This is a genomic window from Methylomusa anaerophila, assembly GCF_003966895.1.
Lineage (GTDB): Bacteria > Bacillota > Negativicutes > Sporomusales > Sporomusaceae > Methylomusa > Methylomusa anaerophila.
Window position 1 is genome coordinate 1590685 of the sequence record NZ_AP018449.1, and the last position, 57671, is coordinate 1648355.

The following is a 57671-nucleotide window of genomic DNA, read 5'->3' on the forward strand; positions in this document are numbered from 1 at the left end:
ATAACTGCCGGTATCAAATAGACAAAGGTCGGCATTGTTTGCATGGCATCAAGTACAGGCTGTACCGCTTCGTTGGCTTTTTCACTGCTGGACAAAAATATACCTGCCGGAAAGCCGAGTAATAAGGATATAATGACCGAAGCAAAGACAAGGGCCACTGTTTCCAGCATAGGCTGCCAAAGCCCGACAGCACCAATTAACAACATCATCAGGCCGAATAATATTCCCCTGGCCGGCCGGCCGCTTGCCTTCCAGCCCCAGATTCCCATGGCGGCAATGATGAGCCACCACGGAATCGAGGCAACTCCGTGATAGATGAACTGGGTAAATCCCAGCAGCATTTCTTTTATAAGACTAAAGACATTGCTGAAATTATGGCTTAAATACAAAACCATTTTATCAACAGGCGTTCCAATATCTAAGTGTAAGCTTTCGGGAAACCTCCACAACCAGTTAGTCATGTAACCATCACCCATCTGTTCATTTCAGCGCCGCTTTTACTTTCTCCAACTGTTGCGAAGTCACCCAGTTGCTCCATAGGTTTTCGTTGTTTTTTAGGAACCACTTGGCGGTATTTTCATAGCTTGCTTTGTTATCAGCCATATACGCCAGGGCTTGCGCGGTTATTGCGCTTGACGTTTGGTATTTTTTGAGGAACTCCGCTACCTCAGGAGCTTTTTCGGCAATGTTTTTGGCTGCGGCTATAGTAACCGGCACCGCAGGAAAATCGCCTTTTCCCTCCTTGAAAGTATTTGGATCATAGGGAGTATCCTGCAGTTTTACCAAGTCGTATTTTCCTGTCAGCCAGGTTGGTTCCCAATAGTAGCTGACAACCGGCTGACCCTGTTCATAAGCTGTACTGATTGCAGCGGCAAGGGCGGCATCTGACCCGGGACGAAAGTATGTATAGTATTTATCCAGGCCATAGCTCATATATTTGTTATAAAGTATTTTGTCGACCTCCCAGCCGGGGATAGCACCGTAGATTCTTCCCTTTCCCGGGGACTCCGGGTCGGCAAATATGTCTTTATATTTTTTTAGATCCTCCACAGTTTTCAGGTCAGGCGCCACAGCTTTTATATTACGTTTGCCGTCTCCTTCGATAACATACCTTGGGACATACAGGCCTTGGGCATTATCACCGTAGTTTAAAGCCAGTTCCAGGATATTCCCCTTGGCTACATCGTCTTTATACGTGGCGAGATTATCTGACCAAACCTCCATATAAGCATCAATATCATTATTTTTTAGCGCTTGATAGGTTAGGGTTGTAGTTCCGCTGACTTCCTCTGTTTTATAGCCCATGCCATGCTGTATGATAAACATGGCAACGGCATTATGAAATTTGATACTGTCCCAGCCGGCATCAGCAAATTTAATAGTAGTATCTGATTTGGACTGATTACTGCCGGAGCAACCGGGAAGAAGAATTGTTGCCAAACAAACCCCAAGCAATACCCCAATGATCTTTTTCTTAAACACAATAGCCACCCCCCTCTTTTTAAACAACCCACAACTTTATTATAGGTTGTGAGTTGTTAGAATGTCAATTCTGATTTTTATTTTTGGCAAATTTGTGCAAAAAATAAAAACCTTACAACAGTAGTATCTGTTGTAAGGTTTTGGTATGCATGTCAACCCTCGTTCATTACTTGTTCAATACGTTTAAGAACACCCGGGTCACCAATTACCAGAAAAATATCCATCGGCATGAAACAGGCATAAGGGCCAGGCGAAACAATAAGCTTACCTTCCCGTTTTATCCCGACAATGGTCGCACCGGTCCTTTGCCAGAAACGTACATCGGCGATCATCTTGCCAACGAGAGGTGAGTTAATGGGAACTTCTACCTCGATGATATGGATGGGGTTTATATTTCTCAAGCGTTCGCTAAGATCGAACATTTGATCAATTATTTCCGAGATTTCCTGATTTATGCCCTCCCGCTGGCGGATCTTTTCATAAATTTCTCCTTTTAGGGCCCGTAAGTCCTTGCCTGTATTATATTTCTCAATATATTGCATAGCACCGGTACGGGATTTTATCGTTACGCCGCTGCCGGTAAGGACTTCAATGATTTCCATATCTTCCAGCAACCGCAGAGACCTCCGGATAGTCTCCGGGGAAACATTGTATTCACTTGCCAGTAATGAGCGCCCGGCTATTTTTGTTCCCTCTTTAAGCTCACCTTTGGCAATTCGCGAAGCAATATCCATGGCAATCTGGGAGTAAACCGGCTGTTCGATATGGTTTCTCATAATGTCAGCACCTCATACAAAATATGGATTATAGTTTCTAAGTCAATAAAGCCCTTCATTATTATACTTATTTCATTTGTCACTGTCCATGACTTTGCTGTGCAAGGGGCGCTTTGTCTAGCAATATGACGTAAATGATGAACAACGATTGACAAAGTAATAAAACTATACTACAATCTAATCAATTCATGAGACTGACTAGGAAACCTAGAGGCCGTATTCCAGTAGGAATGCGGCCTCTTACTGTTATTATGGAAACGGCTTGACGTTAAATAGCCGGTGGTTGGTTTACGGGCATTATCCACGAGACGAGACAAAGAGGGGTGTCATGAAAAATTTATGATGAGATTCAAGCACGGGCAGGCGTCTCACCAGACGGAATATTATAGTTTTTTGTTCCAGACGTTAATCTATGGGACCGCGGTGGGCTTAAATTCAATTTTGATCCCGGCGTATGCCCTGGAACTTGGTGCCTCGGCATTAGAGATGGGCTTAATTGTCGGCAGCCGGGGAATCGGGCATTTTGCCTTAGTGGTGCCGGTCAGTTTTTTGCTGGAACGGTTCGGGGCCAGACCCCTGTTTCTTGTCAGCAGTTTCCTGGAAGCTATTTTTATCCTGGCCGTTTTTTTTGTCGGCAGCCCGCTGCCGCTGTTGTTGCTGGCTACACTGGACGGCTTTATGTGCTCTACGCGGTTAACGGTGCTGAATACCGCTTTTCTGCAATTGCTGCCCCGGATTAATCCGGCCCAGAACGGCTGGTTTAAAGCTTGCATGACTTCCGGGCTAATGTTAGCGGGACCGGCTGCCGGCGGGATCCTGGCAGCTAAAATCGGCTTGGCGGCGGCTTTTGTGATAAATGCGGCAGTAATTTTTGCCACCATTGTATTGGTGATTTTGCTGCCGGCGGATTTTCTGTCTTACCGAAAAAGATCGGACAACGTTAATAACGTTAATTTACTAAGCAAATTTTTAAAGTTGCTCCGGGACCGGAAAATTTTGTTTATCGCGGCAGGGGAAACGTTAAACACCGGCTATATGTCCAGCTTCAGGACGCTGATTATTCTTGTGGTCGTGGGACTGTTAAAGCTGCCGGTGGATATTGTCGCCCAAATCGTGCTGGTAGGAGGCGGCGCTAATATCCTTACAACCTTTGCGGGACCCGTGTTGTTGAAAAACTGCCAAACGAAAACTTATTATCACATCACTGTTCTCGGCATCGTTCCAGCCTTAGTTTTACTGGGGGCCGGCGGCCAAAGCTGGATGCTGTATCTGGGATCTTTGCTGTCAGGGGTGAGTATCGGGGTCATGAGTCTTGCCAATTACAAGATGATGAGCACCGTACAAGGTGACAGAGGGCTGATTGCCGGGGTGTTCACTTTTAGCGCCGGCTTTAGCCTGGCGGTGGCGCCGATGGTGAGCAGTATACTGGCAGATTACTTTAATGTTCGGACAGCGTTTTTAGCCTACATTATTCCCTTTGGCGTACTGGAAGGAGTGCTCTGGCTTTACCGCTCCCGGGCTGCCGCCGGGGAACCGGATAATTCCGCTCCTTGCCGCTTTGGCCGTTAATGGCATCGCCAATAGGACTGCATAAGAAGATTTTGACTGGTGGAAATGGTGCCTGGGAAATAGGCAGTGGACAGCTGCGTATGGTAATAAAGAATCCCGGCCGAAACTATCATGAGAAAAATTGCAAAAACAAGGCAGATAACGGTATTTTTGCTCCGCATGTACTCACCTAACCTTCTAAGAACAGCCTGCAGGCGGCACTGTCTTAATATTATTTTCTACTATTCATAGTGTAACATATGGCTTCCGGCAAGCTATCCGCCGTAATTCCGCTGTGAAGCCCGTGGCAAGGCAAAACTCTGAGGAGTGATCATCTTGTTCAAACTATTTCAAACAATACCTTTTCCCATTTGGGTGTTGGCGTTGGCACATGGCAGTGTCGACATGGCCGGTGGTGCTTTTTATGTAGCCTTGCCCTTCATTAAAGCGAAATTTGGCCTGGCATATGCAGAAGTAACGGCCATTGTACTGGTGCAGAACCTGACATCGTCCATCGTTCAGCCTTTATTCGGATATCTGAGTGATCGAAAACCGCGTCCCTGGCTGATGCCGGTGGGCTGCCTGGTTCTGGGCCTCACGCTGCCGACAATTTTTTTCGCTCCTAATTATTATTTTTTGTTTCTGCTTACGGCGATTAACGGCCTGGGTTCCGCCGCATTTCATCCGCAAGCGGCTAAAACCGTTAGTCTATTAAGCGGAGCGGCCAAAGGAAAGGCTCTCAGCATATTTTCTGTCGGCGGCAGCGTTGGTATTGCTGTTGGTTCCATATTTCTGGCATCCCTGTTGCTGGGCGGACCGGGAAGCAGATTATTGTTGTACTCGTTGCCCTACATCCTGGTCAGCCTGGCGTTGTTCCGTTTGGTCGCCCGGCTGCCCCGCCTCGAACCTCAGCACCGCCGGCAGGGTTCAGCCAGGCTGAAATCCTATGTCAATTGGCCGCTGCTGGCTTTTATGGGCATGGTCTTGACGCGAGCCACCATAGCTTCCGGCATCAGTACGTTTGTACCATTATACTATATCTCCTATCTGAACGGCAGTCCGTTGTACGCCAGTTTTCTGCTGAGCGTGTTTCAGAGCGCCGGCGTAATCGGCACCTTGCTGGGCGGTATCATGAGTGATCGTTATGGCAGTAGGCAGGTGATGATTTTCTCCATCCTGCCCATTGCGCCGTTGTTGTATTTTTTCCGGATAGTCAGTGATATTTGGGTATTTGCCGTCCTGGCGGCAAGCAGTATTTTGCTGGCCGCTACCGCGACCAGCGGCTTGGTGTTAATCCAAAAAATGATGCCCCATAATTTAGGCATGGCATCGGGGCTAAATTTAGGCTTGGGTTCGGGGCTCGGAGCCGTCGGCGTTTTATCCATGGGCTGGATTGCCGACACCTGGGGAGTTCCCCGGGTATTTGACCTCTTGTCATGGCTGCCCGTGCTGGGGTTTGTTCTCACCCTGTTCATTCGGGAACCTGCCGATAAAACAAGCAAGCAAGCCGGTTTAAGACATAATTGTTCTTGCCTCAAGGAATCCTAAAAGGTTTATATCCCCAATTGCGCTTTATTGACACTACCAAACAGGAGAATTTTCACCAGGAAAATTTTCTTGACAGCGCAAAGGATAGAGTTTATAATAGCGTTAACATGAAAAAATCGATAGAGAATACAAGTGATTGGGAATATATATAAGCGCTTGTTCCGACTAGTTAGACAGCTAGAGGCCATGTGATTGCACATGGCCTCTTTTTGTAGAATATAAACGCGACAATAAGACAATAAATTGACAAAAGAAAACAAAAACCTATTGACACCCAAAAAGGGATATGATATATATGATATAAATAATAGGAAATAATAACATATATGGGAATAATAGGTTTGCTGGCAATAATATAATGCATTAAAAGAATAGTTTTTTGAATTAGTTGACTAGGCGCACACCTAGAGGCTGAATAATTTTTATTCGGCCTCTTTTTTTTCAATCGAAGATGTATTTGGCTGAATGATCAAGGTATATCCCAGATTACTGAGGGGAGGTAGGAAATGGTGTTGACGGGAAAAAGAAATTTATAACAAATAGGATTATCACACAAGAATGAGGATTATCACAGCAAGGAAATCAAGTAAATAAAGTGCAGGAGCGTCAGGCTTCAACACTTTAAGGGCCAAAGGGAGGAACTCATGAAAGAGAATATAACAGCGGTTCATAACAAGCTCTTAGGGTTTTATTTATATTTTTTGGTGCTGATTTTATGGGAAATAGCGCCGCGGGTAGGCTGGGCCAGCAATGTATTTCTCCCCCCGCTGTCCCGGGTTATCCAGACAGCAATCGATTTAGGATTAGCCAATATCCTGATTTACGTTTCGATCAGCCTCAAGCGGGTTTTTGCAGGTTTTCTCTTCGCTACCCTGCTGGCACTGCCGGTGGGATTCGTTTTGGCCGGGGCATTGCCGTGGCTGGCCAGATTTCTCAGGCCATTGACGGTTTTTCTCTCCAGTATCCCGCCGTTTATCTTGTTCCCGATTTTTGTCATCATTGCGGGGGTTGGCGAGGGTGGTATTTATACCGTTATCTTCTGGTCTTCTTTTTGGCCGATCCTTTTTACGACAATAGTAGGTATCCAAAATGTGGATACCCTGCTTATCCGGGCTGGTAAAGCGATGAATGCCAATAAACTGGAATTGTTTTTCAAAGTCGTGCTGCCCGGCGCACTGCCGACCATTATTTCAGGCGTTCGGACGGGCTTGACGATGAGTTTCTTTATGCTGATCGGCGCTGAGAGCATGGGGGCGGATTCCGGGATGGGCTGGATGATTCACAATGCGCAAAGCATGGGTTTTGTGGAGCGGATCTATCTGGGCGCTATCCTGGTCGCAGGTGTAGGTTTTGTTTTGAATTATGCCCTTGAAATTTTGGAGAGCACCGTGCTGTATTGGCGGGAGGAGGAGCTTCCGGAAGAGAGGGAAAGCGTTGCCGCCTGAAAAGCGGAACGACAGCGAGTATAAAATCATAGAAAGGAGTTATCCGCTAAATGAATTTTTTGCTGCCTAACCTGAAAAAGCTTGCCTTTGGCAGTAGTTCGATTATTTTGTTTTTTATTTTTTGGGAGTTCGGAGCCCACCTAATCCCCGAGGGGGTTATTTCCCCAGCCACCGACGCCATAGTGGCCCTCTTCAAATCGGCGGCTTCCGGCATGTTGTGGGACCAGACATTGATCAGTTTGGAACGGGTCGTCATCGGGTTTGCTCTTTCTTTGCTGGTAGGCGTGCCCCTCGGTTTTTTGCTGGGAACTTTTTTCGAATCGGCGGAGAAGGCCCTGCTGCCTTTTCTGCGCACATGTGAAAAATTGAATCCTTTTGCGATTATTCCCATCTTTATGATCTTTTTCGGCATCGGCACCACCGAGAAAGTAGTGGTCATATTTTGGTCCACCTTGTGGCCGGTTCTTTTCAATACAATGACCGGGGCGCGCAATATGGACCGCAATCTGCTGAAGGCGGCCCACTCCATGGGGGCAAGCCGCTGGGAATTGTTGTCCAAAGTAATCTTTCCCCACGCCTTGCCCAATGTTTTTATCGGGATTGAGATCGCGGCGCAAATTGCTTTCTTTATGATCATCGCTTCGGAGGTTATTGGCGCCAGCACAGGTCTTGGCTGGTACTATATCAGCGCCACGACCAAGTATGAGCTTGCCTTAATGTACGGCATCGTTCTCTATATTACCATACTGGCAATTGGGGTTAACGTTTTTTTTGCCCGGCTGAAAAAACACTTCCTGGTCTGGAAAGAGGCTTCGCAACTGAGCTAAGCCTCCTGAAAACAAGCCCGGAGTTGCCGGATTAAATGAGAGCATTAAAAAGTAAAGAAAATTGAGGTAAAAAAATGACTGACAAAGCTCGAAAAAAGAAATTTTTAATTATTGGAATACTTGCGGCATTTATTTTTGTCGGGGTTGGCGTCGGAAGCTATTTAGGGCAAACGAAGAAGGGGATTTCCACAGGAACTGCAATCCAGGGAGCAGTTGGCTTCCGAGACTTAAAGAGCGGCGGCTATGACCCGGCCGCTTCCGGGAAACAGGTCCTGACCATTAAGACGGACACCAAGAAAAACTGCGGTTCCACGCCCTGGGTCATTGCCGAGAAAAAAGGCTTTTTCGCTGCGGAAGGGTTGAATGTTGTATACACGGGCGAATTGACCAATGCCCAGATTTTGCCCTCAGTGTTAAACGGAACAAATAACGTTGCAACGGCCAACTTCAACGCGCTGGCTACCTATATCGCCGCTGGCGCCAAAATTAAAGCAGTCACTTTAAACGGCGTTGACCCCACCCCGGACGTGGACCCGAAATACCGGCATATGCGCTATTACCTGAGTCCGAAACTGGGAGTCAACACCCTGGCGGAATTGGTTGCCCTGAGACAAAGCCAAAACAAGAAGGTTACAATTAACGGCACCAAGCCGGTTTGCACGACCTTTATCGCCGACAACGCCTTTGATCGTTTAGGCCACGGCCGGGAGAATATCCAATTCGTATCTTTCGACAGCGATACGGCGGCGCTGCAGGCTGCCCAACAGGGCAATCTGGATATTGTCGGGGTTCACCCCCCCTTCTACAAGCTGGCGGCGGATTCCAAGCTGACCATGGTATTTGACACGGTGGACACCGGCCTGGGAGAAGCAGCAGGCGTCAGCGCTTATTACTTTACGGAAAAATTCATTGAGGAAAACCCGGAGGCCGTAGCGCGCTTCGTCCGCGCCATCAGAAAGGCCAATGCCTGGAGCATCAATCCGGCGAATGAAGAAGAGGCCATTCGACTGACCGGGGAATATATCGGGCAGCCAGTCAACGCGGTTCACTATTACTATACCGGCAAAGAATTGCCGGACAAACTGATTCAACCCTGGATTGACGATCTTGTCCAAGACGGTTTTCTGAAAAAAGGGCAGCTAAGTGTAGACGATCTGGCTACCAGGCAGTTTTTCGTCAATTGAATGTCAATTGAAAAGGAAATAAGAAATAAATGAGAGGAAAAGTAAGGAGGTAAAAAAATGGCTGACAAAGCTCGAAAGAAGAAATTTTTAATTATTGGAATAGTTGCGGCACTTATTTTTATCGGCGTTGGCGTCGGAAGCCATTTAGGGCAAACGAAGAAGGGGATTTCCACGGGAACTGCAATAGAGGGAGCACTTGGCTTCAAGGACTTAAAAAGCGAAGGCTATAACCCAGCCGCTTCCGGGAAACAGGTCCTGACGATTAAGTCCGACACCAAGAAAAACTGCAGCTCCACGCCCTGGGTCATTGCCGAGAAAAAAGGCTTTTTTGCCGCGGAAGGCCTGAACATGGAGTATACCGGCGAACTGACCACCCCCCAGATCTTGCCCTCGGTGTTAAACGGAACAAATAACGTTGCAACGGCCCATATCAACGTGCTGGCTACTTATATAGCCGGCGGCGCCAAGATCAAAGGGGTCGCTATCGGCGGCGTTGATCCCACGCCGAATGTGGATCCGAAATACCGGCATATGCGCTTTTATCTGAATCCGAACCTGGGTATCACCACCCTGGCGGAATTGGTGGCCCTGCGAAAGGGTCAGCCGATTACAATTAACGGTACGAAGCCCAGTTGCACGACCTTTATCGCCGACAACGCTTTGGATCATTCCGGCTTTGACCGGAAGCAACTCCAATATGTGACCTTCGAAAGTGACACGGCGGCGCTGCAGGCTGCCCAACAGGGCAATCTGGATATTGTCGGAGTTCACCCTCCCTTCTACAAGCTGGCGGCGGATTCCAAGCTGCCGCAAATCTTTGACACAGCGGACACCGGCCTTGGAGAAGCGGCGGGCACTACAGTTTATTACTTTACGGAAAAATTCATTGCGGAAAACCCGGAGGCTGTAGCGCGCTTCGTCCGGGCGATCAAAAAGGCCCACGTCTGGAGTGTCGATCCGGCAAATGAAGCGGAAGCCATTAAATTGACCGGGGATTATATCGGGCAGCCGGTCAACGCGGTTCACTATTATTATTCCGGCAACGGCCTCCCGGATAAATTGCTTAAACCCTGGGTTGACGATCTTGTCAAAGACGGTTTTCTGAAAGAAGGACAGATAACCTTAAATGATCTGGTTGTCAAGCAGTTTGACAATTAGTAACTAGTACCGAAAACAGATAGACCGGATAGTCCGGGGGACGCCACAGTCCCCGGACTATCGGCTGATAACATTTCCCGGTTTGGCAGGTGCCTGCGCAGCCCGGCCTGGTTTCCTGGAAAACAAGCCCGGCTTAACCGGCTTGAAATAGATGAGAGGAAAATTAGGGAGGTAAAAAATATGGCTGACAGAGGCCAAAAGAAGAAATTTATCATACTCGGGGCTGTGGTAGCAGTTCTGGCAGTGGGGATCGGGGTTGGCAGCTTTCACGGACAAACAAAGAAGGGAATTGGCGATGGCACTGTGATCGCGGGAGCAGTTGGCTTAAAGGACTTAAAGAGCGGCGGCTATGACCCGGCCGCTTCCGGGAAAAACGTCATTACCCTGAAGACGAATACCAAGAAAAACTGCGGCTCCACGCCCTGGGTCATTGCCGAGAAAAAAGGCTTTTTTGCCGCGGAAGGCCTGAACATTGAGTATACTGGCGAACTGACCAACCCCCAGATCCTGCCTTCCGTACTGAACGGAACCAATGACATTGGCGGCGCCCATATCAACGCACTGGCTACTTATATAGCCGGCGGGGCCAAGATCAAAGGGGTCACTTTAGCGGACGTTGATCCCACGCCTGGCTCAGGGGTGGATCCGAAATACCGGCATATGCGCTTTTATCTGAATCCAAACCTGGGTATCACCACCCTGGCGGAATTGGTGGCCTTGCGAAAGGGCCAGCCAATTACGGTTAGCGGTACGAAGCCTAATTGCACGACCTTTATCGCCGACAACGCCTTTGATCATTTAGGTTTTGACCGGAAGCAAATTCAATATGTGACCTTCGACAGCGATACGGCGGCGCTGCAGGCTGCCCAGCAGGGTAATCTGGATATTGTCGGGGTTCACCCTCCCTTCTACAAGCTGGCGGCGGATTCCAAGCTGCCGCAAGTATTTGACACGGCGGACACCGGCCTTGGGGAAGCGGCAGGCTCCTTAGCTTATTACTTTACCGACAAAGTCATTGCGGAAAACCCGGAAGGCGTGGCGCGCTTCGTCCGCGCCATCAAGAAGGCGCAGGCCTGGAGCGTAAAGCCGGAAAACGCGGAGGAAGCCATTCAATTGACTGCGGCTTATATCGGGCAGCCGGTCAACGCAGTTCACTATTATTATTCCGGCACAGGCTTCCCGGACAGGTTGATTCAACCCTGGCTTGACGATCTTGTTAAAGACGGTTTTCTGAAAGACGGGCAGCTGACTGTAAACGATTTGATTACCAAGAAGTTTGACAATTAAATAACCGGGTCGAAAACAGATAGACCGGATAGTCCGGGGGACGCCACAGTCCTCCGGGACTATCGGGATAATAAACATTTACCGGTTTGACAGGCGCGCAGCCCAGTCCGGTTTCCCGGAAAACAAGCCCGGATTAACCGGCTTGAGATAGATGAGGGGAAGAATTAGGGAGGTGAAAAAATGGCTGACAGAGGTCGAAAGAAGAAATTTATCATTATGGGGGTCGTGGCAGCAGTTCTGGCAGTAGCGATCGGGGTTGGCAGCTTTCATGGACAAACGAGGAAGGGGATTTCAACCGGAAATGAAATCCAGGGAGCACTTGGCTTCAAGGACTTAAAAAGCGAAGGTCATGATCCGACCGCTTCCGGGAAACAGGTACTGACGCTTAAGACGGACACCAAGAAAAATTGCGGCTCCACGCCCTGGGTCATTGCCGAGAAAAAAGGCTTTTTCGCCGCGGAAGGTCTGAACATTGAGTATACCGGCGAACTGACCACCCCCCAGATTTTGCCTTCCGTGCTGAACGGAACCAATAACATTGGCGGCGCCCACATCAACGCGCTGGCTACTTATATAGCCGGCGGGGCCAAGATCAAAGGGGTCGCTATATCCGGCGTTGACCCCACGCCGGATGTGGATCCGAAATACCGGCATATGCGCTATTACCTGAGTCCGAAATTGGGGGTCAACACCCTGGCGGAATTGGTGGCCCTGAGACAAAGCCAAAACAAAAAGGTTACGATTAACGGCACCAAGCCGGTCTGCACGACCTTTATCGCCGACAACGCCTTTGATTATTTAGGCTACGGCCGGGAGAATATCCAATTCGTATCTTTCGACAGCGATACGGCGGCGCTGCAGGCTGCCCAGCAGGGCAACCTGGATATTGTCGGGGTTCACCCTCCCTTCTATAAGCTGGCGGCGGATTCCAAGCTGAACATGGTATTTGACACGTCGGACACCGGCCTGGGGGAAGCGGCAGGTACGGGAGTTTATTACTTTACGGAAAAATTCATTGCGGAAAACCCGGAGGCCATAGCGCGCTTCGTCCGGGCGATGAAAAAGGCCCACGCCTGGAGTGTCGATCCGGCAAACGAAGCGGAAGCCATTAAATTGACCGGGGATTATATCGGGCAGCCGGTCAACGCGGTTCACTATTATTATACCCGCAGAGACTTCCCTGACAGGCTGATTCAACCCTGGATTGACGATCTTGTCAAAGACGGTTATCTGAAACAAGGACAGCTAAGCGTAAACGATCTGGTTACCAAACAGTTTGCCAACAACTAGATCGGAAATAGACCGGAGTAAGCCGATAGTCCGGGGAACGCCGCAATCCCCGGACTATCAGCTGTTTGCGCTCGCTGCGCCTGGGCGCGGGAGGAGAGGAGGCGGGATGAATTCGTGAGGTTGGAGGCAGATTCGCTCATTTACCGTATTATGCTGCGCTTGTCCGGTATTTTTCTGGTGGCTGTACTCTGGGAAGTGCTTCCCCGCCTGGGGATTGTCAGCCAGACCTTTTTGCCGCCTTTGTCTGTGGTCTTGCGCGAGGTGGTGCATCTGGCGCTGACTCAGCATTTGTTGGGGCATGCTCTGGCTACCTTGTGGCGGGTGATGGTGGGGATTGTTTTAGCTGCTTTGCTGGCAGTTCCGCTGGGGGCGCTGCTTGGTTATTGGCTGCCCGGCGCAGCGGCTGCGCTGAATCCTTTATTCCGGATTTTGGGGCAAATCAATCCGTTTTCCCTGATGACCGTGTTTTTGTTGTTTTTTGGGGTAGGAGAGAAAGCCAAATTGGTTGTCGTTACCTGGGTTGCCGTTTGGCCTTTAATTCATCATACGATTACGGGCATCCAGGCGGTTGAGCCTGATTTGCTTAAAGCCGCCAGAAGCATGGGGATATCCAAAAGTCAGTTGTTTTGGCGCGTGCTGTTCCCGGGAGCCGCCCCGGCGGTCCTGCTTGGCATACGCTCTGCCGCTGTCTTGCTGCTGGCTATTCTGGTGGCGGGGGAAATGCTGGGAGGATTGGCCGGGCTGGGCTGGCTTCTCCATTGGGCGAGCAATTACTATGTCTATCCTTATGCAACCGCCCCGGTGTTCGCTGTGGGTCTGTGCATCTCCCTTGTCGGCGTGGGCCTGAGCGTCGCTCTCCGCCAAATAGAGAAGGGACTGTTCTTCTGGAAACCTTCTGACTCCATCTGGGATGGCAAAGCGCAGGATCAGGGGAAAGTACGCGTACCGGGCCGCAGCTTCCCTGTGGTCGCGGCAGCGGTAATGCTCGGGATTTTGCTGCTGGGAGGCGTGGAGATCAACCGGCTGAACCACTTGAATAACAGTTTTCCCGGGGAAAACGATATTCCGGCCCTAACCGATCACAGCCAGCATAGGCCGCAGGAAAACGGGGAAAGCACGCCGGGAAAGGATTCCGGCAATAACCAGGAGGAGCACTCCGGTCATAAAAACCACTCCGGTCACTCCCCTAAAACAAATTGATCTGCCGGGAAGGCAAGGAGGGGAATCAATGAGTATAGGCGTATCTTTGGCAAAACGTTATGGTTCCGTATTGGCCTTTCTGGCTCTTTGGGAGATCAGTTGCCGGCTGGGCTGGGTTGATTCGCAGTTTATCCCTGCTTTCTCCCGGGTAGTGACCTTCATTGCGGGCCAGATTGCGGGAGGGCAGTTATTTACTCATTTGGAAATCAGCCTGGGGCGCGCCGGCGCCGGGTTCCTGATTGCTTCCCTTGTCGCCGTCCCCCTGGGCGTGCTGCTGGCAGGCTGGTCGGAGCGGGTACGCCTGGCCCTTGAGCCTTTAACGGAATGGCTGTCTTATATTAATCCGTTTGTGGTCTTCCATATTATTATTGTGTTCATGGGGGCAGGGGAAGCGACCAAGGTGACCATAATCGCCTGGGCATGTATCTGGCCGATTGTTTTCAGCACCTTATCCGGCATTCTTCATGCTGACCCGGATATTGTCAAGGCTGCACGTTCCCTGGGCTTAAGCCGTTTCCAACTAACTGTAAAGGTCCTGTTTCCCTGCGCCTTTCCTGCCATCCTGACAGGGATGCGCCTTGCGGCAGGCTACGCCCTCTTGTTCCTGATTGCCGCAGAAATGATGGGGGCCAGTTCCGGCCTTGGCTGGATGATCTACCGGGCCCAGAACACTTATCAGCTGGTGGAAATGTTTGCGGCTGTTACCGTTATTGCTGCGCTGGCTGTAGGCATAGACGCGATCATGTCCACTATCGGCAAGCGTCTATCCTATCGGTTGTAGCCGGCGACTTATATTTTTTTGCTACCGGCAGTAACTCAAAAGAAACAGTAACTCAAAGAAAATAGAGATAGAAAGGGTAGATAGTTATGGGAAAATGTGTTGAACAGTTAAGGCACGTCTGCGCTCTTGGCGCCTACCAATCGGTATTGGCCATTGAGAAAGCGGTGCCGGTGCTGCACGCCGGCCCGGGCTGCGGGGCCAAGCTTTGGGTTACGCTGGGACTGCAAAACGGCTGTCAGGGATCCGGGCAAACAGGGGGGCACGCCATACCCTGCACCAATGTTACGGAAAAGGAAGTTATTTTCGGGGGTGCGGAAAAACTGCGGGAGGTCCTGGGCAATTCCCTGAAAATTATGAATGCCGGGCTCTATGCCGTTCTCACGGGCTGCACTTCGGATATTGTGGGCGATGATGTGGGGGAAGTAGTCGGGGATTTTCAAGAGCAGGGCTTTCCGGTCATCTATGCGGAAACCGGGGGCTTCAAAGGCAGCAACTACTTTGGTCATGAATTGGTGCTGGAGGCGATTATTAACCAGTATCTCAAGCCTTCGGCTGCCGCTACGGAAAAAGGGCTGATCAATATCTGGTCGGTTGTACCCCTGCAGGACACCTTCTGGACGGGTAATCTGGAAGAATTAAACCGATTGATCGGCTTGCTGGGACTGAAGCCCAATGTGATCTTTGGGCCGGGGAACGGCTTAGAGGCCCTCAACAAGGTGCCTAAGGCCCAATACAACCTGTTGATATCCCCTTGGGTCGGGCTGAAAAATGTCAAGCAGCTGGAGGAAAAATTCGGAACTCCGTACATTCACTATCCCGTCTTGCCGATCGGGCCTACCGAAACCGGGAAATTTCTGAGGACGGTGGCTGAAGCGACGGGGATTCCGGCGGCGAAAGCGGAAGCGGTTATTCGCGGCCAGGAAAGCAAGTATTATTACTATATTGAGCGCGCGGCCGACATCCTGTTGGAAAGAAATCTGATGCCCAAACATTTTGTCACCATCGCGGACAGTTTTTATGCCCTGGGAATTTCCCGGTTCTTAGTTAACGATATGGGGTTATTGCCCAATAAACAATTTATTACCGATAACGCGCCGGAAGAAGCGAGGCCGGGTATCGCCGCCGAGTTCCAAAATTTTGTGGACGGCATCACCGCCGAAGTCACTTTTACCCATGATGGCGGTGAAGTCGCCGAATCCCTGCGCCAGATCAAGTTCAGGGGAAGACCGCTGATTCTGGGCAGCGCCTGGGACCGGGTGGTGGCCAGGGAAGTCAACGGTTACGAGCTGTCCGTTGCCACTCCCGTCAGCGACCGGATGGTGCTGAGCCGCGGTTATGTGGGATACGAGGGCGCGTTGCGGCTCACGGAGGATATCTACACCGTGATCCTCAACAACTTCCAGTAATATCAGAAAAAAGGAATGGGGGGTATAGTCCGATGACAATCAATATTCAAAGCGAAGAGGCCCAAACCCGTGAAAACAGGCTGGGCGCCATCACGGGGTATAAAGGCACAATCAAAAGCCTGGTGGAACAGGTCGGCTGCGGCAGCCTGAAAAACAAGGAGAGATGCTTCAGCCAGACCAGCAATTGCAGTTCGGGCTGCGCCCAGGGTCAGCTGGCCTCAATTAAAGACGCGGCCGTCGTGAATCACGGCCCTTTGGGCTGCTCGGCGGAGATTATCGGCACCAATGTCCAAACCCAGATGTTCCACACGGTTAATAATATAAAGCTAACGACGGTCAGAGTTTTGAGTACCAATATGGGCGAAAACACGACCGTTTTCGGCGGGGCTGAAGATCTGAAGGAGGGGGTGCGGGAAGCCTTCCGGCGATTCAGCCCGAAAGCCATCTTTGTGACCAGCTCCTGTGCCTCCGGGATTATCGGCGACGACCTCAAAAGCATCCTGGCCGAGGTGGAAAAAGAACTGGAAATTCCCGTCGTGCCGGTTTTTTGCGAAGGTTTTCGTTCCAAAGTCTGGGCTTCGGGATTTGACGCCGCCTACCATGCCGTTCTCACCCGGATTGTGAAGCCGCCGGTCCAGAAACGTCCCGAACTCATTAATGTCATCACCTTCAGAAGCAATCTGGGCCGCTTTGCGGAAATTGAGAAGATTCTCGCCCGTTTTGGACTTGTACCCCAGTTCGTGCTGCCGGACAGAACGATTGAAGAATTATCAAGAATATCCGAGGCGGCGGCGACTCTCAGTGTGTGCGGAACCTTGGGGGGATATTTGGGCAACGGTCTGGAACAGCATTACGGCGTGCCTTTTGTCAAGGCTTTGCAGCCCCACGGCATAGCCGGCATCGAAAACTGGCTGCGGGAGCTGGGGAAGGTTGTCGGGAAGGAAAAAGAAGTGGCAGCTTATCTCGCCGAGGAAAAGGAGCGCACCCGGCCGGAGCTGGAAGAAATCAGAAAAAAACTCCGCGGGAAAAAAGCCGTGATCGGCATGGGACCCAGTTTCTCCCACAGCTACGCCCGAGTGCTGCAAGAGCTGGGGGTAGAAGTGATTTGGGCGGCGGCCTGGCATTTTGACCAGTGCTACGATCATGGAACCATACCTGAGGCTGCGCTGGAACTGGCTTCCCGGGAAAACGACGTGCCGGTCAGCGTTGCCGACCAGCAGAACTTTGAAATGTTGAATCTTTTGACCAAGCTGAAACCGGACTTTTATCTTTCCCGGCATCCCGGGCTTTGCGTCTGGTCAATGAAATTAGGAATTCCTTCCCTGATGATTGCGGACGTCTTCACCGCCCTGGGGTATGAAGGGACGGTGGAATTCGGCTACCGGATCCTGGATACCCTGGCCAACAACAGCTTAGCGCGCAACCTTTCCCAAAGAATCGACTTGCCCTACAGTGACTGGTGGTTCAGCCAGGACTCCTTCAAATTCCTGGAAGACGTTGTCTAGGGAGCATGAGGCGGCGGGTTAAATAACCATAAGCGTCCCGGTGGGATGATTGCACCGGAGCAGCGCAGGCAAATTACGGCAGTCTCCGGCTGCGTCCGGGAAAAATGGCAGGAAGCCTGTGATTTTCAAAGGCTTTCCTGCCATTTTTAAATTTATCCAATTTCGAAGACGCCCACTTCTATAAGTGGGTGTTACCACTTCCAAACTTCGGTGGGGGTAGAGTCCCCCACCGAAGCCCCGAAGTTTAGCAGAAGCTAAACGAGTTCACTTATTCTGGTATTTGGCGAAAGGCTGCCGTTCGACTATTATATGCCCAATTCTTTCTCCGATGTTTGCGCCAGCCGCTTGTAGCCGGCCAATCTTTCCGCCGCGTCCTTAGCCGTTTTGGCAAACAACTCCTCCGCTTGCTCCGGGAACAGTTTTTGCAGCGAGGAATAACGCACTTCCCCCAGCAGGAACTCCTTGAAATCAGCGGTAGGCTCCTTGGAATCCAGCGTAAACGGATTTTTGCCCAGCTCTTTCAGCGCCGGATTGTAGCGGTACATGGCCCAGTAGCCGGCTTCCACGGCCCGCTTGCCCTCCAGCTGGCTGTTGCCCATGCCCAGTTTCAGGCCATGGTTGATGCACGGCGAGTAAGCGATGATCAGGGACGGTCCGGGATAAGCCTCGGCTTCGGCGATCGCCTTCAACGTCTGGTTTTTGTCGGCTCCCATGCAAATTTGCGCCACATAGACATAGCCGTAGCTCATCGCCATCATGCCCAGGTCTTTTTTCTTCGTCCGCTTGCCGCTGGCCGCGAACTGGGCAATGGCCGCCGCCGGCGTGGCTTTCGAGGACTGACCGCCGGTGTTGGAATATACTTCGGTGTCAAAGACCAGCACATTCACATCCTCGCCGGTGGCCAAAACATGATCGAGACCCCCGTAGCCGATATCATAGGCCCAGCCGTCGCCGCCGAAGATCCACTGGGAACGTTTGACAAAGAAATCCTGATAGCCAGAAATTTCATCCAGCAGGGCATTCGTGCCCCGGACCGCCGTGAGGGCGGTGCTCAGCTTATCCGCCCGCTCCCGGGAACCGGCGCCCCTATCCTTTTTGTCCAGCCACTCGGCTAAAGCCGTTTTCACTTCCCCGTCAGCCAGAGGCAGCGCCGCGGCAACCCTGGCTGCCAGCCGCTCCCGCACCTGCTGCACGCCCAGGTGCATGCCCAGGCCGAATTCGGCGTTATCTTCAAACAGGGAATTGGCCCAGGCCGGACCGTAACCGCGCTTGTCGGTGCAGTACGGCATGGCCGGCGCGGAAGCGCCCCAGATGGACGAACAGCCGGTGGCATTGGCAATCATCATCCGGTCGCCGAACAGCTGGGTCACCAGTTTGGCGTAAGCGGTCTCCAGACAGCCGGCGCAGGCCCCGGAGAACTCCAGGTACGGCGTTTCGAACTGGCTGCCCCGGACCGTTTCCTTTTTCACCGGATTCGCCTTGGGCGCAAGGTTCATGGCATAATCCCACAGCTGCGCCTGGGCCAGCTGGCTGCCCATGGGCTGCATGACAATCGCCTTTTCCTTGGCCGGGCATACCTGGACGCAATTGCCGCAGCCGGTGCAGTCATAAGGCGATACCGCCAGCCGGTAGTGCAGGCCGTCAGCACCGGCAACCGGCTTGGTTACGAACCCGGCGGGGGCGTTCTTTACCTCGGCTTCGCTCACCAGCACCGGCCGGATGCAGGCGTGGGGACAAACGAAGGCGCATTGGTTGCACTGGATGCAATTGTCCACCTGCCATTCCGGCACCTCAACGGCGATGCCGCGTTTCTCATAAGCGGCCGTCCCCGGCGGGAAGGTGCCGTCAGTCAGGCCCATATCCTTGAGCACGCTCAGGGGCAGCTGATCCCCTTCGGTGCGGTTCATGGGAATAACTACCTTCCGGATGAATTCAGGCACCTCTTTCCCGGCAACTGCCGAATCGCGGGCCTCCTTCCAGGCGGCGGGAACGGCAATCTTAACCAGGGCGTCAACCCCCTGATCAATGGCGGCGTAATTCATATGGACCACCTTTTCCCCTTTGTTGCCGTATTCGTCCACAACCGAAGCCTTCAAGTACTTTACCGCCTCGGCAACCGGGATGATGTCGGCCAGTTTAAAAAATGCCGCCTGCATGATCATGTTAATGCGGCCGCCCAGACCAATTTCTCTCGCTATTTTTACCGCGTTGATGGTATAGAAATTCACCTCGTTGGCGGCGATAAACCGCTTCATAGCCGCCGGCAGGTTTGCCGCCAGCTCCGCCTCCTCCCAGATACAGTTGAGCAGGAAGGTTCCCCCCGGCTTCAAACCGGCCAGCACGTCGTATTTCGTCACATAGGACTGGTTATGGCAGGCAATAAAGTCTGCCTGGTGGATCAGGTACGGGGACTTGATCGGCCGGGTGCCGAAACGCAGGTGGGAAACGGTTATGCCGCCTGATTTCTTGGAATCATAGGCAAAATAGCCCTGGGCAAACAAATCGGTTTTGTCGCCGATAATCTTAATGGCCATCTTGTTGGCGCCCACAGTGCCGTCCGAACCCAGTCCCCAGAACTTGCAGGCCCGGGTGCCGGCCGGCGTGGTATCGATAGCGGCCCCCAGAGGCAGGGAAGTATGGGTGATATCGTCCACAATCCCCACCGTAAAGCCGTCTTTGGGCGCCTCGCTCCTGAGATTTTCGTAAACAGCCACGATTTGCGCCGGCACCACGTCTTTGGAACCCAGGCCGTAGCGGCCGCCGACAATGACCGGCTGCCACTGCTGGCGGTAAAAAGCGTTCTTAACATCCAGGTACAAAGGTTCGCCGGCGCAGCCGGGTTCCTTGGTGCGGTCCAGCACGGCGATTTTGGCCACGGTGCGGGGAATGTATTTTAGGAAGTGCTCAATGGAGAAAGGGCGATACAGGTGAACGGTCAGGAGGCCGACCTTTTCTCCCCGGGCATTTAAATAATCAATGGTTTCCTCAATCGTTTCGCAGACCGAGCCCATGGCGACAATCAGCCGGTCGGCGTCCGGCGCGCCGTAGTAGTTGAACAGATGGTACTCCCGGCCGGTAAGTTCTTTCACTTTCGCCATATATTTTTCCACGATTGCCGGCAGGGCCAGGTAATACTCATTGCTGACCTCCCGGCCCTGGAAGTAAATATCCGGGTTCTGGGCCGTGCCCCGGGTTACCGGATGATCCGGATTGAGGGCGCGTTGGCGGAAGGCGGCCAGCGCGTCCTGATTCACCATTTGCGCTAAATCGTCATAATCCCAGGTTTCAATCTTTTGAATCTCATGGGAAGTCCGGAAGCCGTCAAAATAGCTCACAAACGGCACCCGGCCCTCGATGGCCGCCAGATGGGCCACTGCTGCCAAATCCATGACCTGCTGCACACTGCTTTCGGCCAGCAGGGCGAAACCGGTCTGGCGGGTGGCCATTACATCCTGGTGGTCGCCGAAGATATTGAGGGCGGCGGCAGCCACGGCCCGGGCGCTTACGTGCAGCACCCCCGGCAGCAGCTCGCCGGCGATCTTATACATATTAGGAATCATTAACAGCAAGCCCTGGGACGCGGTAAAGGTGGTGGTCAGGGCGCCGGCCTGCAGAGAGCCATGCACGGCGCCGGCCGCGCCGGCTTCCGATTGCATTTCCACAACCCGGACCGGTTGGCCGAAGATGTTTTGCCGGCCGGCCGCCGCCCAGCTGTCCACGTATTCCGCCATGGTGGACGACGGCGTAATGGGATAGATGGCCGCCACTTCCGTGAATGCGTAGGCTACGTGGGCGGCGGCGCAGTTGCCGTCCATGGTTTTCATTTTCATTTTTTTGGTCATACAGGATTCCCTCTTTCGTTGTTTATCTTTCCCGCTTATTTTTACTCAATTTAATCCGGGTGGCTGTATTTGCCCGTATTTCTTCGGGATCAACCTGAATTCTCGCCACTCCCGTTTCCATTGCCGTTCGGGCTACTGCGGCGGCAACCGCCGGAGCTACTCTTGGATCGAAGGCGTTGGGAACAATAAAGTCTTCTTTAAGCTCGCTTGCCGGAATCAAATCGGCAATAGCGTATGCGGCGGCAATTTTCATGGTTTCATTAATTTGCCGGGCGCGAACGTCGATTGCGCCGCGGAAAACTCCGGGAAAAACGGTAACATTATTAACTTGATTGGGAGCGTCAGACCGGCCGGTACCTGCGACTTTAGCCCCGGCGGCCTTAGCTTCAGCGTAGCTGATTTCCGGTACTGGATTGGCCATGGCCAGCACAATGGCATCAGTATTCATGGAACTAATAATTTCTTTAGTGAATGCGCCGGGAACCGAGACGCCCAGGAGGGCGTCGGCTCCCCGCGCCATAGCGGTTAAATCGCCTTGCCGTTTTTCTTTATTGGTAACTTTGGCAAGCTGCTCCTGCACCCGGTTTAGTCCAGGCATTCCGTCATATAATGCTCCGTGGATATCTACAATAATAACATTCTGCGCTCCGGCATTGACCAGCAACCGGCCGATGGCAGTGCCGGCAGCACCGGCACCGTTTACAACAATCGCCGCAGTCGCCAGATTTTTTTTGACCAACCGCAGTGCGCCGATAAGCGCCGATAAGGCAGCAATCGCTGTGCCGTGCTGATCATCATGAAATACCGGGATATCCATCTCGGCTTTCAGTCGGTCTTCGATATCATAACATTTGGGTGAAGAAATATCCTCCAGGTTGATTCCGGCAAAAGTTGGTTGCAGGAGCTTTACCGTTTCAATAAATTTGTCAGGGTCTTTGGTATCCAGGCAAATGGGAACGGCGTCAACATCACCAAAGGCTTTAAATAAAACAGCTTTGCCTTCCATTACCGGAATAGCGGCCTCCGGCCCGATATCACCTAACCCCAGCACCCGGGTCCCGTCACTCACAACCGCGATCATGTTGCCCCGGCAAGTATATTCAAAGGACAAATCTTTATTGGTTTTTATGTCCTTACATGGTTCGGCTACACCGGGTGTATAGGCCAAACTAAGATCGTGCCCGTTGGCCAGCGGCACTTTGCTGACGACAGCCAATTTCCCCTGATAATCTTTGTGCATTTTCAAAGCTTGTTCTCTAATATCCATATTAACAACTCCTTCACAGTCAATTCTTTGAACCGCAGAGACGCCTACACTATTTCCCTCCATGTCCCGACGTCTCTGCGGTTAGAATGGTTTAATAAGGGCGCAAGCACTTTTATTCCGTTTAGTGCCACAACTTCATCAACAAAGTGGCCGTGACTATCATACAGGCACCGCCGATCCTTGTGGATACCTGGGCAAAAGGCATCAACTCCATGCGGTTGGAAGCTGACAGGATGGCAACATCGCCTGTGCCGCCCAAGCCGCTGTGGCAGCCGGTTACAATTGCCGATTCGATGGGATACATATTCAGGTATTTGCCGATAAAGAACCCTGATGTTATCATTGCCAGCACAGTGGAAGCGCAGATGGCGATATAGGCCGGCGTTATCGCTGCGATAACATCTTTCCACGGGGTGTACAATACGCCCAAACCTACCAATAAGGGCCAGGTAAGAGTGGAGGAGATGAACCGGTACATGTGGTAAGCGCCTTGCTCCATTCTTGCCGGCATTATTTTGCTGTATTTGACAATGGCCGCAGTGAAAATCATAATAATGGCTCCGGGAATGGCGATAAATTGGTTAGCTAAATTGCCGAAGATGAAAAAGCTGCAAGCTATAAGCAACCCAGCTCCCATCAACGGGAACTCAATAGGCTTGTCGCCAGACTGGGTTGCCAGGAATTCTTGGTCGTCGCCGGTTTTAATTAACATGCCGTTGCCAGTCAGTTCAGAGCGCTTTTCTCCCAGACGTTTAAGAAACCCGGCACTTATGATGGCTACGATGTTACCCAGCATTGCCGCCGGAATGAGCTGGGGGATGAAATTTTCCTGCGGCTGCTGCAAGATTTCCGCATAAGCCAGCGACAGCGGCAGGATGCCTTCGCCGATACCGCCACCGACAATGGGGATAACGATATAAAAGAAAGTGCGGTGAATGCTGTAACCAAACAGCAATCCTGCCAACAGCCCGGCGGTTATAGCTGCAATCGTGCCCACAACCAACGGAATAAACATCCGGACAAACCCTTGGATTAATACTTTTCTGTTCATGCCCAGGATGCTGCCTGCTACCAGACAGGAGATATACAGGTAAAGGAAATTGGACCCTTTCATTAACGCGGTGATGGATTTCATGGCAGCAGGATTAATCAATTCGTAAAAGACCATAATAGAAGGGACAAGTATCGATAGAATAGCCGGACCGCCGATATCTTTTAAAACCGGAATCTTTTGCCCGATATCACCCAGAAGTACCCCCATAATCATAATGATGGCAAAGCCGCCGATCATATCTGCGGGAAGCCTGTTATAAACCGATGCGGCGAAAATGACAGTCGCCAAGACCAGATACAGGGGTAAAGGAACAACCCCTACTTTGAGACTGATGATCTGGGAAAACATATCGGTCGAAGCTGGGATCTCCTGATGCAAGTTTTTCACTTTTAAAGTGCTCATAAAACATACCTCCTTTTTGGCTTTCATGTTACAGCGATTTCTACAGCATGCATAGCTTATTGAATTTTTTAAAAAGTTTAGTAATTAAAGTAAGTAATAAATGAGTGGTCTGTAAACAGACCACTCAGAGATATGCTAACCTGGAGGCACAGGGAACGAAGAGGACGGTATATTAAAAAAACCGGCCTGACGGCCGGCTTATAAATAACGTTTAATGAAATCACTATCCAGGCTAACACACCGGTATTTATAGACCGGTCTGCCCACAGCACCATAGGTAACGTCCAGACTTACCACACCGATCTGTTTGAGAAAACCAAGATATTTTCGCATAGACACCCGGGAAATGCCGACAAAATTGGCCAGTTCTTCGGTGGTAAAGGAGTTGTTCCCTATTTGCCGTATATTTTCCCATACTTTATTTAGTGTGTTACGATCGAGGCCTTTGGGCAAATTTTCTTCCGCTGACCGGGTTTTGCACAAGATGCACTGGTCCAATTCTGACTGGGTTAGGACTGGCTGTTCTTTGATCAATACCGCCCGTTCCCGGTATCTTGACAACGCGGCATGCAGCCGTTCAAATTCAAAGGGTTTGATTAAATAATCCACAGCGCCGCTCCGCAACGCTTCATTGATGCTATGACTGTCACAGGCGGCTGTTACCAGGATAACATCCACAGCACGACCTGTTTCCCTTATTCGTGCTAATAATTCCAGACCGTTCATACCAGGCATGAAAATATCCAGCAAAATCAGATCAATATGGTGTTGTCCCAACTGCGAGAGTGCTTCGTCAACAGACCGGGCTGAAGCGACCAGAGTAAACCCTTCAACTTGTTCGAGATAACGCCGGTTTAGTTCAGCTACCATCGGATCATCTTCCACAATCATTACTTTAATCATTGGCTTCACCTTTCCTTTGGTAAGGTATAGTCACGATGAACCGGGTTCTCTTTTTGCCGGGCTCGGAAACTACTGTAATTTGTCCCTTCAATTTCTCCAGGGTACGCTGCACCAGAAATAGGCCCAATCCCCAGTTATCCGGTTTGGTGGAATACCCTTTGGCAAATATTCGTTCCTTGTCATCTGCCGCAATACCGGGTCCTGTATCGTTAACTTCAATGGTCAAAAAGCCGCTGCTGTAATCAAATTGGATGCCAATTCGCTTACAGTCGGCGCTCGCCACTGCCTCAAAGGCATTTTTTACTAGATTTCCCACTATTGTGACCAGATGGTGAACTGTTTCGGAATCAGCAGGTTCCGGTAAAAAGCTGCTTTCGGACAAGACTAAGTCTACTCCGGCTTCTCTGGCCCGGCTAAGCTTTCCTAATAAGAAGCCGGCTAATACCGGATTTTTTATACGTTCCACTACATAACCGACATCGGCCTGGTATTGCTGAGCAGTCTGAGTAATATAAGCGGCAAGTTGATCATAATATTCCAAGCGGACCATGCCCAGAATGACATGCAGTTTATTCATGAATTCATGGGTCTGGGCCCGCAGCGCCTCGGCATAATTCCGGACACCGGTCAGTTGTTCAGCCAACTGCCTGATCTCAGTCTCATCCCGAAAAGTAGCGATTGCTCCGACAATTTCGCCATCCACGCATACCGGAACCCGGTTAGTCAGCAGGGTTATCCCGTTCATATCCTGTTCCTGGTCCAGCTCGGCTGTTCCTGCTGTCAGCACATCTCTTAGCCGTGTATTGGGGACAAACGCCTCAACATCTTTGCCGATGGGGTTTAAAGTAATGCCGGCCTGCTGTAACAGTCTCAGGGCTTCGGCATTAACCAGGGTAATTCTGGAGTCTTTGTCTACCGCGATGATTCCCTCGCGCACCGATTGCAGCATGGCGCTGCGTTCCTCCAGCAAACTGGCAATGGCAATGGGTTCTAAGCCAAATAAAGTCTTCTTGATATTGCCGGCCAGAAGTATTGCTCCGGCAACTCCTACTGCCAGTCCGAAACAGACAGCCAGATATATGATTAACCGGCTTTGCGCCACTGCTTGCTGGATACTGTTGAGTAAAATCCCGACAACTACCGCTCCGACCTGCTTTCCTTCCGGTGTATAAACGGGAGTAAAAGCCCGTAACGACTTGCCTAACGTACCTTCGGCAGTTGAGATATATTCCCGCCCCTCAAGCACGGCGGCTTCATCACCGCCGACAAAAGATTGTCCAATTTTAGTAACGTCCGGGTGGGATTTCCGAATGCGGTTCATGTCGATTACGACGATAAATTCCACGTTGGTTAATCGCTGTAATTCAATAGCAAGGGCCTGAATTTCCCCTTGATCGCGCTGACCGTTCAAAGCTTCGACCACTATGGCGGAATGGGCAACCATGCGGGCGATGTCTGTTGCTTTTTCGGTCAGGCTTTGTTGTGTGGCAGTGGCGATTTGGCTGCTTATCAGCAAATTGGTTACCAGTAAAGACAAGGCAACAACGCCACAAACCAGTATTGTGATTTTTGTACGTAGCTTAAAACGCGGTTTATTAAGTCTCATGGCAGATTTAGATTTATTCCAATTGGAAGAAAAAGAATTTTTATATCTGTTTTTCCTATTCCCATATTTTTGATTCTCTCCTAGTAAAATTAATAATTTCAGGCGTTGCTTTATTTTATAATCATACCATATTTGTGATCCTAAAGCACAACCTTACCGGTTTTGAGCGACGCCGACGTCAATAAGCCGTTGGAAAGCGGGATCATATACCTCCCGGTTTTCCACCTGCCATAGATAACGGAGCACAGATATAGTTTTGCACACTTGACCTATTTTGTATCGCAAAGAGGTACACTGTCTTGGAAGGTAATTGTCTGATGTTTATGTTACCAGGATAAAAAGGTTGGAATACATATTGCATGCTTATATTATCAATAATAGTTTTGGTAAATTTAAAACTGAGATGGAGGGAATTGACAATGGCAATGTTGGAAAATTGTTCTACTATTATGGCTATTTTGCAGGAGCAGAGAATGGAAACGGCAGCTAAGGTTCAGGACGTGTTAACTAAATACGGTTGTCATATCAGATGCAGACTGGGTTTACATGATGCGCATATCGAAACCTGTTCTAACAGCGGCCTCATTTTGCTCCAGCTGTGTGCTGGCAGTTCAGTCGTTTCTGAGCTTGAGGAGGAACTTAAAGTCATTCCGAATGTTAAAGTAAAATACATGACATTAGATTTCTAAGTTTACTGGAACTACTTTTAGTAGCTATGGCTACCGATTTATTGGGGTGATTATATTACAATTAACTTTGGAGGGAGGGGATCATAATGCTGAGAAAAATCGTTAAGATTGACGAAGGAAAATGCAATGGCTGCGGGCTTTGCGTCAGTGCGTGTCACGAAGGCGCCCTGCAGCTGGTTGACGGAAAAGTAAAACTAATATCGGATTCCTACTGCGACGGGTTGGGGGCATGCCTGCCCGAATGTCCGGCTGGGGCTATTACCATAGAAGAACGGGATACAGACGCTTTCGATGAAGCGGCGGTAAACAGCCGTCTTGCCGCCAACGCTACGGCGACTAAGGTTCCTAACCTGGCCTGCGGCTGTCCGGGAACCCATGCCAAATTAATTCAACAGGAAAGCGCAGACTGTCCCGCTCCCGCCAAAACAGGATCCGCCCAATCCCAGTTGCGCCAATGGCCATGCCAGATAAAGCTTGTGCCCGTAAACGCTCCCTATCTTGACAATGCCCACCTATTGATAGCGGCGGATTGCACGGCTTATGCCTACGCCGGCATCCACAGCGAGTTTATGCGTAATAAAATTACTCTTATCGGTTGTCCCAAACTGGATGATGTAAATTATGCCGAAAAGTTGACGGCGATACTGCAGGCGCATGAAATCAAGAGTATTACCGTATTGCGCATGGAAGTGCCTTGTTGCGGCGGCCTCGTCAATGCCGTTAAACAGGCTTTGGCGGATTCCGGCAAAATCATTCCCTGGCGCGTTGTTATCATCAGTACCAACGGAAATATAGTGGAAGATTGATGAGTAAGCAGAACAATTTCGTTATTTAAAGAATTTGAGTGGCAGTTTGTTTTTAATTGAAGAATTGAGGAAAGCCGTGAGCGGGTCACATCCCGCTTGCGGCTTTCCTCTATATTTGACCTTGCATCATAGACGGCGCCATGACATAAGTGCAACCCACGGCTATCGCTTCGGCCCGGCGTTAGCCGGGTTTTCCAATAAAGGCGCCCTGCCCCGGGCGGTGTCTTTTCATGGGCAGGGAATCACCTGTGGACGGCGAATATTACACAGGTAAGTGAATAAATCAGACTACCGCTGTACAGGAAGGATTGAGAGCCGTTATGCCGGGAATGTCGCTGACAGTTCGCAGACGGACAGCGCTATTTTTGACTTTGCTTATGGGCATGCTGGGACTCTTGGCCGGCCGGATTGCCTGGATTCAGTTTGCCCAAGGGGAAAAACTAAGTGCCAAAGTGCGGGGGCAATTACAGGAAAGCCGGCTGTTGCTTTCTCCCCGGGGCGCCATTTATGACCGCAGCGGACGGGAATTGGCGGTTAGCAATTTATCCCAGTCTTTGTACGCCAGCCCGAAGGATATAAAGGACCCCGCCACAATGGCCAATATGCTTGCGCCGATATTGGAAATGAAACCGGAAGAGCTTCGCCAGCGTCTTACCGGGGGCGGCAGCTTTGTTTGGGTAAAGCGGACATTGGACCACGAGCAGGCTGAACAAGTCACTGCTCTGATCAAAGACGCCAGCCTCAGCGGGCTCGGCTTTATTGAAGAAAGCAAACGCTATTACCCCAATAACACCCTGGCAGCCCAAATTCTGGGCTTTGTCGGTACCGACGATATCGGACTGGAGGGCATGGAGGCCGCCCTTGACAAAACCATCAAGGGAAAGCAGCAGGAACAGGTTATTGATACAGACAACCGAGGCATCCCTATTTTTAAGTCGATCTTTGCCTTTACGCCCCGGAAACAGGTACAATCAGTATATTTGACAATCGACAGCGGAATTCAGTATATTGTGGAAAAAGCCCTGGATAACGCCATGGCGAATACCAAAGCCCGCGCCGCTACCGCCATCGTTATGAATCCTAAAACGGGAGAAGTGCTGGCGATGGCTAACCGCCCCACCTACAACCCGAACCAGTTTTACCGCTATGATCAGGACAGTTGGAAAAATAGGGCGGTTTCTTTTGTGTATGAGCCTGGATCCACGTTTAAGGCGGTAGTGGCCGCCGCGGCTTTAGAGGAGGGGCTGGTCCAGCCGGAAGAACGGTTTATCGACAATGGGGATATCGAAGTTTCCGGCCGGCACATACAAAACTGGAGCGGTGACAGCTACGGCAACGTATCTTTTTTAGATATCATCAAAAATTCTATTAATACCGGATTTGTCCAGATTGGGATGCGGGTGGGCGCCGGCCGGCTTACCAATTATGTGCGGACATTTGGTTTTGGCACTCCTACCGGTATTGAGCTGCCGGGAGAAGAAGCCGGTCTGTTATTTGACCCGCGGGAAATGCGGGACAGTGATTTAGCAACCATGTCGATAGGACAAAGTATTGCCGTGACTCCCCTCCAACTGCTCACGGCTATGTCGGCTATAGCTAACGATGGAGTGCTTTTGAAACCTCATATTATTAAAGAAATCCGAAATGCGGACGGCACGCTGGCGGAGATAACCGGCCCGCAATCGGTGCGCCAGGTTATCAGGTCGGAAACGGCCCGTATTCTCACTGCCTTGCTGGAAAAGGTGGTAAGCGAGGGCGGTGGGGATAAAGCGGCGGTTAAAGGCTACCATTTTGCCGGCAAGACAGGTACGGCGGAAAAACTTAACCCTGACGGCCGCGGCTATATGTCAGGGCACTACATCGCCTCCTTCGCCGGCTTCGGTCCGGTTGAGGACCCGCAACTGGCCGCCATAATTGTTCTTGACGACCCCTCGGGCATCTATTACGGCGGCACCATTGCCGCGCCGGTATTTAGTGAAATCATGTCGCAACTGTTGCGGTATTTAAACATCCGTCCCCTTGACGGTAAAGATCTGTTGCCGTTACCCAAGCAGAATAAATCACAGCCGGCAGTTGCTTTGACCCCGCCTGTAACGCGGGAAGTGCCGCCGGGAAAAGTATTGGTGCCTGACCTAACGGGTAAACCTATACGGGAAGTGGGCGAAACGCTGAATAAATTGGGACTTACTTTTACTCCTGCCGGCTCGGGGATAGCGGTACGGCAAAACATAAGCGCCAATACGGCGGTGGATCCTGGTACGGAGGTTGTGGTCTATTTTGAGCAAAGGTAGGGTGGGCTTAAATGACTGATAAATACGAATTGGCCCAAATATTTAAAAATATAGCCGTATTGCTTGAGTTAAAAGGGGAAAACGTATTTAAAGCCCGTGCTTATGATACCGCCGCCAGGATTGTGGAACAAATGGAGACAGAGTTAACCGCGGCGACAGTCGACAAGGCACTTAAAGGCGTTAAGGGAATTGGTCCGGCAATCAGCCAAAAAATTCATGAATATATTGATACCGGGCGGATAAGATATTATGAGGAAATCAAGGCCGCAGTGCCGCCGGCTCTGTTTGAACTGGTGCGAATTCCCGGGCTGGGACCCAAAAAGGCAGTGATTCTTTATGACAAGTTAGGCATAAACTCAATCGGCGAATTGGAATATGCCTGCCGGGAAAACCGGCTAGTTGCTTTGTCCGGATTCGGCTTGAAGACCCAAGCGAAAATACTGCAGGGAATCAAATATATGAAAAAATATCAGGGAAAATATATTTTAAGCGATGCCTGGCCGGTCGCCGAACTGATAGCGGCGTATATAAGACTCCAGCCGGGAGTGGAGGAGGCGGCAATCGCCGGTGCGGTCAGGCGCCGTGTGGAAATCGTTGACGGTATTGATATTGTTGTTGCCGTTTCAGCGTCCGCGAGCCTAATAACCGCGCTTCAGGAGATGCCGGGCGTAGAGAAGATGGAAACAGGAGAAACCTTGGATTTAACTATGGCCAGCGGCATTCACTGCCGCATTTTCCCGGTTCCTCCCGAAAAATACGGCTATACGTTATTTTACCGTACCGGCAGCCCGGAATACCTGGCTAAGCTCCCGCAGGCAGCCAGGCCGGCCGGGATCGGTCTTACCGCCGCCGGGCTGGTGAGAGACAATAAGGTTCTTGAAACTCCCGACGAAAAGTCCGTTTATACTCAAATGAATATCCGTTACGTGGAACCTGAGCTGCGGGAAAAAGAATACGATATGGAAGCGGATAACGGCAGTCTCCGCCCGCTGCTGATAGATGAGCAGGATATCCGCGGTATTTTTCATGTTCATACGACCTATTCCGACGGCAGCCACAGTCTGGCTGACATGGCGGCGGCTGCCAGAAAAAGAGGCTTAAGCTACCTGGGCGTGGCTGATCATAGCCAGACGGCGGTCTACGCTCATGGCCTTAAAATCGATAAGGTTTATGAACAACGGCAAGAAATTGACGCATTAAACTCAGTCCAGCCTGATTTTTTAATTTTAGCCGGTATGGAAAGCGACATCTTACCGGACGGATCGCTGGATTATCCTGATGACATATTGGCTCAATTTGATTTTGTCATTGCTTCGGTTCACTCAGCTTTCCGGCAAAGCGAAAGCGTTATGACCCGCCGTATCATACGGGCTATGGAAAACCCGTTCGTTACCATGCTGGGTCATGCTACCGGGAGAATTCTGCTGGCCCGTCCGGGTTATGAGGTCAATATGAAAGAAATTCTTGCCGCTGCCAAAGATACGGGTACCCTTATGGAAATTAACGCCAGTCCCTATCGCCTGGACCTGGATTGGCGCTGGCATCAAATCGCGAAAGAAAATGGAATCCGGTTTGCGATCAATCCGGATGCTCACGCAATCGATGAATTGGAGCACATGCGATATGGTATCGCCGCCGCTCGCAAAGGCGGCCTGACGGCGGCGGACGTAATTAACACCAGACCCATATCCCGGATACTACATATTTTACAGCAAAAACGCAAAAAATAACGGAGCGGCTTGTTGCCGCCCCGTTATTTTGCTAATCGACAAGTTATAACTTTTTTTTCAACAAAATTTACCGTAACCCAAGCCGTTATTGGCCGATGTTAAATTGAGAAGTTGCGGTGCCTGCAGTACCGGCAGCCGGGGCAGTGCCCGCAGCCGGGGCAGTTCCAGCGGTGCTGTTCAGAGTTGATTCATACTGCTCAATCATCTTGCGGACCATATGGCCGCCAACCCGACCGCAGTCGGCGGAAGTCATAGTAGCCCAGCCGGTGGAGCGGACGCGTTCACTGATACCCAATTCATTGGCAATTTCCAGTTTCATACGGTCCAATGCATTTGCAGCAGCGGGATTGACAGGTTTGTTGCTTCTAGACATTTTATATATACACCTCCTGAAATTTTTCTAATACTAGTATTCACGCGGTAATCAATCCTTATCCATAAATATTATGTTAATTATATGAATTTGTGGAAAGACATAGAAAGATATAATTTACTGACGCAAAATGGTGTAAGCAATTGACAATTTCTTGGAAGGATATTATTAGGCGGTGAAGAATACATATATTCGCAAACATGAAACCGCAATAGAAAATAGTTAAATGGTTAAATGGCCAAAGTGGAAACTCCCGGTGACTATGATAGTCGAGATATAAATAGCAAGCTTTTATGGTAATGAATTATATAAATTGTTATATAACTTCTGAAATAACGCCGGAGGATAATTGATAATTATGCACGAGATGGGTATTGCCCAAAGCATATTGGATATTGCCGTAGAAGCAGCTCGCAGTCATCAGGCGGCTAGAGTTACCGGCGTTAAGGTGCGAATCGGGCAAATAACCGGAGTGGATCCCGAAGCGCTGGCGTTTGGTTTTACCGCATTGTCGGCGGGAACTATTGCCCAGGGGGCCTCATTAACTATTGAGACTGTACCGGCTTCCGGCTGCTGCCGGGAATGCCGGCATGAGTTTTCGTTCACCGTTCAACGGTTTTTTTGTCCGGAATGCGGGTCGGCCGGCATAGAAATATTGTCAGGGCGGGAACTTCAGGTCGAACACGTGGAGGTGGATTAGACTTTGAAAAAACAAATCACCGTTAAGGCGAATATCCTGGATAAAAATGACACCATCGCCGAAGCGCTAAATACCTCACTGACCAATCAGGGGGTTTTTGCCTTGAATCTGATGGGTTCGCCCGGATCCGGCAAAACCTCGCTCTTAGAGCTGACAATAGAAAAATTGCAGGATGAGCTTCGGCTGGCAGTGATTGAAGGTGATTTATACACTGCCAAAGATGCCGACCGCATTGCTAAATATGGTATACCGGTAATTCAGATCAATACAGCAGGCGGCTGTCATTTGGATGCCAATATGGTAAACCGGGCTATCGCCGATTTGGAGTTGCCCAACTTAGACATTATTATCGTGGAAAACGTAGGAAACCTGGTTTGTCCGGCGGAGTTTAAGGTGGGCGAGCATGTGAAAGCCGTTGTCCTTAGCGTTACCGAAGGGGACGACAAGCCGCAGAAATATCCTTTGGTGTTTCAGAATTCTCAGGTTGCCATCCTCAACAAAGTTGACTTATTGCCCTATACTTCCTTTAACATGTCGGCGGCAGTTGACGACATTGCCAATATCAATCCGGAGCTGAGGCTAATAACGGCTTCCTGCCGTACCGGCGAAGGAATTGACGACTGGTGCGACTGGCTGAAAGAGCGGCTGAAGGTACTTAGAGACCGGAGAAAGCAGGAACTTGGAGGCCAAAATGTTTACTCTGACTGAACAGGAAAAGGAAATAGAGTCGGTGCGCCATCGCCTTCATGAATTGGTAAAATCAAAGAACGGCAACTTCACGGACAAGGACGTGGCGGAACTTAGCATGGTCTTAGATAAATTAATTGTGGCTTATGAACGAAGCAGGCAGCGCCGTCACGATAAAATAGAGGTTGGGCCATTGAATTATTGAATTAATGAATTAATGAATTAATATACTAATATATTGAACTAACATAGTATCGTTTCATTCTCTACAGACAGATGATTGGTTCGTCTGTTTTCTTTTTCTTCCGAGTCTATATCTCTCTCCCCGGCTATACATTTAACTAGTGGTCTGTAAACCCTAATCCTATAGTGTTCTTGCGAGAGGTTTTCCGTCCTGCTTTGTTGTCGTCGGCTTACATATTCCCGATATGCGCGCCTCCTCCGCCTCGCAGGCCGAAAAACCTCGCAATTCATCCTATAGTTTTAGAGTTTACAGACCACTAGAGACAGCAACAAGTCGGATTGGGGGAATGAGGGTGAAGACCAGCGGAACAGACAATGGCCTTAGGCGCGGTCTGAAAGAGCGGCACATACAGCTTATCGCGCTGGGAGGCTCGATCGGAGTAGGCCTTTTCCTGGGATCGGCTACTGCTATTAAACTCGCGGGGCCGGCGTTAATGATATCGTATATGGTTGGCGGTATAGTTGTCTTCTGTCTGCTCCGGGCTTTGGGGGAAGTGGCTGTGCAATATCCGCTGCCTGGATCATTCAGTGCCTATGCTAATTTGCTTTTCGGGCCTTTGGCTGGGTATATCACCGGCTGGACTTACTGGTTTATGTGGGTGGTTACCGGCATGGCCGAAATCACCGCCGTGGGCATTTATATTAACTTTTGGCTGCCGGAATTGCCCCAGTGGATTCCGGCACTGGCGGCGGTAATCCTGATAACTCTTATCAATCTTATTGCTGTGGAAGCTTACGGCGAATTTGAATTCTGGTTTGCCCTCATTAAAATCGTTACCATTGTTATCATGCTCTTTACCGGACTGGGCGTCATCTTATTCGGTGTTGGCAACGGCGGTATTGCCGTCGGCATCAGCAACCTATGGGTCCACGGGGGATTTTTCCCCCATGGTGCGGCGGGAATGCTGCTTGCTTTAACCATGGTTCTTTTTTCCTATGTGGGAATTGAGGTTATCGGTGTTACCGCCGGTGAAGCAAAAGATCCGGGCAAGACGCTGCCGGCAGCTATTGATAAGGTGTTTTGGCGGATAATCCTGTTTTATATAGGGTCCCTGTACGTTATTCTGTGTCTTTATCCCTGGGATGAAATCGGTACCGTCGGCAGTCCCTTTGTATCAACATTGGAACGAATAGGTATCGCTAAAGCGGCAGGCATTATGAATTTTGTCGTTCTCACGGCGGCTCTATCTTCCTGCAACAGCGGTATTTTCAGCACTGGGCGGATGCTCTACAGTTTGGCGCTGGCAAAAAATGCGCCGGCGTTTTTAATCAGACTCAACCGGTTTCACGTACCGGTCAATGGTGTGCTGGTTTCGTCCTTTTGCCTGGTAGTAGGAGTGATACTCAATTATTTAGCGCCGGCCAAGGTATTTACTTATGTGACCAGTATCGGCGCCTTTGCCGGTTTGTGGGTGTGGGCCACCATTTTTATGGTTCAGTTAAAGTTTCGCCGCTCTCTAACGGATGGGCAGGCGGCTAAACTGGCCTATCCAATGCCCGGATATCCTTTGTCCGGCTGGCTGTGTCTCATTTTCCTGGTTTTGGTCGCATTTTTGATGAGTTTTGATCCCGATACCGCCTTGGCTCTGGTAGTAGGACCAATGTGGCTGGCGGGGCTGGTGGCATCATATTACTTGTTTATTCGTCCTAATAGCCGGATATCAATTCTTTAGCTTATCCTAATACCCGGATGTCAATTTTTAATGCGGCCTATATAGATTCAGCCGGCAAAGGCTGCCTTGATTCTTTTAAATTATAGCTATAGAATAGGAAGTATATTTAGACGAATACCTTCATGGCAGTTTGGGAGGACACATTAATGGACGGAATAGACATGTTTGAACGCCCGGTATGGGCGGAAGTGGATTTGGCGGCAATTGCCAACAATGTGCGGGAAATTAAGAAGTTAGTTAAACCAACTGTTAAGTTTTGCGCGGTTGTAAAAGGAGACGGCTATGGACACGGAGCGGTCGCCGTGGCCAGAACCGTATTAGCCGCCGGGGCCGACTGTCTGGCGGTGGCCATAGTGAGTGAGGCGGTGGAACTGAGAAGAGCCGGTTTTACCGTTCCCATAATGGTGTTGGGATTTACGCCGGCGCAGCAGGCAAAACTGGTGGCGGTCAATAATATTACGCAGACAGTATACTCGCTGGAGGCGGCGCAGGCATTGGCGGCAGCAGCGGCGGCGACAGGCAAACCGGTTAAGGTACATATCAAGATTGATACCGGTATGGGCCGTATCGGCGTAATGCCGGCTGAAGCCGGCAGTTTCGCCTTAGCTGTCGCTAGATTGCCGGGAATTGAAATTGAAGGGGTCTTTTCACATTTTGCTACGGCCGACAGTCGGGATAAATCCTATGCCTACGAACAGATGGACAAATTTAAGGCCGCCCTGGCCGCCATTGAGCAATGCGGCATTAAAATTCCGGTCCGGCATATAGCCAATAGCGCCGCGACCCTGGAACTGCCGTCGGCCCACTTTGACATGGTGCGTGCCGGGATTATTCTCTACGGTCTGTGGCCGTCTGCTGAAGTGGCCAGAATGATTAACCTGAAACCGGCCATGTGTCTTAAAGCTCAACTGGTACAGGTGAAATCTGTGCCTGCCGGGACAAGTATCAGTTATGGCCGAACCTATTCAACCCCTGATAACCGCCGGATCGCAACCCTGCCTATCGGTTATGCCGACGGCTGGACCCGGCTTCTCTCAGGCAAGACAAGTGTTCTGGTTCGCGGACGGCGAGCGCCCCTTGTGGGCACAATCTGCATGGATCAGTGTATGGTTGACGTCTCGGAAATTCCGGCGGCCTTGCCGGGGGATACGGCTATTTTGTTTGGCAGTCCGCAATTAACCGCCGCCGAGGTGGCCGCCAAAATAGGCACGATTAGCTATGAGCTTGTTTGTATGGTTGGTAAAAGAGTGCCCCGGCTTTATATACAGCGGTAATGGCAGGCGCCAAAGGGAAACATAAGTTTCCCTTTGGTGCCCTCTTCATTCCGGGATTGGAAAGTTTAGTTTCCGTTTATAATACCTGAAATTGTAACTCGCGGTACTAGCAGACTGCCAAGTCTAAAACGGAACCGGGAATATAAGCTTTTACGACTTGGCATGATAATTGCAAATAATATAAAATTAAAATAAAATTAAAATCGGAAATTAACATTTAGCATTGCTGCGATACAAAAATTAGGAGGTATTAGATAATGATTATTGGTGTGGCAAAAGAGATCAAAAATAATGAAAACCGGGTGGCTTTAACCCCGGCCGGTACCGCAACCCTGGTTAAAGCCGGGCAGCGGGTGCTGTTTGAGCACAGCGCGGGTATTGGCAGCGGTTTCTCTGATGAAAGTTATATAAAGGCCGGCGCTGAAATCGTCACTGATAAAAAAGAGCTCTTTGACAAAGCCGAAATGATCATGAAGGTAAAAGAGCCTCTTGCTCCCGAATATGATCTTTTTCATGGGGGCCAAATTCTATTCACCTATCTCCACTTGGCACCCGAGCCTGCTCTTACCAAAGCCCTGCTAGCCAAAAAAGTAATCGGTATTGCTTATGAAACCATTGAGCGTAACCATAGCCTGCCGCTGCTAATTCCCATGAGCGAAGTTGCCGGCCGCATGGCGGTACAAGTAGGTGCTCACTGGCTGGAAAAAACCTTCAGTGGCAAAGGCATACTGCTGGGCGGCGTTCCCGGCGTTGAATCGGCTCAGGTTGTCATCATCGGCGGCGGCGTGGTAGGCACCCACGCGGCTAAAATGGCGATAGGCATGGGGGCCCGGGTAGCTATTATCGACAAGTCCAGCGAACGGCTGGCATATCTCGACGACATCTTTGGCGGGCGCGTCACCACTATTATGTCCAACAGCTACAATATTGCCGATTGGGTTAAACAGGCCGACCTGCTTATCGGCGCTGTTCTGCTGCCAGGCGCCAAAGCTCCCAAACTGGTTAGCGAAGAAATGGTTAAAACCATGGAACCCGGCTCGGTTATCGTCGACGTAGCCATTGACCAGGGCGGCTCGATTGAAACCATCGACCGGGCTACCACTCACAGTGATCCCACCTATGTCAAATACGGTGTTGTACACTACTCTGTCGCCAATATGCCTGGCGCAGTTGCCCGAACTTCCACCCTGGCTCTTACCAACGCAACCATCGAATACGCTCTCCAAATCGCCAGCAAAGGCTGGAAAGAAGCTCTCAGGGCCGATTCCGGTCTGGCGAAAGGTCTCAATGTTTTTGAAGGCAAAGTTACTTTCCCCGGGGTTGCTGAAGCCCACAACCTGCCTTATACCCCGGTTGCTGAGATTTTGGGATAAGGATTCAACAAATAAATTATCTGGATCAATACCGCGAGAAGTAAATTCTGATATTGAGAAAAAAACAAAACATCCAACCCATATATGGGTTGGATGTTTTGTTTTTTTAAGGATATTTAATATAACGCAATTCTCAACAAAATATATCTAATGTACTATGCTTGACAATTTCCTTACAGTTAAAAATTCTATTGTTAGCAGGATAAGCCATACAAAAATTATACTGATTAAGCAATTTTAGACAAATTCAAACAAATTTCAAATAAAAATAACATCAAGTATACATAACAATATGGACAAAAGGATTATAACTTTAGTAATATGAGACAATAGTAATAATTGGAAAAATAGCCATATACATCAATAAAATTACATATTACGCTAAAATTAGACATAAATTTCCGGGGGAGGCGAGTATAACACAAACTGTGAGACCCTTCGTTTCAGCGACTGGCAATAAGGTTCCGAAGAATCTGGCTCGAAGGTAAAACAATTCAATGATTACCAATAACGGAAGCGATGAACGTCAGCCTGTATATGGACACTTGGGCTGCCGGGAGCTGGCAGTGTAACCGGCCGATATTGTATGTATGGCCGTTTGCTAACGGCCATTTTTTGTTATATAAGAAATGGCTAGGACGGCGCAGAACAGCCTTATTTAACGCTTCGACGCTTTGTTAAGAAAGGTACTTTTAACCAAATTAAGTGGAGGGATGAACAATGAGTGACAATACCTTGAATGGCGGAACTGGTAATGATACGCTGAACGGCAGCGGGAGTTCTTACACCATGGCCGGGAGCATGGGCGACGATACCTACATAGTAGACGATGCCGGGGATGTGGTGGTGGAAAATCCTGACGAAGGCAACGACACCGTTGAAGCGAGCATTACCTATGCCCTGGACGCAAATGTTGAGGACTTGACGCTTACCGGCACGGGCAACATTGACGGTACAGGCAACGAACTGGATAATGTCTTAACAGGCAACAGCGGCGATAATACTCTTGACGGCAGGGACGGCGCTGATACCATGTCCGGCGGCCAGGGCAATGATACGTACATAGTTGACAACGTGGGTGATGTAGTCAGCGAGAGCATCGCCGAAGGTATTGACACTGTTCAATCAAACATCAGCTATAGCTTGGGAACAAATGTGGAAAATCTGGTCTTAACCGGTGCCGGCGCAATCAATGGTACAGGCAACGAACTGGATAATTTCATTGCAGGCAATAGTGACGACAATATGCTTGACGGCGGTCTGGGCGCTGATACCATGGCGGGCAGCTTGGGTAATGACACCTACGTCATAGATGATGCCGGAGATGTGGTAACGGAAAATGTCGGCGAAGGAATTGACACAGTGCAATCATCCCTTACCTATAACCTGGGAGCCAACTTAGAGAACCTGCTGCTAACAGGCACAGCTAATATCAATGGCACTGGAAACTCATTGAACAATATTATTATTGGGAACAGCGGCAGTAACATCCTGGACGGTGATGCCGGTGCAGATATGATGGCTGGGGGCTTAGGCGATGATACCTATATTGTAAACAGTGTTGGGGATGTTGTGGCAGAAAACATCAACGAAGGGACCGACACGGCACAGTCGTCCGTTACTTATACCTTGGGAGCCAATGTAGAAAACCTGACATTGACCGGCACAGGAGCAATCAATGGCGGCGGCAACACACTGGACAACGTTCTAACCGGCAACAGCGGCAGCAATATCCTGGACGGCAGGGCCGGTGCGGATACCATGGCCGGCGGTTTAGGCAACGACATCTACATGGTGGATAACATTGGTGACATTGTTAGCGAGAATGACAACGAAGGAACTGATATGGTACAGTCATCCATTACCTATGGTTTAGGAGCCAGCGTAGAAAATCTGGCCCTGACTGGCACAGAGGCGATTAATGGCACAGGTAACGCTCTGAACAACGTCCTTACCGGTAACAGTGGCAGCAACATTCTGGACGGCGGGAGCGGCGCGGACACCATGACCGGCGGCTTAGGCGATGACACCTACATAGTGGATAATGTGGGGGATATTGTTAACGAAACCTTCAATGAAGGAACGGACACGGTGCAGTCATCGGTCTCCTATACTCTGAACGGCAACATTGAAAACCTGACGCTTACCGGCACGGAGGCGATTAATGGCGGCGGCAACGAACTGGATAACGTTCTTATTGGCAACAGCGGCAGCAACGTCCTGGATGGCGGGGCCGGCGCGGACACCATGACGGGCGGCTTGGGCGATGATACCTATACCGTGGATGACGCAGGTGATATCGTCAGTGAAAATGCCAACGAAGGAACCGATATGGTGCAGTCGTCTATCACCTATACCCTGGGAGCTAATGTAGAGAACTTGACATTGACCGGCACGGGGACGATTAATGGCGATGGCAATGCATTGGATAACGTTCTTATTGGCAACAGCGGCAGCAACGCCCTGGATGGCGGGGCCGGAACGGATATTATGGCGGGCGGTCTTGGCAATGACACTTATGTGGTGGATAACACCGGCGACATTGTCAACGAGAATGCTTACGAAGGAATTGATACGGTACAGTCATCCATTACCTATACTTTAGGAGCCAACGTAGAAAATCTGGCACTGACCGGCATAGAGGCGATTAATGGAACGGGTAACGCTCTGAACAATGTCCTTACCGGTAACAGCGGCAGCAATATTCTGGACGGCGGGATCGGCGCAGATACTATGACCGGCGGTTTGGGCGATGATACCTATGTAGTGGATAACGCCGGTGACATTACCTGCGAAAGTGCCGGTGAAGGAACCGACATAGTGCTGTCGTCTGTCTCCTACACGTTAAACGCTGACATAGAAAATCTGATCCTGACAGGCACAGGGGCGATCAATGGTGCTGGCAACGCATTGGACAACAAGATTACCGGTAACGATGGCAGCAATATTCTGGACGGCGGGGCCGGCGCGGACACCATGGCCGGCGGCTTAGGCAATGACACTTATGTAGTGGATAATGTAAGTGATATTGTCAGTGAAAATGTCAGTGAAGGAACAGACACGGTACAAACGTCCATCACCTATACCTTGGGAGCCAATGCAGAAAACCTGACCTTGACCGGCACAGAAGCGATCAATGGCGTTGGTAACGCTTTAGACAACATAATAACCGGTAACAGCGGCAGCAACATTCTCGATGGTGGAGCCGGGGCAGACATAATGAGCGGCGGCTTGGGCAGCGACACCTATGTTATAGATAATATAGGTGACATCGTCGCCGAAAATGTCAATGAAGGAACGGACACGGTGCGGTCGTTCATCACCTATACTTTGGGAGCCAACCTGGAAAACCTGACCTTGACTGGTGTCGGCGCCAGCAATGGCACAGGGAATCAACTGAACAATATCATTAGCGGCAACAGCGGCAGCAACATTCTGGACGGCGGGGCCGGCGCGGACACGCTGGCCGGCGGCTTAGGCGATGATATCTATGCTGTAGATAATGTAGGTGATATTGTCAGTGAAAATGTCAATGAAGGAACAGATACGGTGCAGTCGTCCATCACTTATACTTTGGGAGCCAATGTAGAAAACCTGACATTAACCGGCACCGGCACAATCAATGGTGCTGGCAACGAACTGGATAACATAATTACCGGTAACAGCGGCAATAACAGCCTGGACGGCGGGGCCGGCGCGGACATCATGGCCGGTGGTTTGGGCGATGATACCTACATTGTGGACAGTGCTGAAGATGTCGTGGCGGAAAACACCGGCGAAGGAACGGACATGGTGCAGTCGTCCATCACTTATACTTTGGGAGCCAATGTAGAAAATCTGGCATTGACCGGCACCGGCGCAATCAATGGCAACGGCAACGCACTGGGTAACGTAATAACCGGTAACAGCGGCAACAACATTCTAAATGGCGGGGCCGGCAACGACACTTTAAAGGGCGGACTGGGAGACGATATCTATATATATGGCTTAGGATCCGGTAACGACACTATTGATAACTATTCAGGGACCAGTGGTCATGGCGTGGATACCATCCAATTCGGACAAGAGATCACCAGCGATTCTATCGACTATCTGCAAAGCGGGCAGGACATAATTCTACGGATCAAAGACAGCGGTGAAACGCTGACCATAAACAAATGGTTTGATGGTAGTTTATACCAGGTGGAGAGTCTGCGATTTTTTGATAACAGCGAATTGACTGCCGCAGAAGTTACAAGCAAAGCAGGCATGGCCGCGGCCTTAATGGGTACTGTCAGTGACGACAATTTGACCGGCAAAATACGATACGGCATTGGTGGCAACGATGTTTTGAACGGTACAAGCGGCAACGACCAGCTTTTCGGGGGTACAGGAAACGATACCTATATAGTCAATAACGTCGACGATGTTGTCATTGAGTATGATAACGAAGGCGTCGATGCCGTACAGTCCAGCGTTTCCTTTACGCTGGGAGCCAATGTGGAAAACCTGACCTTGACCGGCAGCGACAACATTAATAGTACTGGCAATGAACTGGATAACGTGATCTTGGGCAATAGCGGCGACAATGTTATTGACGGTGGCCTGGGCGCTGACGCCATGGCCGGTGGCAGCGGCAATGATACCTATATCGTTGAAAATACGGGTGACATGGTATCGGAAAACGCCGCCGCAGGCAACGATAGCGTTCAATCGTCGATTACCTATGCCCTGGGAGCCAATGTGGAAAACTTGACCTTAACCGGCAGCGACAACATCAATGGCACCGGTAACGAACTGGACAACGTGATCATTGGCAACAGCGGCAACAACATTCTGGATGGCGGCAGTGGTAATGATTATCTCGTTGGCGGCCTGGGCGCTGACAGCATGGCCGGCGGCAGCGGCAATGATAGTTACATAGTTGACGATATAGGTGATATAGTAACGGAAAACGCCGGCGAGGGTAACGACACCGTCCAATCGTCGATTGCCTATGCCTTAACCGCTAACGTAGAAAATCTGACCTTGACCGGCAGCGACAACATCAATGGCACCGGCAATGAATTAGATAATGGGATCCTTGGCAACAGTGGCGACAATGTTGTTGATGGCGGCCTGGGCGCTGATACCATGGCCGGCGGCAGCGGCAATGATACCTATATCGTTGAAAATACGGGTGATATGGTAACGGAAAACGCCGCCGCAGGCGTAGATAGCGTTCAATCGTCGATTAGCTATGATCTAACCGCCAATGTGGAGAATCTGACCTTGACTGGCAGCGACAACATCAATGGCACCGGCAATGAATTAGATAATGGGATCCTTGGCAACAGTGGCGACAATGTTATTGATGGCGGCCTGGGTGCCGATATCATGGCCGGCGGCAGCGGCAATGATACCTATATCGTAGACAATACGGGTGACACGGTATTGGAAAACGCCGCCGCAGGCATAGATAGCGTTCAGTCGTCGATTACCTATACCTTAACCGCGAATGTGGAAAACCTGACCCTGACCGGCAGTGATAACATCAATGGCGCCGGCAATGAATTGGATAATGGGATTCTCGGCAACAGCGGCAGCAACGTTCTGGATGGCGGAGCGGGAGACGACACACTGTCCGGCGGCATTGGCAATGATACACTGTCCGGCGGCAGTGGAAACGACTTATTAGATGGTGGCCTGGGGGCTGATATTATGGCCGGTGGCAGCGGCAATGATATCTATATCATAGACAATATGGGTGACATGGTGTTGGAAAACGCCGCCGCAGGCATAGATAGCGTTCAGTCGTCGATTAGTTATGCTCTAACCGCCAATGTGGAGAATCTGACCTTGACCGGCAGCAACAACATCAATGGCACCGGCAATGAATTAGATAATGGGATCCTTGGCAACAGTGGCGACAATGTTATTGATGGCGGCCTGGGCGCCGATACCATGGCCGGCGGCAGCGGCAATGATACTTACCTAGTTGACGACATGGGTGATATAGTAACGGAAAACGACGGCGAGGGCGTAGATAGCGTTCAATCATCGATTACCTATACCCTAACTGCCAACGTGGAAAATCTGACCTTGACCGGCAGCGGCAACATCAATGGTGCCGGCAATGAACTGGATAACGTTATTCGCGGTAATAGCGGCAACAACGTTCTGGACGGTCAGGCAGGAGATGACACCTTGTCCGGTGGCGTTGGCAATGATAAATTGCTCGGCGGCAGTGGAAATGACTTATTAGATGGCGGCCTGGGTGCTGATATTATAGTCGGCGGCACCGGCAATGATACCTACATTGTAGACAATATGGGTGATATTGTATTGGAAAACGCCGCCGCAGGCATAGATAGCGTTCGGTCATCGATTAGCTATGCTCTGACCGCGAATGTGGAAAACCTGACCCTGACCGGCAGCGGCAACATCAATGGCGCCGGCAATGAACTGGATAATGTGATTCTCGGTAGTAGCGGCGACAATCTTGTAAACGGCGGCCTGGGCGCTGATACCATGGCCGGCGGCAGCGGCAATGATACCTATATCGTCGAAAATACAGGTGATACGGTCTTGGAAAACGTCGACCAAGGCAAGGACACCGTTCAGTCGTCAATTACCTATACCTTAACCGACAATGTGGAGGACCTTATCCTGACCGGCAGCGGCCACATCAACGGTACCGGTAATGAACTGGATAATGTGATCAGCGGCAATAGCGGCAGCAACATCCTGGATGGCGGCGCCGGCAACGATACCTTATATGGCGGCTGTAAGAGCGACACATTATACGGCGGCAGCGGCAATGACTATCTGAACGGCGGTCAGTGTGCCGATACTATGGCTGGCGGCAGCGGCGCCGATACCTATGTCGTGGACAATGTTTTTGATATTGTGGTGGAAAACAACAATGAAGGTATTGATACCATACAGTCAAGTGTTACCTACACTTTGAGTGCAAATGTGGAGAATTTGACCTTAACCGGGAACTGCAATATTAACGGCGGCGGCAATGAACTGGACAATATCGTCGTCGGCAATAACGGCAACAACGTTTTGGCTGGCGAAAAAGGCAACGACTCTTTATATGGCGGCAGCGATGAAGACCTTTTGTACGGTGGCGAAGGCAACGACCTTCTTGACGGCGGCGCCGATGCCGACATCATGCTCGGCGGTACCGGCAACGACACTTATATAGTTGATAATTTCCGCGACAGAGTGATGGAAAACCGGAATGAAGGCATCGACACCGTACAGGCAAGCATCACCTACACCCTGACAGACAATGTGGAAAACCTGACCTTAACCGGCGATGCCGATCTCAACGGTACGGGAAACATGCTAAATAACAGCCTTATCGGCAACAACGGCGATAACATTCTTGACGGCGGTCTTGGGGCTGATGCCATGAGCGGCGGCAGCGGCAACGACACCTACATTGTGGATAACAGCGGTGATGTGGTTGTCGAGAATGCCGGTGAAGGCCTTGATACGGCACAGGCAAGCATCAACTATACCCTGGGAGCGAATGTGGAAAACCTGGTCTTGACCGGCAATGGCAATATCCGCGGTACCGGCAATGAACTGAATAATGTGATCAGCGGCAACAACGGCAGTAACGTGCTTGACGGCGGCGCCGGCGACGATATCTTATACGGCGGCGTTAAAAGCGATAAATTGTACGGTGGCTGCGGTCGTGACTATGGTAATGGCAGTCAAGGCACCGACACCATGACCGGCGGTACCGGCGACGATACCTACATCATAGATGATAACGGTAACGTTATTATTGAGAAAGCCGGGGAAGGTATCGACACCGTGAAGTCAAGTGTGACGTACACCTTGGGAGCGAATGTGGAAAACCTGATTTTGACCGGTCCGGGCAATATTCGCGGCACCGGCAATGAACTGAATAATGTAATCATCAGCCTGAGCACCAGCGGCAACAACATCTTGGATGGCGGTGCCGGCGACGACAGTTTATACGGCGGCATTAAAAAGGACCAATTATACGGTGGCGGCGGCAATGACTATCTGGACGGCGGTGAATGCACCGACACCATGGCTGGTGGTATTGGCGACGATACCTACATCGTAGATAACAGCGGTGATGTGGTTATCGAAGGTGCCGGAGAAGGGATTGACACGGTGCAGGCCAGCGCCACTTATACTTTAAGTGCCAATGTGGAAAATCTGACCTTGACCGGGAATGAAAACCTTAATGGCACCGGCAATACCCTAAATAACAGCCTTATCGGCAACAGCGGCGATAACATTCTTAATGGCGGTCTTGGGGCTGATACCATGAACGGCGGCAGCGGCAACGACACCTACATTGTGGATAACAGCGGTGATGTGGTTGTCGAGAATGCCGGTGAAGGCCTTGATACGGCACAGGCAAGCATCAATTATACCCTAGGAGCGAATGTGGAAAACCTGGTCTTGACCGGCAATGGCAATATCAACGGTACCGGTAATGAACTGAATAACGTGATCAGCGGCAACAACGGCAGTAACGTGCTTGACGGCGGCGCCGGCGACGATATCTTATACGGCGGCGTTAAAAGCGATAAATTGTACGGTGGCTGCGGTCGTGACTATGGTAATGGCAGTCAAGGCACCGACACCATGACCGGCGGTACCGGCGACGATACCTACATCATAGATGATAACGGTAACGTTATTATTGAGAAAGCCGGGGAAGGTATCGACACCGTGAAGTCAAGTGTGACGTACACCTTGGGAGCGAATGTGGAAAACCTGATTTTGACCGGTCCGGGCAATATTCGCGGCACCGGCAATGAACTGAATAATGTAATCATCAGCCTGAGCACCAGCGGCAACAACATCTTGGATGGCGGTGCCGGCGACGACAGTTTATACGGCGGCATTAAAAAGGACCAATTATACGGTGGCGGCGGCAATGACTATCTGGACGGCGGTGAATGCACCGACACCATGGCTGGTGGTATTGGCGACGATACCTACATCGTAGATAACAGCGGTGATGTGGTTATCGAAGGTGCCGGAGAAGGGATTGACACGGTGCAGGCCAGCGCCACTTATACTTTAAGTGCCAATGTGGAAAATCTGACCTTGACCGGGAATGAAAACCTTAATGGCACCGGCAATACCCTAAATAACAGCCTTATCGGCAACAGCGGCGATAACATTCTTAATGGCGGTCTTGGGGCTGATACCATGAACGGCGGCAGCGGCAACGACACCTACATTGTGGATAACAGCGGTGATGTGGTTGTCGAGAATGCCGGTGAAGGCCTTGATACGGCACGGGCAAGCATCAATTATACCCTAGGAGCGAATGTGGAAAACCTGGTCTTGACCGGCAATGGCAATATCAACGGTACCGGTAATGAACTGAATAATGTGATCAGCGGTAACAGCGGCAATAACATTCTGGCCGGCGGCGCCGGCGACGATACCTACATTATAGGCAACAGCGGCGATGTTGTCATCGAGAATGCCGGTGAAGGTGTTGACACAGTGAAGTCCAGCGTGACTTACACGCTGGGAGCGAATGTGGAAAACCTGACCTTGACAGGCAACGGCAATATTAGCGGTACTGGTAATGAGTTGGATAATGTGATCACCGGTAACAGTGGATACAATAGTTTGGATGGCGGCGCTGGAGCTGACAGCTTATATGGCGGCGTTAAGAAGGACCAATTATACGGTGGCAGCGGCAATGACTACCTGGACGGCGGTGAAGGCACCGATACCATGGCCGGCGGCAGCGGCGACGATACCTACATTGTGGACAATACCGACGATGTTGTTCTTGAAGGGGTTGGCGAAGGAATCGACATAGTTCAGTCCAGCGCTACTTACATCCTAAGAGCGAATGTGGAAAATCTGACCCTGACCGGAACCCGTAATATAAATGGCGGTGGCAATGAACTGGACAATATCATTATCGGCAACGCCGGCAACAACGCTCTGGATGGCGAAGCCGGCAACGACTCCTTATATGGCGGCAGCGACGAAGACCTTTTGTATGGTGACAAAGGCAATGATCTTCTTGACGGCGGCGTCGATGCCGACATCATGCTCGGCGGCAGCGGCAACGACACTTATATTGTCGACAATGCTTGCGACAAAGTGATAGAAAGCTGCAACGAAGGCATGGACTCCGTTGAGGCAAGCATTACCTACACTTTGGTAAACAATGTGGAAAACCTGACGTTAACCGGCGACGCTAATCTTAACGGCACAGGAAATGCTTTAAATAACATCCTTATCGGTAACGATGGCAACAATGTCCTGAATGGCAAAGCCGGTGACGATACTCTGTACGGTGAAGGCGGCAGCGACAGCTTATATGGGGGAACCGGCAACGACTATCTGGACGGCGGCTTCGGTACGGATGCCATGTACGGCGGTACCGGCGACGACACTTATATTGTTGACAACAATGTGGATTTGGTAGTGGAAAAAACCAATGAAGGCATCGACACAGTTCAAGCATCCATTACGTATACGCTAACCGCCAATGTTGACAATCTTACTTTGACAGGCACAGCCGGCATCGACGGCGCCGGCAATGGGTTGAATAACGTTATGTTGGGCAACAGCGGCGATAATGTGCTTGACGGCGGCGCGGGCGCGGACACTATGGCCGGCGGCTTGGGCAACGATACCTATATTGTTGACAACAATGGCGATATTGTGGTGGAGAAAGCCAATGAAGGCGCCGACACGGTCCAGTCGACGATTAGCTATGCATTGACGGCCAATGTGGAGAACCTCAGCCTAACCGGCAATGCCGATATTGACGGCGCCGGCAACGAACTGGATAACGTGCTTCGCGGCAACAGCGGCAACAATGTCCTGGATGGTAAAGCCGGCAACGACTATATTGATGGCGGCCTGGGGGCCGACAGCATGGCCGGCGGCTTGGACGGCGATACCTACATCGTTGACAACAACGGCGACCTAGTCAGTGAAAGCGCCGGCGAAGGAATTGACAGCGTTCAGTCCTCCATAACCTATGGGTTGACCGCCAATGTTGAAAACCTCGCCTTGACAGGTATAGCCGACATCAACGGCGCCGGCAATGAACTGGACAATGCAATCCTCGGCAACAGCGGCAGTAACGTGATTGACGGCGGTCTGGGAGCTGACAGCATGGCCGGCGGCTTGGGCGGCGATACCTACATTGTTGACAACAGCGGCGACCTAGTCAGTGAAAACGCCAGTGGAGGAGTTGACAGCGTTCAGTCCTCCATAACCTATGGATTGACCGCCAATGTTGAGAACCTTACTTTGACCGGTACAACCGACATCGACGGCACGGGCAATGAGCTTGATAATACAATCCTCGGCAACAGCGGCGACAACGGAATTGACGGCGGCCTGGGGGCCGACACAATGGCCGGCGGCTTAGGCGACGATACTTATATTGTCGACAACAACGGCGACCTAGTCAGTGAAAACGCCGGCGAAGGAGTTGACAGCGTTCAGTCCTCCATAACCTATGGATTGACCGCCAATGTTGAGAACCTTACTTTGACCGGTACAACCGACATCGACGGCGCGGGCAATGAGCTTGATAATACAATCCTCGGCAACAGCGGCAATAACGTGATTGACGGCGGCCTGGGGGCCGACAGCATGGCCGGCGGCTTGGGCGACGATACCTACATTGTCGACAACAACGGCGACCTAGTCAGTGAAAACGCCGGCGAAGGAGTTGACAGCGTTCAGTCCTCCATAACCTATGGATTGACCGCCAATGTCGAGAACCTCACTTTGACCGGTACAACCGACATCGACGGCACGGGCAATGAGCTTGATAATACAATCCTCGGCAACAGCGGCGACAACGGAATTGACGGCGGCCTGGGGGCCGACACAATGGCCGGCGGCTTAGGCGACGATACTTATATTGTCGATAACAACGGCGATCTTGTCAGCGAAAACGCAGACCAAGGCATTGACGAAGTGCAATCATCCATTACTTATACGCTAACCGCCAATGCCGAAAACCTCATTCTGACCGGTAGCACTAATATCAACGGCGCCGGCAATGCGTTGGATAACGTTATCACCGGCAACAGCGGCAACAATATTCTTGACGGCGGCCTGGATGCGGACACCATGATGGGAGGCTTAGGCAGCGACACCTATATTGTCGACAACGCCGGCGATATTATTATTGAAAACTCCGGCCAAGGCACCGATAATGTACAATCCAGTATCAGTTACGTTTTGGCAGCCAACGTCGAAAATCTAATGCTAACCGGCACCGCCAACATTAATGGCACTGGTAATGCTCTGAACAATACCCTTGCCGGCAACAGCGGCGATAACATTCTCGATGGCGGTCGCGGCGCCGATAACATGATGGGTAACGCCGGTAACGATATCTACGTTGTGGATAACGCCGGTGACAGTATTATCGAACGTGCCGACGAAGGAATCGACACCGTACAGTCCCGGGTTAGCTATACATTAGGCGCCAATATTGAAAACATGATTTTGACCGGTACGGGCAATATCAACAGCATCGGTAATGAACTGGATAATATCCTTATTGGCAATAGGGGCAACAACCTCCTCAACGGTGGCCTTGGCGCGGATGCCATGGCCGGCGGTGCCGGCAATGATATCTACATCGTCGACAACAATGGCGACATTGTTAAGGAAGCTGCTGGTGAAGGGACCGACGTCGTACAGTCGTCAATTACATACACGCTAACCGCCAATGTGGAGAACCTAACCCTGACCGGTACGGCCAACATCAACGGCACTGGTAATGAGCTAAATAATACCATCATTGGCAACAGCGGCAACAACATTCTTGACGGCGATCTGGGCGCTGATAATATGGCCGGTGGCGCCGGCAACGATATTTACATGGTAGACAACAGCGGTGATGTTGTTACCGAAATTCCCGGCGGGGGCAGCGATACCGTCCAGTCCAGCATCAGCTATACCCTCACTGCCAATGTCGAGAACCTGATTTTGACCGGTACAGCCAATATCAATGGCACCGGTAATACACTGAATAACAGCCTTACCGGCAATAGCGGCAACAACACCTTAAACGCCGGTCTTGGCGCCGACACCATGGCCGGCGGCGCCGGCAACGATACTTACGTTGTGGACAATACCGGCGACGTTGTTACTGAAAATGCCGCTGAAGGCACTGATGCCGTGCAGTCCAGCATTAGCTACACCTTAGGAGCCAATGTGGAAAATCTGACGTTAACCGGTATGGCCAACATCAACGGCACAGGTAATGAACTGAACAACATTCTGACGGGAAACAACGGCAGCAATATTCTTGACGGTGGTCTAGGCGCAGATGTTATGCTGGGAGGTCTTGGCAACGATACCTATGTAGTGGACAATACCGGCGACGTTGTCAGCGAAGCTGCCGGTCAAGGCACCGACATCGTGCAGTCCGGCATCAGCTACATATTGGGAGCCAATGTGGAAAACCTGACCCTTACCGGCGCGGCCGACATCAACGGCGCCGGCAATACACAAAATAACAGCCTTATCGGCAACGGCGGCAATAACGTGCTAAACGGTGATATTGGCGCGGATACCATGCTGGGTGGCGCCGGCAACGATACCTATGTAGTGGACAACGCCGGCGACGTTGTCAGCGAAGCTGCCGGCCAAGGCACCGACATCGTGCAGTCCGGTATCAGCTACATATTGGGAGCCAATGTGGAAAACCTGATCCTAACCGGCGCGGCCAACCTCAACGGCACGGGCAATGCCCTTGACAACATCCTGGCCGGCAACAGCGGAGCCAACATCCTGGACGGCGGTCTCGGGGCGGATGTTATGGCCGGTTCACTGGGCGATGATGTCTACATGGTAGATAACGCCAATGATGCTATCGTCGAGTATGCCGGTGAAGGCAACGATAGCGCCTATTCCAGCGTCAGCTATACACTGGGAGCCAATATTGAGAATCTGACTCTGACCGGTACTGCCGGCATCAATGGCACAGGCAATGAACTCAACAATGTCCTGGTAGGCAACAGCGGCAACAATGTCCTTTATGGTTATCTCGGATCAGATACCATGGTCGGCGGGCAGGGTGATGATAACTATATCGTCGACAATGCCGGGGACGTTGTTGCGGAAAATGCGGGCGAAGGTAGCGACACCGTGCAGTCCGGCATCGGTTATACCTTGGGAGCTAATGTGGAGAACCTGGTTCTTACCGGTACAGCCGGTATCAATGGAACCGGCAACGGACTTGATAACGTCCTTATCGGCAACAGCGGCAATAACGTTCTGGATGGCGGACTTGGCGCCGATACTATGGCCGGCGGTTCAGGCAACGATACCTATATTGTGGACAACACCACCGACGCAGTTGTCGAAAATGCCGGCGAAGGGGCCGATACCGTACAAGCCAGCGTTACCTACACCTTGCACGACAACACTGAAAATCTGGTTTTAACCGGCACTGCGAACATCAACGGCACAGGCAATGAACTCAACAATGTTCTGGTAGGCAACAGCGGCGACAATGTCCTTTATGGTAACCTCGGGGCGGACACTATGGCCGGTGGCTTAGGCAATGATACTTATATCGTAGACAGTGCCAGCGATACTGTTAGCGAAAATGCCAATGAAGGCAGCGATACCATCCTTGCAAGCATCAGTCATACTTTAGGGGCCAATACTGAGAACCTGACCCTGACCGGCATTGCCGGCATCAGCGGCACGGGCAATGAACTCAACAACATTTTGGTGGGCAACAACGGCGACAATGTTCTCAACGGCGGCCAGGGCGCCGATGTAATGGCCGGCGGACAAGGGAATGATACCTATATCGTCGACAATGACAATGACATTGTTGCGGAAAATGCCGGTGAAGGCATTGACACTGTGCAGTCCAGCATAAGTTACGGTTTAGGTGCGAATGTGGAGAATCTGAGTCTGTTAGGCGGGTCTGATATTAATGGTGTAGGCAACGGGTTGAACAATACCATTTACGGCAACAGCGGCGACAACACTCTCTACGGTGACGCCGGTGATGATTACTTGCTGGGCGGCGACGGCAACGATATTTTGACCGGCAGCGCCGGCAATGATACCCTGCGAGGCGGCCTGGGAGATGATATCTATACCTGGGGGATAGGCTCCGGCAATGACACCATAATCAGTTATGAAGGAGCAGATAACGGCTTTGATAGAGTCCTGTTTGTTGATCTATATTTTGCCAGTTTAGCATTTTCGGCAACAACCGCCGATAACGATTTGGTAGGCACTATAAGCCAAACCGGTGAAACCATTCGTTTTACCGACTGGCGGTTAGGGTCGGATTATCAGATAAAAGAATTCCAGTTCGCGGACGGGACAGTAGCAGGCAATGATATTCAATTTGAGTAAACCAAGGATTCAGAGGTAGAAAGGCATTTCCGGCATGCTCAAACTTTGGCTCAACTGGCTTTGGCAACAAAATTACCGTAATACCAACCCTGCTTAGGAATGCCATCTGCAATAAATAAAACAGGTGGGACCGGAAAACCGGTGCCGCCCACAGTTCAAGGGGGGATTTTACAGAGAAAAGCTAAGCTAACCGGTCGCGGCGTGACCTCATTGCTTCAAAGTTTTCAACGTTATGGTAAGAAAACACTTAAAGAGCACTTTATTTAGAGAGGAGATTGAAAAAAATGGGTGGAGGCGGATGGATAGCCCAGGCGCTGGGGATCATATTTCCCCCCTTGCAGCCGATAGTCCAATACTATAGCGCGGCGGTAGCCATAGAACATGGCGATGTACTGGGCCTGATAACCAGTATCGGAGCAAGTATCGGCATACCCCAGGAAACAATCAATTATATTGCGGAGGCGCAATCTGTCGTAACTGCCAGTCAGACCAACGATTGGGCGAGTATCCTGGCCGGCACGGTCGGCAAGCAGCTTGGCATTGACGCGGGTACCCGGCGATTCATATCTGAGGCGCAAACAGTGTACAATACGGCTGAAAACGGCTTGGAAGGCTTTCTAGCAAGCGGGTTTATCCAGCAACAGACTTTAGCGTTTCTTAAGCAGGCTTTTCCCCCGCCGCCGATAGTTATGCCGGACGGCACCATTAGACAGAACTTATATGACGGCAGCGTTAGGGAGACTGCACCGGACGGCACCGTAAAAGAAATCTCGAAGAAAGACGGCGTTATAACGGTCACTGAAAGTAACGGCACCAAAACCGTCTATATACCCAACGGCCCGACAACGGTTTATACGCCGGACGGTTCCGTAATCATTTGGAGAGACGGTATCCAAGTCATGATCGGTCCGGACGGCACCATTGTGACAAAATTCCCGGATGGTTCCCGGCAAACGCTTATGCCGAACGGGACCTACTTAACATGGGCGGCTGACGGCAGCCAAACCGTGACTTCACCGAACGGGTCTCAAATTGTGTACGGGGCTGACCATAGCGTAACGTTGTATGAGACTGACGGCACTAAACGGGTATACGCCGATGACGGTACAGAAACGGTGTATCAAACCGACGGCACGACAATAGTGAATATGTCCGACGGCAGAGTCACAACCACAACAGCCGACGGTGCTGTAACGGTGATTGACCCCGACGGTAAACGGACGGAGTATGACATCTATGGCAACAAAACTGTATTTGAAACCAATGGAACGATGGAGGAATATGCACCGGACAACACTATGGCGGTGACTGAGCCCAACGGCGCTCGGACATTGACTTTGCCGGACAATACTCAAATGGTAATTGACACCAACGGTATTCGAACAGTGACTGAGCCGGGCGGTACCCAAACCAGCTTCGGAATTAACGGCACGGTAAAAGTAACTGAACCCAGCGGCATGACAACAGAGTATACCCCCAATGGTACGCGAACAGTGTATGATACTGACGGCATCCAAACCATATATAAGACAAACGGCACCCGGGTGGTGATCGATACAGACAACACCCGAACAATGTTTAAGGTTGACGGCACCAAAGTAGTATTTGCCCCCGACGGCAAGATAACGGAGTATACGACTGACGGCAAGATAACGGAATATACGACTAACGGCAATAAAACCGAGACTGCGCCGGATGGTAATGTAACTGTGACTCCTAACAGCCCTTATCCGGAAACGGATATAGCCAATCCTATAGCAACTGCTACTACAACGCTTGGTGGTTTACAAGCCAATGCGGTAGACACGATGATCGCTGCTTTGGGAACCACTACACCGGAACCCGTTACTCTTGACGACGGTAAACAATATATTTTGGTGTCTGGTCAAAAAATTGGAAATTTATATATTCCCCGCGAGGAATATGGCCAATTTATGGACAAATTTAATCAATCCCTTAATACTTGGCTTGCGCAGCATCCTGAAGCCCAACCGATTTTACAAAATGCTTTCGACAGTTTAAATCAGGCGCAAAGTCAATTACAATTGGATTCTAATGACACGATAATCCAAAACCAAACCAATGCGCAAATTTTGCAAACGGCTGCAACAAATTTCTACGATGCTTTGCAAGCAGCGGGTATGACAGATTTCTTCGATGGAATGAGCGGCAGTTTCGATGAGTTTCACTTTAAAACCGTCCAAACGGATGGTGTGCCGGAAATCGGGGACGGCTTGTATAGTGGCATGTCATATTTCGTTAGTCCCGGCGCTGACCAAAGAGATCTTAACACACAAACGAATGCCGCACTAAGTAGTTACGTCTATCGGGGTGCAGACGCGACGGATATTCCGGAGGGACTCCAATCAATTGGCGTGTGGTCAAATCCGGAATCAGGCTATCACGCCGAGGCTTTTACGAATGGGGAAAAAATAATTGTAGCGTTCCGTGGAACGGACCAGTATCTTACAGACGGTCCGAGCGACCTGCAACTGGCGGCCGGAAGGAAAGTTGAGCAGTTTGCCGATGTGCGGCAGACTTACAACCAACTAATAGACATAATAAATGACCCCAACAGCGAGCTGCACGGCTTGCCAATCATGGCAACCGGCCATTCCCTCGGCGGCGCAGAGGCACAGTTTTTTACTGCCTTAGGATATCAAAAGGATATTACAATTGTCTCGGAAACCTTCGGTGCGCCGGGGATTGCAGAGTCTTTAGCCCGGGAAGGCATATTTGTTACCGACCCCAACGTATACGCTGTAGTAAACCATGTAAACGTAAATGATGTTTTCGGACAGAGCACATGTGGCGGGCATCTTGGAGTTGTTAGAAAATATGATATGAGTCCTTGGGGATTTAGAGGAGCTTTTCAGGAGCACGATATTGCAACTTATGAATCATATTTAAACGATAATCCTATTATGTTGAGCGAATATTGCGACAAAATCAGGTTGTTTGGCGTTCCAATGGAATCAAATGCCCAAGTAAGTCCTGAATCGGTTCTTACTGCGACATCCTTTCTTCTGACAGGTAATGACATTAATAGTACGAATACGGAAACACTAGTGGCCCAAGCCGATACCTCACTGCTAGACAACACTCTTGCTTATGACATGGCCGGCTTTGTGGCGGAAAGTAATGATACGGGAGTACTGATAACAGCCGGCAACTCGGGGTTGCCAGGGGATAGTTCCGCCAATTCGCTTCTCGTCACTACTGCCGGCAATGAACTTTATAATCAGGATCAGACCAAGGCAGCATAGCATTTTCGTGCACAGGCCGTAGAACCTTCCTGGGTCGCTGGCATAGACCGGCAGGAGCAGGAGCGTTCCACGACCGTCACATTTTCAAAAGATTGTTTTATTGTCCGCACGGCTATAGATAGCTGTGGCTGACCATAATGGGGGGTAAATGGTTTTATGAAGCGAAACAGGCTGGGACTATGGCTTGTAAAAATTAGCGTTCTGTTGTACGGCGCTCTCATGCTCTACTGGCTGGCCACAGGGGTCAGACACTATTGGGCGGATTTAACGCTGCCGGTCCTGGCAACGCCGGCCCTGTGGATACTGCGGCCGGAAAGCTGGCTGTTTCTGCGGCTTGCGTTCTTCATGCAGTTTTTGTACTACAGTTTCCGTGGCGTCCCATTTTTAATCTACGGTCTCATTGCGGCGGGACGGCCGTTGCCGTTTACCGGGGAAGACAGGATCATTCTCCTCTGGCTGTTTCTGGCTGGCGCGTTTCTTGCCTGCGCCGTATTCATCCATAAAAACCGGAAGCTGTTTGCCGTAGAAGAACAAGAGGCCTCTAGGGAGCCGGAACAAGTTTCGTGGAAGCAGACCGTTGCCGTATTGCTGGCGTTCAGCATGCCGTTTCTGCCGCTGGCGGAACAAACCGCCTGGGCCACACTGGACCCCAGGGTGCTTGACAATCGAGTGAACGTTAACGGGATACGGTTCAGTCCGGA

34 protein-coding genes and 1 riboswitch (2 of these 35 only partly in view) are annotated in these 57671 nt (G+C 50.7%); of the genes, 25 read left to right on the forward strand and 9 right to left on the reverse strand.

Annotated elements, in window-relative coordinates; all coding sequences use genetic code 11:
- The 3 genes from MAMMFC1_RS06975 to MAMMFC1_RS06985 form a co-directional block, all read right to left on the reverse strand.
- Window positions 1-461 carry the 5' portion of an ABC transporter permease gene (locus tag MAMMFC1_RS06975; RefSeq protein ID WP_126307661.1) on the reverse strand. 397 nt of this gene lie to the left of the window's left edge, so only the first 461 of its 858 coding nucleotides appear in the window; it begins with the start codon at window positions 459-461; its stop codon lies beyond the left edge, outside the window.
- A gap of 19 nt (window positions 462-480) precedes the next feature.
- On the reverse strand, window positions 481-1482 hold the full coding sequence (locus tag MAMMFC1_RS06980) for an ABC transporter substrate-binding protein (protein ID WP_197723936.1): 1002 nt from the start codon (window positions 1480-1482) through the stop codon (window positions 481-483).
- A 152-nt stretch (window positions 1483-1634) separates the two neighbouring features.
- Window positions 1635-2258, reverse strand: a complete 624-nt coding sequence (locus MAMMFC1_RS06985) for a TrkA C-terminal domain-containing protein (RefSeq protein ID WP_126307663.1) — start codon at window positions 2256-2258, stop codon at window positions 1635-1637.
- Between the two features lie 339 nt (window positions 2259-2597).
- Between MAMMFC1_RS06985 and MAMMFC1_RS06990 the strand changes: the two genes are divergently transcribed.
- From MAMMFC1_RS06990 to MAMMFC1_RS07045, 12 genes are all read left to right on the forward strand, one after another.
- Entirely contained in the window at window positions 2598-3827 is a 1230-nt protein-coding gene (locus MAMMFC1_RS06990; protein WP_126307665.1) for an MFS transporter, read from the forward strand.
- A gap of 315 nt (window positions 3828-4142) precedes the next feature.
- Window positions 4143-5354, forward strand: a complete 1212-nt coding sequence (locus tag MAMMFC1_RS06995; protein ID WP_126307667.1) for an MFS transporter — start codon at window positions 4143-4145, stop codon at window positions 5352-5354.
- Window positions 5355-5998: 644 nt separating this feature from the next.
- A complete protein-coding gene (locus MAMMFC1_RS07000; RefSeq protein WP_126307668.1) occupies window positions 5999-6799 on the forward strand; it encodes an ABC transporter permease in 801 nt (266 codons plus the stop codon).
- 50 nt (window positions 6800-6849) lie between these two features.
- Window positions 6850-7626 carry an ABC transporter permease gene (locus tag MAMMFC1_RS07005; RefSeq protein ID WP_126307670.1) on the forward strand — a complete coding sequence of 259 codons (777 nt, stop codon included), beginning with the start codon at window positions 6850-6852 and terminating at the stop codon, window positions 7624-7626.
- A gap of 74 nt (window positions 7627-7700) precedes the next feature.
- Complete coding sequence (locus tag MAMMFC1_RS07010; protein WP_126307672.1) at window positions 7701-8810, forward strand: ABC transporter substrate-binding protein; 1110 nt, start codon at window positions 7701-7703, stop codon at window positions 8808-8810.
- A 57-nt stretch (window positions 8811-8867) separates the two neighbouring features.
- A complete protein-coding gene (locus MAMMFC1_RS07015) occupies window positions 8868-9968 on the forward strand; it encodes an ABC transporter substrate-binding protein (RefSeq protein ID WP_126307674.1) in 1101 nt (366 codons plus the stop codon).
- 180 nt (window positions 9969-10148) lie between these two features.
- On the forward strand, window positions 10149-11255 hold the full coding sequence (locus MAMMFC1_RS07020) for an ABC transporter substrate-binding protein (RefSeq protein WP_126307676.1): 1107 nt from the start codon (window positions 10149-10151) through the stop codon (window positions 11253-11255).
- Between the two features lie 180 nt (window positions 11256-11435).
- Window positions 11436-12545, forward strand: coding sequence for an ABC transporter substrate-binding protein (locus MAMMFC1_RS07025; protein ID WP_126307677.1), 1110 nt, complete (start codon window positions 11436-11438; stop codon window positions 12543-12545).
- A 114-nt stretch (window positions 12546-12659) separates the two neighbouring features.
- Window positions 12660-13745 carry an ABC transporter permease gene (locus tag MAMMFC1_RS07030; protein ID WP_126307679.1) on the forward strand — a complete coding sequence of 362 codons (1086 nt, stop codon included), beginning with the start codon at window positions 12660-12662 and terminating at the stop codon, window positions 13743-13745.
- A gap of 28 nt (window positions 13746-13773) precedes the next feature.
- Window positions 13774-14526 carry an ABC transporter permease gene (locus tag MAMMFC1_RS07035; RefSeq protein WP_126307681.1) on the forward strand — a complete coding sequence of 251 codons (753 nt, stop codon included), beginning with the start codon at window positions 13774-13776 and terminating at the stop codon, window positions 14524-14526.
- Window positions 14527-14612: 86 nt separating this feature from the next.
- Window positions 14613-15932 carry a nitrogenase component 1 gene (locus MAMMFC1_RS07040; protein WP_126307683.1) on the forward strand — a complete coding sequence of 440 codons (1320 nt, stop codon included), beginning with the start codon at window positions 14613-14615 and terminating at the stop codon, window positions 15930-15932.
- 32 nt (window positions 15933-15964) lie between these two features.
- On the forward strand, window positions 15965-17437 hold the full coding sequence (locus tag MAMMFC1_RS07045; RefSeq protein ID WP_126307685.1) for a nitrogenase component 1: 1473 nt from the start codon (window positions 15965-15967) through the stop codon (window positions 17435-17437).
- A 305-nt stretch (window positions 17438-17742) separates the two neighbouring features.
- Here the strand turns inward: MAMMFC1_RS07045 and nifJ are convergent, their stop codons facing one another.
- The 5 genes from nifJ to dcuS form a co-directional block, all read right to left on the reverse strand.
- Window positions 17743-21279 (reverse strand): pyruvate:ferredoxin (flavodoxin) oxidoreductase, encoded by a 3537-nt coding sequence (gene nifJ, locus MAMMFC1_RS07050; protein WP_126307687.1) that lies wholly within the window; start codon window positions 21277-21279, stop codon window positions 17743-17745.
- A gap of 22 nt (window positions 21280-21301) precedes the next feature.
- The gene (locus MAMMFC1_RS07055; RefSeq protein ID WP_126307689.1) at window positions 21302-22546 is read right to left on the reverse strand and encodes an NAD(P)-dependent malic enzyme; all 1245 of its coding nucleotides are present in this window, start codon (window positions 22544-22546) and stop codon (window positions 21302-21304) included.
- A gap of 121 nt (window positions 22547-22667) precedes the next feature.
- Entirely contained in the window at window positions 22668-24002 is a 1335-nt protein-coding gene (locus MAMMFC1_RS07060; protein ID WP_126307691.1) for a 2-hydroxycarboxylate transporter family protein, read from the reverse strand.
- A gap of 198 nt (window positions 24003-24200) precedes the next feature.
- Window positions 24201-24905, reverse strand: a complete 705-nt coding sequence (locus tag MAMMFC1_RS07065) for a response regulator (protein ID WP_126307693.1) — start codon at window positions 24903-24905, stop codon at window positions 24201-24203.
- The gene (gene dcuS, locus MAMMFC1_RS07070) at window positions 24898-26511 is read right to left on the reverse strand and encodes a DcuS/MalK family sensor histidine kinase (RefSeq protein WP_126307695.1); all 1614 of its coding nucleotides are present in this window, start codon (window positions 26509-26511) and stop codon (window positions 24898-24900) included. Before dcuS ends, MAMMFC1_RS07065 begins: the two co-directional genes overlap by 8 nt.
- A 419-nt stretch (window positions 26512-26930) precedes the next feature.
- On the opposite strand from dcuS, the gene MAMMFC1_RS07075 reads away from it, so the two are divergent.
- The 4 genes from MAMMFC1_RS07075 (at window position 26931) to polX (ending at window position 32027) form a co-directional block, all read left to right on the forward strand.
- A complete protein-coding gene (locus MAMMFC1_RS07075; RefSeq protein ID WP_232035720.1) occupies window positions 26931-27200 on the forward strand; it encodes a hypothetical protein in 270 nt (89 codons plus the stop codon).
- An 86-nt stretch (window positions 27201-27286) separates the two neighbouring features.
- Complete coding sequence (locus tag MAMMFC1_RS07080) at window positions 27287-28006, forward strand: ATP-binding protein (RefSeq protein ID WP_126307697.1); 720 nt, start codon at window positions 27287-27289, stop codon at window positions 28004-28006.
- A gap of 320 nt (window positions 28007-28326) precedes the next feature.
- On the forward strand, window positions 28327-30297 hold the full coding sequence (locus tag MAMMFC1_RS07085) for a penicillin-binding protein (protein ID WP_126307699.1): 1971 nt from the start codon (window positions 28327-28329) through the stop codon (window positions 30295-30297).
- Between the two features lie 11 nt (window positions 30298-30308).
- Window positions 30309-32027, forward strand: coding sequence for a DNA polymerase/3'-5' exonuclease PolX (gene polX, locus MAMMFC1_RS07090; protein ID WP_126307701.1), 1719 nt, complete (start codon window positions 30309-30311; stop codon window positions 32025-32027).
- An 85-nt stretch (window positions 32028-32112) separates the two neighbouring features.
- Here polX and MAMMFC1_RS07095 read toward each other — a convergent pair whose 3' ends face one another.
- On the reverse strand, window positions 32113-32400 hold the full coding sequence (locus tag MAMMFC1_RS07095; RefSeq protein ID WP_126307702.1) for an alpha/beta-type small acid-soluble spore protein: 288 nt from the start codon (window positions 32398-32400) through the stop codon (window positions 32113-32115).
- Window positions 32401-32758: 358 nt separating this feature from the next.
- Here MAMMFC1_RS07095 and hypA point away from each other — a divergent pair, with 358 nt between their 5' ends.
- The 9 genes from hypA to MAMMFC1_RS07140 all read left to right on the forward strand — a co-directional run.
- Window positions 32759-33100, forward strand: a complete 342-nt coding sequence (hypA, locus tag MAMMFC1_RS07100) for a hydrogenase maturation nickel metallochaperone HypA (RefSeq protein ID WP_126307703.1) — start codon at window positions 32759-32761, stop codon at window positions 33098-33100.
- A gap of 3 nt (window positions 33101-33103) precedes the next feature.
- Window positions 33104-33808: a hydrogenase nickel incorporation protein HypB gene (gene hypB / locus MAMMFC1_RS07105; RefSeq protein WP_126307705.1), complete on the forward strand. Its 705-nt coding sequence runs from the start codon at window positions 33104-33106 to the stop codon at window positions 33806-33808.
- Window positions 33792-33992 carry an aspartyl-phosphate phosphatase Spo0E family protein gene (locus MAMMFC1_RS07110; RefSeq protein WP_126307707.1) on the forward strand — a complete coding sequence of 67 codons (201 nt, stop codon included), beginning with the start codon at window positions 33792-33794 and terminating at the stop codon, window positions 33990-33992. Before hypB ends, MAMMFC1_RS07110 begins: the two co-directional genes overlap by 17 nt.
- A 331-nt stretch (window positions 33993-34323) precedes the next feature.
- Window positions 34324-35703 carry an amino acid permease gene (locus tag MAMMFC1_RS07115; protein ID WP_232035721.1) on the forward strand — a complete coding sequence of 460 codons (1380 nt, stop codon included), beginning with the start codon at window positions 34324-34326 and terminating at the stop codon, window positions 35701-35703.
- A 161-nt stretch (window positions 35704-35864) separates the two neighbouring features.
- Window positions 35865-36977: an alanine racemase gene (gene alr / locus MAMMFC1_RS07120; protein WP_126310492.1), complete on the forward strand. Its 1113-nt coding sequence runs from the start codon at window positions 35865-35867 to the stop codon at window positions 36975-36977.
- Window positions 36978-37234: 257 nt separating this feature from the next.
- Window positions 37235-38350 carry an alanine dehydrogenase gene (gene ald / locus MAMMFC1_RS07125; protein ID WP_126307711.1) on the forward strand — a complete coding sequence of 372 codons (1116 nt, stop codon included), beginning with the start codon at window positions 37235-37237 and terminating at the stop codon, window positions 38348-38350.
- A gap of 503 nt (window positions 38351-38853) precedes the next feature.
- Window positions 38854-38937: riboswitch (cyclic di-GMP riboswitch) on the forward strand.
- Window positions 38938-39070: 133 nt separating this feature from the next.
- Window positions 39071-53704: a calcium-binding protein gene (locus MAMMFC1_RS07130; RefSeq protein WP_126307713.1), complete on the forward strand. Its 14634-nt coding sequence runs from the start codon at window positions 39071-39073 to the stop codon at window positions 53702-53704.
- A gap of 284 nt (window positions 53705-53988) precedes the next feature.
- Entirely contained in the window at window positions 53989-56970 is a 2982-nt protein-coding gene (locus MAMMFC1_RS07135) for an Mbeg1-like protein (RefSeq protein WP_126307715.1), read from the forward strand.
- A 156-nt stretch (window positions 56971-57126) separates the two neighbouring features.
- A protein-coding gene (locus tag MAMMFC1_RS07140; protein ID WP_126307717.1) for a WD40 repeat domain-containing protein crosses the window boundary here: on the forward strand, window positions 57127-57671 show its 5' portion. Its footprint extends 955 nt past the window's final position; the window shows 545 of its 1500 coding nt (coding positions 1-545); the start codon lies at window positions 57127-57129; the stop codon falls past the right edge of the window.

Coding starts and splice junctions, on each gene's coding strand:
- MAMMFC1_RS07075 (WP_232035720.1), top strand. CDS start 26,931: ATGGCAATGTTGGAAAATTGTTCTACTATTATGGCTATTTTGCAGGAG.
- polX (WP_126307701.1), top strand. CDS start 30,309: ATGACTGATAAATACGAATTGGCCCAAATATTTAAAAATATAGCCGTA.
- hypA (WP_126307703.1), top strand. CDS start 32,759: ATGCACGAGATGGGTATTGCCCAAAGCATATTGGATATTGCCGTAGAA.
- MAMMFC1_RS07060 (WP_126307691.1), bottom strand. CDS start 24,002: ATGAGCACTTTAAAAGTGAAAAACTTGCATCAGGAGATCCCAGCTTCG.
- MAMMFC1_RS07025 (WP_126307677.1), top strand. CDS start 11,436: ATGGCTGACAGAGGTCGAAAGAAGAAATTTATCATTATGGGGGTCGTG.
- MAMMFC1_RS07135 (WP_126307715.1), top strand. CDS start 53,989: ATGGGTGGAGGCGGATGGATAGCCCAGGCGCTGGGGATCATATTTCCC.
- nifJ (WP_126307687.1), bottom strand. CDS start 21,279: ATGACCAAAAAAATGAAAATGAAAACCATGGACGGCAACTGCGCCGCC.
- MAMMFC1_RS07000 (WP_126307668.1), top strand. CDS start 5,999: ATGAAAGAGAATATAACAGCGGTTCATAACAAGCTCTTAGGGTTTTAT.
- MAMMFC1_RS07055 (WP_126307689.1), bottom strand. CDS start 22,546: ATGGATATTAGAGAACAAGCTTTGAAAATGCACAAAGATTATCAGGGG.
- dcuS (WP_126307695.1), bottom strand. CDS start 26,511: ATGAGACTTAATAAACCGCGTTTTAAGCTACGTACAAAAATCACAATA.
- MAMMFC1_RS07110 (WP_126307707.1), top strand. CDS start 33,792: ATGTTTACTCTGACTGAACAGGAAAAGGAAATAGAGTCGGTGCGCCAT.
- MAMMFC1_RS07045 (WP_126307685.1), top strand. CDS start 15,965: ATGACAATCAATATTCAAAGCGAAGAGGCCCAAACCCGTGAAAACAGG.
- MAMMFC1_RS06985 (WP_126307663.1), bottom strand. CDS start 2,258: ATGAGAAACCATATCGAACAGCCGGTTTACTCCCAGATTGCCATGGAT.
- MAMMFC1_RS07080 (WP_126307697.1), top strand. CDS start 27,287: ATGCTGAGAAAAATCGTTAAGATTGACGAAGGAAAATGCAATGGCTGC.
- MAMMFC1_RS07040 (WP_126307683.1), top strand. CDS start 14,613: ATGGGAAAATGTGTTGAACAGTTAAGGCACGTCTGCGCTCTTGGCGCC.
- alr (WP_126310492.1), top strand. CDS start 35,865: ATGTTTGAACGCCCGGTATGGGCGGAAGTGGATTTGGCGGCAATTGCC.
- MAMMFC1_RS07085 (WP_126307699.1), top strand. CDS start 28,327: ATGCCGGGAATGTCGCTGACAGTTCGCAGACGGACAGCGCTATTTTTG.
- ald (WP_126307711.1), top strand. CDS start 37,235: ATGATTATTGGTGTGGCAAAAGAGATCAAAAATAATGAAAACCGGGTG.
- MAMMFC1_RS06990 (WP_126307665.1), top strand. CDS start 2,598: ATGATGAGATTCAAGCACGGGCAGGCGTCTCACCAGACGGAATATTAT.
- MAMMFC1_RS07065 (WP_126307693.1), bottom strand. CDS start 24,905: ATGATTAAAGTAATGATTGTGGAAGATGATCCGATGGTAGCTGAACTA.
- MAMMFC1_RS07130 (WP_126307713.1), top strand. CDS start 39,071: ATGAGTGACAATACCTTGAATGGCGGAACTGGTAATGATACGCTGAAC.
- MAMMFC1_RS07015 (WP_126307674.1), top strand. CDS start 8,868: ATGGCTGACAAAGCTCGAAAGAAGAAATTTTTAATTATTGGAATAGTT.
- MAMMFC1_RS07005 (WP_126307670.1), top strand. CDS start 6,850: ATGAATTTTTTGCTGCCTAACCTGAAAAAGCTTGCCTTTGGCAGTAGT.
- MAMMFC1_RS07095 (WP_126307702.1), bottom strand. CDS start 32,400: ATGTCTAGAAGCAACAAACCTGTCAATCCCGCTGCTGCAAATGCATTG.
- MAMMFC1_RS07010 (WP_126307672.1), top strand. CDS start 7,701: ATGACTGACAAAGCTCGAAAAAAGAAATTTTTAATTATTGGAATACTT.
- MAMMFC1_RS07035 (WP_126307681.1), top strand. CDS start 13,774: ATGAGTATAGGCGTATCTTTGGCAAAACGTTATGGTTCCGTATTGGCC.
- MAMMFC1_RS07020 (WP_126307676.1), top strand. CDS start 10,149: ATGGCTGACAGAGGCCAAAAGAAGAAATTTATCATACTCGGGGCTGTG.